The sequence below is a fragment of the Streptomyces sp. NPDC006193 genome (assembly GCF_040613915.1).
Lineage (GTDB): Bacteria > Actinomycetota > Actinomycetes > Streptomycetales > Streptomycetaceae > Streptomyces.
In genome coordinates this window covers 273,481-330,232 of record NZ_JBEXTB010000003.1, presented here as the reverse complement: position 1 = coordinate 330,232, position 56,752 = coordinate 273,481, and the positions used below count along the sequence as shown (strand labels likewise).

Annotated in this window: 53 protein-coding genes (1 of these 53 cut by a window edge); 31 read left to right on the top strand and 22 right to left on the bottom strand. The window is 72.5% G+C overall.

Going from position 1 to position 56,752, the window contains the following annotated elements:
* From ABZ261_RS05295 to ABZ261_RS05275, 5 genes are all read right to left on the bottom strand, one after another.
* Positions 1-339, bottom strand: partial view of a hypothetical protein gene (locus ABZ261_RS05295; protein ID WP_356855462.1) — the start only. The gene continues 1,362 nt to the left of window position 1, outside the view; the window shows 339 of its 1,701 coding nt (coding positions 1-339); it begins with the start codon at positions 337-339; its stop codon lies beyond the left edge, outside the window.
* Between the two features lie 136 nt (positions 340-475).
* Positions 476-1,246: a succinate dehydrogenase/fumarate reductase iron-sulfur subunit gene (locus ABZ261_RS05290; RefSeq protein ID WP_356855460.1), complete on the bottom strand. Its 771-nt coding sequence runs from the start codon at positions 1,244-1,246 to the stop codon at positions 476-478.
* A complete protein-coding gene (locus ABZ261_RS05285) occupies positions 1,243-3,174 on the bottom strand; it encodes a fumarate reductase/succinate dehydrogenase flavoprotein subunit (RefSeq protein ID WP_356855458.1) in 1,932 nt (643 codons plus the stop codon). Before ABZ261_RS05285 ends, ABZ261_RS05290 begins: the two co-directional genes overlap by 4 nt.
* Positions 3,175-3,197: 23 nt before the next feature.
* On the bottom strand, positions 3,198-4,019 hold the full coding sequence (locus ABZ261_RS05280) for a hypothetical protein (RefSeq protein ID WP_356855456.1): 822 nt from the start codon (positions 4,017-4,019) through the stop codon (positions 3,198-3,200).
* A 25-nt stretch (positions 4,020-4,044) separates the two neighbouring features.
* The gene (locus ABZ261_RS05275; RefSeq protein ID WP_356855454.1) at positions 4,045-4,335 is read right to left on the bottom strand and encodes a hypothetical protein; all 291 of its coding nucleotides are present in this window, start codon (positions 4,333-4,335) and stop codon (positions 4,045-4,047) included.
* Between the two features lie 313 nt (positions 4,336-4,648).
* Here ABZ261_RS05275 and ABZ261_RS05270 point away from each other — a divergent pair, with 313 nt between their 5' ends.
* The 6 genes from ABZ261_RS05270 (at position 4,649) to ABZ261_RS05245 (ending at position 14,820) form a co-directional block, all read left to right on the top strand.
* Positions 4,649-6,886, top strand: a complete 2,238-nt coding sequence (locus ABZ261_RS05270; RefSeq protein ID WP_356855452.1) for an ABC transporter family substrate-binding protein — start codon at positions 4,649-4,651, stop codon at positions 6,884-6,886.
* Positions 6,887-7,019: 133 nt separating this feature from the next.
* Positions 7,020-8,927, top strand: coding sequence for a translational GTPase TypA (gene typA, locus ABZ261_RS05265; protein ID WP_356855450.1), 1,908 nt, complete (start codon positions 7,020-7,022; stop codon positions 8,925-8,927).
* Positions 8,928-9,313: 386 nt separating this feature from the next.
* Positions 9,314-10,348, top strand: coding sequence for an ABC transporter permease (locus ABZ261_RS05260; RefSeq protein WP_356855448.1), 1,035 nt, complete (start codon positions 9,314-9,316; stop codon positions 10,346-10,348).
* 118 nt (positions 10,349-10,466) lie between these two features.
* The gene (locus ABZ261_RS05255) at positions 10,467-12,275 is read left to right on the top strand and encodes an ABC transporter substrate-binding protein (protein WP_356855446.1); all 1,809 of its coding nucleotides are present in this window, start codon (positions 10,467-10,469) and stop codon (positions 12,273-12,275) included.
* A gap of 87 nt (positions 12,276-12,362) precedes the next feature.
* Positions 12,363-13,343: an ABC transporter permease gene (locus ABZ261_RS05250; RefSeq protein WP_356855445.1), complete on the top strand. Its 981-nt coding sequence runs from the start codon at positions 12,363-12,365 to the stop codon at positions 13,341-13,343.
* A 451-nt stretch (positions 13,344-13,794) separates the two neighbouring features.
* Positions 13,795-14,820, top strand: coding sequence for a hypothetical protein (locus ABZ261_RS05245; RefSeq protein WP_356855443.1), 1,026 nt, complete (start codon positions 13,795-13,797; stop codon positions 14,818-14,820).
* A gap of 98 nt (positions 14,821-14,918) precedes the next feature.
* Here the strand turns inward: ABZ261_RS05245 and ABZ261_RS05240 are convergent, their stop codons facing one another.
* From ABZ261_RS05240 to ABZ261_RS05215, 6 genes are all read right to left on the bottom strand, one after another.
* Complete coding sequence (locus tag ABZ261_RS05240; protein WP_356855441.1) at positions 14,919-15,689, bottom strand: class I SAM-dependent methyltransferase; 771 nt, start codon at positions 15,687-15,689, stop codon at positions 14,919-14,921.
* A 213-nt stretch (positions 15,690-15,902) separates the two neighbouring features.
* The gene (locus ABZ261_RS05235) at positions 15,903-16,946 is read right to left on the bottom strand and encodes a dipeptide ABC transporter ATP-binding protein (RefSeq protein ID WP_356855439.1); all 1,044 of its coding nucleotides are present in this window, start codon (positions 16,944-16,946) and stop codon (positions 15,903-15,905) included.
* A gap of 23 nt (positions 16,947-16,969) precedes the next feature.
* Positions 16,970-18,004: an ABC transporter ATP-binding protein gene (locus ABZ261_RS05230; RefSeq protein ID WP_356855437.1), complete on the bottom strand. Its 1,035-nt coding sequence runs from the start codon at positions 18,002-18,004 to the stop codon at positions 16,970-16,972.
* A gap of 52 nt (positions 18,005-18,056) precedes the next feature.
* Positions 18,057-19,037: an ABC transporter permease gene (locus ABZ261_RS05225; RefSeq protein ID WP_356855435.1), complete on the bottom strand. Its 981-nt coding sequence runs from the start codon at positions 19,035-19,037 to the stop codon at positions 18,057-18,059.
* 119 nt (positions 19,038-19,156) lie between these two features.
* Entirely contained in the window at positions 19,157-20,923 is a 1,767-nt protein-coding gene (locus ABZ261_RS05220; RefSeq protein WP_356855433.1) for an ABC transporter substrate-binding protein, read from the bottom strand.
* Between the two features lie 80 nt (positions 20,924-21,003).
* Entirely contained in the window at positions 21,004-21,993 is a 990-nt protein-coding gene (locus tag ABZ261_RS05215; protein WP_356855431.1) for an ABC transporter permease, read from the bottom strand.
* Positions 21,994-22,502: 509 nt separating this feature from the next.
* Here ABZ261_RS05215 and ABZ261_RS05210 point away from each other — a divergent pair.
* From ABZ261_RS05210 to ABZ261_RS05190, 5 genes are read left to right on the top strand one after another with little or no spacing between them, the layout of a single operon-like run.
* Positions 22,503-24,146, top strand: coding sequence for an ABC transporter substrate-binding protein (locus ABZ261_RS05210; RefSeq protein WP_356855429.1), 1,644 nt, complete (start codon positions 22,503-22,505; stop codon positions 24,144-24,146).
* Between the two features lie 6 nt (positions 24,147-24,152).
* The gene (locus ABZ261_RS05205) at positions 24,153-25,076 is read left to right on the top strand and encodes an ABC transporter permease (RefSeq protein ID WP_356855427.1); all 924 of its coding nucleotides are present in this window, start codon (positions 24,153-24,155) and stop codon (positions 25,074-25,076) included.
* Positions 25,069-26,076, top strand: a complete 1,008-nt coding sequence (locus ABZ261_RS05200; protein WP_356855425.1) for an ABC transporter permease — start codon at positions 25,069-25,071, stop codon at positions 26,074-26,076. The genes ABZ261_RS05205 and ABZ261_RS05200 overlap by 8 nt, the downstream gene beginning before the upstream one ends.
* Before the next feature lie 7 nt (positions 26,077-26,083).
* On the top strand, positions 26,084-27,067 hold the full coding sequence (locus tag ABZ261_RS05195) for an ABC transporter ATP-binding protein (protein WP_356855423.1): 984 nt from the start codon (positions 26,084-26,086) through the stop codon (positions 27,065-27,067).
* Positions 27,051-28,142, top strand: coding sequence for a dipeptide ABC transporter ATP-binding protein (locus tag ABZ261_RS05190; protein ID WP_356855421.1), 1,092 nt, complete (start codon positions 27,051-27,053; stop codon positions 28,140-28,142). The genes ABZ261_RS05195 and ABZ261_RS05190 overlap by 17 nt, the downstream gene beginning before the upstream one ends.
* Before the next feature lie 99 nt (positions 28,143-28,241).
* Here ABZ261_RS05190 and ABZ261_RS05185 read toward each other — a convergent pair whose 3' ends face one another.
* Complete coding sequence (locus ABZ261_RS05185; protein ID WP_356855419.1) at positions 28,242-30,380, bottom strand: prolyl oligopeptidase family serine peptidase; 2,139 nt, start codon at positions 30,378-30,380, stop codon at positions 28,242-28,244.
* A gap of 166 nt (positions 30,381-30,546) precedes the next feature.
* On the opposite strand from ABZ261_RS05185, the gene ABZ261_RS05180 reads away from it, so the two are divergent.
* The gene (locus ABZ261_RS05180) at positions 30,547-30,741 is read left to right on the top strand and encodes a hypothetical protein (RefSeq protein ID WP_161287201.1); all 195 of its coding nucleotides are present in this window, start codon (positions 30,547-30,549) and stop codon (positions 30,739-30,741) included.
* 75 nt (positions 30,742-30,816) lie between these two features.
* Here ABZ261_RS05180 and ABZ261_RS05175 read toward each other — a convergent pair whose 3' ends face one another.
* From ABZ261_RS05175 to ABZ261_RS05165, 3 genes are read right to left on the bottom strand one after another with little or no spacing between them, the layout of a single operon-like run.
* Positions 30,817-31,026, bottom strand: coding sequence for a DUF397 domain-containing protein (locus ABZ261_RS05175; protein ID WP_356855417.1), 210 nt, complete (start codon positions 31,024-31,026; stop codon positions 30,817-30,819).
* A 42-nt stretch (positions 31,027-31,068) separates the two neighbouring features.
* Positions 31,069-31,278: a DUF397 domain-containing protein gene (locus tag ABZ261_RS05170; RefSeq protein ID WP_356855415.1), complete on the bottom strand. Its 210-nt coding sequence runs from the start codon at positions 31,276-31,278 to the stop codon at positions 31,069-31,071.
* Positions 31,275-32,159, bottom strand: coding sequence for a helix-turn-helix transcriptional regulator (locus ABZ261_RS05165; protein ID WP_356855413.1), 885 nt, complete (start codon positions 32,157-32,159; stop codon positions 31,275-31,277). Before ABZ261_RS05165 ends, ABZ261_RS05170 begins: the two co-directional genes overlap by 4 nt.
* Before the next feature lie 216 nt (positions 32,160-32,375).
* Here ABZ261_RS05165 and ABZ261_RS05160 point away from each other — a divergent pair, with 216 nt between their 5' ends.
* From ABZ261_RS05160 to ABZ261_RS05115, 10 genes are all read left to right on the top strand, one after another.
* Positions 32,376-32,798, top strand: coding sequence for an ATP-binding protein (locus ABZ261_RS05160; RefSeq protein ID WP_356855411.1), 423 nt, complete (start codon positions 32,376-32,378; stop codon positions 32,796-32,798).
* Between the two features lie 227 nt (positions 32,799-33,025).
* A complete protein-coding gene (locus ABZ261_RS05155) occupies positions 33,026-33,934 on the top strand; it encodes a helix-turn-helix domain-containing protein (RefSeq protein ID WP_356855409.1) in 909 nt (302 codons plus the stop codon).
* 73 nt (positions 33,935-34,007) lie between these two features.
* Entirely contained in the window at positions 34,008-34,388 is a 381-nt protein-coding gene (locus ABZ261_RS05150) for a hypothetical protein (RefSeq protein WP_356855407.1), read from the top strand.
* 46 nt (positions 34,389-34,434) lie between these two features.
* Positions 34,435-35,295, top strand: a complete 861-nt coding sequence (gene mshB, locus ABZ261_RS05145; RefSeq protein ID WP_356855405.1) for an N-acetyl-1-D-myo-inositol-2-amino-2-deoxy-alpha-D-glucopyranoside deacetylase — start codon at positions 34,435-34,437, stop codon at positions 35,293-35,295.
* The gene (locus ABZ261_RS05140) at positions 35,292-35,708 is read left to right on the top strand and encodes a DUF6113 family protein (protein WP_356855403.1); all 417 of its coding nucleotides are present in this window, start codon (positions 35,292-35,294) and stop codon (positions 35,706-35,708) included. Before mshB ends, ABZ261_RS05140 begins: the two co-directional genes overlap by 4 nt.
* A gap of 196 nt (positions 35,709-35,904) precedes the next feature.
* A complete protein-coding gene (locus tag ABZ261_RS05135) occupies positions 35,905-38,316 on the top strand; it encodes a hypothetical protein (RefSeq protein WP_356855401.1) in 2,412 nt (803 codons plus the stop codon).
* 140 nt (positions 38,317-38,456) lie between these two features.
* Entirely contained in the window at positions 38,457-39,386 is a 930-nt protein-coding gene (locus tag ABZ261_RS05130) for an ABC transporter ATP-binding protein (protein WP_356855399.1), read from the top strand.
* Complete coding sequence (locus ABZ261_RS05125) at positions 39,383-40,123, top strand: ABC transporter permease (protein ID WP_356855397.1); 741 nt, start codon at positions 39,383-39,385, stop codon at positions 40,121-40,123. Before ABZ261_RS05130 ends, ABZ261_RS05125 begins: the two co-directional genes overlap by 4 nt.
* Positions 40,120-41,310 (top strand): sensor histidine kinase, encoded by a 1,191-nt coding sequence (locus ABZ261_RS05120; RefSeq protein ID WP_356855395.1) that lies wholly within the window; start codon positions 40,120-40,122, stop codon positions 41,308-41,310. The genes ABZ261_RS05125 and ABZ261_RS05120 overlap by 4 nt, the downstream gene beginning before the upstream one ends.
* Complete coding sequence (locus ABZ261_RS05115; protein WP_356855393.1) at positions 41,307-41,921, top strand: response regulator transcription factor; 615 nt, start codon at positions 41,307-41,309, stop codon at positions 41,919-41,921. The genes ABZ261_RS05120 and ABZ261_RS05115 overlap by 4 nt, the downstream gene beginning before the upstream one ends.
* Before the next feature lie 39 nt (positions 41,922-41,960).
* Here the strand turns inward: ABZ261_RS05115 and ABZ261_RS05110 are convergent, their stop codons facing one another.
* Both ABZ261_RS05110 and ABZ261_RS05105 read right to left on the bottom strand, forming a co-directional pair.
* A complete protein-coding gene (locus tag ABZ261_RS05110; protein WP_356855391.1) occupies positions 41,961-42,827 on the bottom strand; it encodes a transglutaminase-like domain-containing protein in 867 nt (288 codons plus the stop codon).
* A 6-nt stretch (positions 42,828-42,833) separates the two neighbouring features.
* Entirely contained in the window at positions 42,834-44,000 is a 1,167-nt protein-coding gene (locus tag ABZ261_RS05105) for a GNAT family N-acetyltransferase (protein WP_356855389.1), read from the bottom strand.
* A 140-nt stretch (positions 44,001-44,140) separates the two neighbouring features.
* On the opposite strand from ABZ261_RS05105, the gene fdxA reads away from it, so the two are divergent.
* Positions 44,141-44,461, top strand: coding sequence for a ferredoxin (fdxA, locus tag ABZ261_RS05100; RefSeq protein WP_014674796.1), 321 nt, complete (start codon positions 44,141-44,143; stop codon positions 44,459-44,461).
* 129 nt (positions 44,462-44,590) lie between these two features.
* Positions 44,591-45,688, top strand: a complete 1,098-nt coding sequence (locus ABZ261_RS05095) for a bifunctional succinyldiaminopimelate transaminase/glutamate-prephenate aminotransferase (protein WP_356855387.1) — start codon at positions 44,591-44,593, stop codon at positions 45,686-45,688.
* A gap of 77 nt (positions 45,689-45,765) precedes the next feature.
* On the opposite strand, the gene ABZ261_RS05090 is transcribed toward ABZ261_RS05095, so the two are convergent.
* Positions 45,766-46,335 carry an ATP-binding protein gene (locus ABZ261_RS05090; RefSeq protein WP_356855385.1) on the bottom strand — a complete coding sequence of 190 codons (570 nt, stop codon included), beginning with the start codon at positions 46,333-46,335 and terminating at the stop codon, positions 45,766-45,768.
* Positions 46,336-46,620: 285 nt separating this feature from the next.
* Positions 46,621-47,613: a heavy metal transporter gene (locus ABZ261_RS05085; RefSeq protein ID WP_356855383.1), complete on the bottom strand. Its 993-nt coding sequence runs from the start codon at positions 47,611-47,613 to the stop codon at positions 46,621-46,623.
* 112 nt (positions 47,614-47,725) lie between these two features.
* Between ABZ261_RS05085 and dapE the strand changes: the two genes are divergently transcribed.
* Positions 47,726-48,805, top strand: a complete 1,080-nt coding sequence (gene dapE, locus ABZ261_RS05080; RefSeq protein WP_356855381.1) for a succinyl-diaminopimelate desuccinylase — start codon at positions 47,726-47,728, stop codon at positions 48,803-48,805.
* A 118-nt stretch (positions 48,806-48,923) separates the two neighbouring features.
* Positions 48,924-49,682: a TIGR00730 family Rossman fold protein gene (locus ABZ261_RS05075; RefSeq protein WP_356855379.1), complete on the top strand. Its 759-nt coding sequence runs from the start codon at positions 48,924-48,926 to the stop codon at positions 49,680-49,682.
* A 331-nt stretch (positions 49,683-50,013) separates the two neighbouring features.
* Here the strand turns inward: ABZ261_RS05075 and folP are convergent, their stop codons facing one another.
* Entirely contained in the window at positions 50,014-50,874 is an 861-nt protein-coding gene (gene folP / locus ABZ261_RS05070) for a dihydropteroate synthase (RefSeq protein WP_356855377.1), read from the bottom strand.
* A gap of 136 nt (positions 50,875-51,010) precedes the next feature.
* Here folP and ABZ261_RS05065 point away from each other — a divergent pair, with 136 nt between their 5' ends.
* Together ABZ261_RS05065 and ABZ261_RS05060 are read left to right on the top strand one after the other, a co-directional pair.
* Entirely contained in the window at positions 51,011-51,367 is a 357-nt protein-coding gene (locus tag ABZ261_RS05065) for a DivIVA domain-containing protein (RefSeq protein WP_356855375.1), read from the top strand.
* The gene (locus ABZ261_RS05060) at positions 51,364-51,960 is read left to right on the top strand and encodes a DNA-3-methyladenine glycosylase I (protein ID WP_356855373.1); all 597 of its coding nucleotides are present in this window, start codon (positions 51,364-51,366) and stop codon (positions 51,958-51,960) included. The genes ABZ261_RS05065 and ABZ261_RS05060 overlap by 4 nt, the downstream gene beginning before the upstream one ends.
* Positions 51,961-51,964: 4 nt before the next feature.
* Here the strand turns inward: ABZ261_RS05060 and ABZ261_RS05055 are convergent, their stop codons facing one another.
* Positions 51,965-52,768, bottom strand: coding sequence for an enoyl-CoA hydratase-related protein (locus tag ABZ261_RS05055; protein WP_356855371.1), 804 nt, complete (start codon positions 52,766-52,768; stop codon positions 51,965-51,967).
* A gap of 372 nt (positions 52,769-53,140) precedes the next feature.
* On the opposite strand from ABZ261_RS05055, the gene ABZ261_RS05050 reads away from it, so the two are divergent.
* Positions 53,141-53,308, top strand: a complete 168-nt coding sequence (locus ABZ261_RS05050) for a DUF3117 domain-containing protein (protein WP_018544333.1) — start codon at positions 53,141-53,143, stop codon at positions 53,306-53,308.
* Positions 53,309-53,392: 84 nt separating this feature from the next.
* Here ABZ261_RS05050 and ABZ261_RS05045 read toward each other — a convergent pair whose 3' ends face one another.
* Positions 53,393-54,091, bottom strand: coding sequence for an O-methyltransferase (locus ABZ261_RS05045; RefSeq protein WP_356855571.1), 699 nt, complete (start codon positions 54,089-54,091; stop codon positions 53,393-53,395).
* A 233-nt stretch (positions 54,092-54,324) separates the two neighbouring features.
* Here ABZ261_RS05045 and sigE point away from each other — a divergent pair, with 233 nt between their 5' ends.
* On the top strand, positions 54,325-55,038 hold the full coding sequence (sigE, locus tag ABZ261_RS05040; protein WP_356855369.1) for an RNA polymerase sigma factor SigE: 714 nt from the start codon (positions 54,325-54,327) through the stop codon (positions 55,036-55,038).
* A complete protein-coding gene (locus ABZ261_RS05035) occupies positions 55,035-56,042 on the top strand; it encodes an anti-sigma factor (RefSeq protein ID WP_356855367.1) in 1,008 nt (335 codons plus the stop codon). The genes sigE and ABZ261_RS05035 overlap by 4 nt, the downstream gene beginning before the upstream one ends.
* The last annotated feature ends 710 nt before the right edge of the window (positions 56,043-56,752 follow it).

Genomic DNA, 56,752 nt, shown 5'->3' with positions numbered 1-56,752 from the left:
CGTCGGCGCGGGCGGGCGGGCCGACACGATCCCCGGCGTCGTGCGGGTCCGGGCGCGCCGGACGCGGCGCACACAGCCGTACGCGGCCAGGGTCACCGCCCCGGCCCCGGCGACGAGCGGCAGCACGAGGTCGGCCGCCGACGTCTCGTCCTGCTCCGGGGCGGCGGCGCCCGCGCCCGCGTGCACGGCGGCCGGGACCGGTCCCTGCGCGCCCGCCGCCCACACCGGCGACGCCCACCACCCGGCCGCCGCCAGGGCGCCCAGCACGGCGCGCGCCACCCGCACCCTCGTGCGCGCCGTGGTGCGCCGGGGCCGGCCGCGGACCGGGGAGGACGTCACCTTCCGGAGCGTATGGGCAGTCGGACGCCTGCGCGAGCGGGACGGTTGCGCGTGGGGGACCGGGCGTCCGGCGGGGCGGGACGGACGGACACCGGCGCGGACCGGCACCGGCGGGGCGGGACGGACACCGGCGGGGCTAGCTCCGCCGCCTCCTGATCTTCGAGCCCAGCCACACCAGCGGGTCGTACGCGCGGTCGGCGGCCCGTTCCTTCAGCGGGATCAGGGCGTTGTCCGTGATCCGGATGCCCTCCGGGCAGACCTCCGTGCAGCACTTGGTGATGTTGCAGTAACCGAGGCCGTGCTCCTTCCGGGCCGCGCTGCTGCGGTCCAGGCCGGTCTCGGCGGCCGCGTCCAGGGGGTGCATGTCGAGTTCGGCGACGCGCATCAGGTAGCGGGGACCGGCGAAGGCCTGCTTGTTCTCCTCGTGGTCGCGCACCACGTGGCAGGTGTCCTGGCACAGGAAGCACTCGATGCACTTGCGGAACTCCTGCGGGCGGTCCACGTCCTCCTGGAACATGCGGTACTCGCCGGGGCCCACGCCGGCGGGCGGCACGAACGCCGGGATCTCCCTGGCCTTGCGGTAGTTGAAGCCGACGTCGGTCACCAGGTCGCGGATCACCGGGAACGCGCGGAGGGGGGTGACCGTGACGGTCTCCGACCGGTCGAACACCGACATGCGGGTCATGCACAGCAGCCGCGGGCGGCCGTTGATCTCCGCCGAACACGAACCGCACTTGCCCGCCTTGCAGTTCCAGCGCACCGCCAGGTCCGGGGCCTGGGTGGCCTGGAGGCGGTGGACGACGTCCAGGACCACTTCGCCGTCGTTCACCTCGACGGTGAAGTCCCGCAGGCCGCCGCCGTGCTGATCACCCCGCCACACGCGGAAGCGGGCCTCGTAGCTGCTCACTCGTACAGCTCCTCTTCGGCGAGGTACTTGACCAGCTCCTCCTTCTCGAAGAGGGCGAGCAGGTCCGGGCGGATGGGGGCCGTGGTCTCGCGGGTCAGCCGGATCTGGCCCCGGGCGGGGTCGGCCGCCTGGAGGCCGCCGGCCGGGTCGGCGAGGGTGCACAGCAGGTTGACGTTCCGCCAGGCCCGGTCCATCGCCGGGTGGTCCTCGCGGGTGTGCCCGCCGCGCGACTCCGTGCGCTCCAGCGCGGCCCGGGCCACGCACTCGCTGACCAGCAGCATGTTCCTCAGGTCCAGGGCGAGGTGCCAGCCGGGGTTGAACTGGCGGTGGCCCTCGACCCCGGCCCGCCGGGCCCGCGCCCGCAGCTCGGCCAGCTTGTGCAGGGCCTGTTCCATCTCGGCCTCGCGGCGGATGATGCCGACCAGGTCGTTCATGGTCTGCTGCAGTTCCTGGTGCAGGGTGTACGGGTTCTCCGGCGGCCCGGTCTCGCCCCGCTCGTGCGCGGAGAACGGCCGCAGGGCCTCCGCCGCGGCCGCGGCCACCTGGGCGTCGTCCACCGCGGGGCGCCGGTACGCCGTCCCCTGCGCGTGCTCGGCGGCGTGCCGGCCCGCCCGGCGGCCGAAGACCAGCAGGTCGGAGAGGGAGTTGCCGCCGAGCCGGTTGGAGCCGTGCATGCCGCCGGCCACCTCGCCGGCCGCGTACAGCCCCGGCACCCCGCGGGCCGCCGCGGTGTCGGAGTCGACGGCGACGCCGCCCATCACGTAGTGGCAGGTCGGCCCGACCTCCATCGCCTCGGCCGTGATGTCGACGTCCGCCAGCTCCTTGAACTGGTGGTACATCGACGGCAGCCGGCGCCGGATCACCTCGGCGGGCATACGGGTGGACACGTCGAGGAAGACCCCGCCGTGCGGGGAGCCCCGGCCCGCCTTCACCTCGGCGTTGATCGCCCGGGCCACCTCGTCGCGGGGCAGCAGTTCCGGAGGGCGCCGGTTGCGGTCCGGGTCCTCGTACCACCGGTCGGCCTCCTCCTCCGACTCGGCGTACTTGTCCTTGAAGACGTCCGGCACGTAGTCGAACATGAACCGCCTGCCGTCGGAGTTCCTGAGCACCCCGCCGTCGCCGCGCACCGACTCGGTGACGAGGATGCCCTTGACCGACGGCGGCCAGACCATGCCGGTCGGGTGGAACTGCACGAACTCCATGTTCAGCAGCGGGGCGCCCGCCAGCAGGGCCAGCGCGTGCCCGTCGCCGGTGTACTCCCAGGAGTTCGAGGTGACCTTGAAGGACTTGCCGATGCCGCCGGTCGCGAGGACGACGGCGGGCGCCCGGAGGACGAGGAAGCGGCCGGACTCCCGCTCGTAGGCGAAGACGCCGCTCACCACCGGGCCGTCCTTGAGGACCCTGGTGACCGTGCACTCCTGGAAGACCTTCAGCCGGGACTCGTAGTCCCCGGTCTCGCGGTGGTCCTCCTGCTGCAGCGCGACGATCTTCTGCTGGAGCGTGCGGATCAGCTCCAGGCCGGTGCGGTCGCCCACATGGGCGAGCCTCGGGTACTCGTGCCCGCCGAAGTTCCGCTGCGAGATCCGGCCGTCCTCCGTGCGGTCGAACAGCGCGCCCCAGGTCTCCAGCTCCCACACCCGGTCCGGGGCCTCCTGCGCGTGCAGTTCGGCCATCCGCCACTGGTTGAGGAACTTGCCGCCGCGCATGGTGTCGCGGAAGTGGATCTGCCAGGTGTCGTGCTCGTTGGCGTTGGCCATCGCCGCCGCGATGCCGCCCTCGGCCATCACGGTGTGCGCCTTGCCGAACAGCGACTTGCAGATCACCGCCGTACGGGCGCCCCGCTCGCGCGCCTCGATCGCGGCCCGCAGCCCGGCGCCGCCGGCACCGACCACGACGACGTCCCACTCCTGCCGTTCGACCACGGACATCAGTCGGTCCCTCACTGGAATCACTAGAAGAAGCGCGGATCGTCGAAGAGGCCGGACGCGACCAGGTACACGTAGAAGTCGGCGAGCGCCACGCTCAGCAGCGAGGCCCACGCCAGCTGCATGTGGCGGGCGTTGAGCCGCCCGACGAACTGCCACGCCCGGTAGCGCACGGGGTGCCTGGAGAAGTGCCTGAGCCTGCCGCCGACGATGTGCCGGCACGAGTGGCAGGACAGGGTGTACGCCCAGATCAGCACGATGTTGGCCAGGAACACCAGGGTGCCAAGGCCCATGTGCCCCCAGTGGTGGTGCCGGTCCCGGAAGGCCAGCACGGTGTCGTAGGTGAGCACGCCGGCGACGAGCAGGGCGGCGTAGAAGAAGTACCGGTGGAGGTTCTGCAGGACGAGCGGGAAACGGGTCTCGCCGGTGTACGTCCGGTGCGGCTCGGCCACCGCGCAGGCGGGCGGGGACGCCCAGAACGCGCGGTAGTACGCCTTGCGGTAGTAGTAGCAGGTCAGGCGGAAGCCGAGCGGGAAGACCAGGATGATGATCGCGGGGGACAGGCCCCACCAGCCGCCGAACAGGTCGGCGTTCGGCCCGGAGCGCATGGTGCGGCAGTTCTCCGCGAGGCAGGGCGAGTAGAACGGCGAGACGTAGGGCGCCGCGTAGTAGTCCGCGTTCGCGAAGGCCCGCCAGGTGGAGTAGACGACGAAGGCCAGCAGACCGGCCGCGGTGCCGGCGGGCGCCAGCCACCAGCGGTCGGTCCGCAGGTGCGCGGCGGCGATCGCGGCGCGCGTACCGGTGCGCACGCCACCGCGGCCGTGCCGGGGTTCCGTACCAGTGGCCAAGGGGGACTCCGGTCGGTAGGGGGTTTCAGGGGGCGCGGCGGTCGCGGGCGCCCAGGCCCTCGTCGTCCGAGTCGGTCCACAGACTGAAGTCGTAGGGCGCGTCGGAGATGGTGACGAGCTCGGGCCGGTGCGGCGCGGCGGGACCGGAGGCGGCCTCCCGCAGCAGCGCCATGCTCTCCCGCAGATGGTCGGCGTCCAGCCGGGCCCGGCGTATCTCCAGGCCGCCGCTGCCGATCTGGTGCTCCAGCCGGCTCAGCGACCGGTGGAGGTCGTCGAGGGAGCGCTGGATCGCGGCGATGTCGTCGTGCACGGACATGATGTGCCCTCGCTTCCGCGGGTCCGGCGGGCCATGGGCGGCAACGTTCATGCGCCTTGGAGTGTTGCGCCTCACACCTGCCGATGTGAAGGGATGTGCAGCGATTGGCCGGGGCGCGCGGATGCATCGTCCGGTGTGTTGCGCCGCACGGGTGGGCTTACGGACGGTGGTCGCCGTGTCGCCCCGAGTGGCCGGATCCTTTCCTCTTCAGTGGCCGCATAGATCTGATCAGCTCCAAATACCGCCAAAAGTGATCAGCTCATATACCCACACATGTGAGCATAAAGCCCGCGGCTTCCCGGAGGTAGCAGAGATGTCCCACCACGGCGTCGGCCTGCGCGCGGTCCTGCGCTCGGCCGCCTTCCTCACCGCGGGCGCGCTCGCGGCGCCGCTGCTGGCCGGCTGCGGCTCCGACGACAAGCCCGCCGGCCCCCTCGCCGGGCAGGACATCGCCCCGGCCGCCCGCGCCCAGGTCGCCGACGGCGGCATGCTCAAGTGGGCCGTGGACGCCGTCCCCGAGACCCTCAACACCTTCCAGGCCGACGCCGACGCGGGTACCACCCGGGTCGCGCAGGCCGTGCTCCCGTCGATGTTCCGGCTCGACGCCAACGGCCGGCCCGTGGCGAATCCCGCCTATCTGGAATCGGCCAAGATCATCGAGACCGAGCCGCGCCAGGTCGTGCTGTACAAGCTGAACCAGCAGGCCGTCTGGAGCGACGGCCGGGAGATCGGTGCGGCCGATTTCGCCGCCCAGTGGCGCGCCCTGTCCGGCAAGGACAGCGCCTACTGGACCGCCCGCAACGCCGGCTACGACCGCATCGCCAAGGTCGAGCGCGGCGCCAGCGACCTCCAGGTCCGGGTCACCTTCTCCCGCCCCTACGCCGACTGGAAGTCGCTGTTCTCCCCGCTGTACCCGAAGGACGTCATGGGGACCCCGGACGCCTTCAACGACGGCGCCCGCCGCAAGCTGAAGGTCACCGCCGGCCCCTTCCGGGTCGAGAAGGTCGACACCGCCGGCAAGGACGTCGTCCTGGCTCGCAACCCGCGCTGGTGGGGCAGGCCCGCCAAGCTCGAGCGGATCGTGCTGCACGCCGTGACCGTCGGCGGGCGCGCCGCCGCGCTCGCCGACGGCACTGTGGACCTCGCCGAGATCGACCCCGCCGAGGCCCGGCGGATCGGCCTCGCCGGCAGCGAGAAGGGCGCCGGCGCCCCGCCCCGGGGCGGCGGGAAGACCGCCGTGAAGAAGCTGCGCGCCTGGGCCCTCGCGCACGGCTTCGACTCCGACCAGGTGAAGGCCGGGAGGAAGAAGCTGCGCAAGGCCGTCACCCGGTACCTGGAGCAGCAGCAGGCGCTGCGCGACTTCGACGTCCGCAAGTCCCTGGAGCCCGCCTACACCCAGCTCGCCCTGAACGGCTCCGCGGGTCCCCTCGCCGACGAGCGGGTCCGCCGGGCCGTCGCCCGCGCCCTGGACCGCGAGGAGCTGGCCCGGCTGGTGCTCACCCCGCTGGGCCTGCCCGCGGTCCCGGTCGGCAGCCACCTCGCCCTGTCCGGGCAGGCCGCGTACGCCGACAACAGCGGCGCGATCGGCGACCAGGACACCAAGGAGGCGCAGGCGCTGCTCGCCGACGCCGGCTGGGTGCCCGGAGGGCCGGTGAGGGAGCCGAAGAAGGGCGAGAAGGCGGCCGGCTCTCAGAACCGCACCGAGGACGTCTCCGACGGCGGCAAGGACGGCCAGTACATCGTCGGCGAGGACGACAAGGGGCACGACGGCGGGCACGGCGACGGCGGGGCGCCCGACGGCGCCGACGGCGGCCGCGAGCCCCGCGACGGCAAGGGCGCGCACCGCGAGTCCGCCGGCGACCAGCGCGAGCACGGCGACCGGCAGCTCGCCCAGGAGGGCAGGCACGGCAGCGCGCCCGGCGCGTACGCCCCCAAGGGCACGGCCGCCCCGGCCGCCGCGCCGGCCGGACCGCTCGCCAAGGACGGCAAGCCCCTCGCGCTCCGCTTCGTCCTGCCCTCCGGGCCCGGCTCGGACACCCTGAACGCGGTCGCCGAGCGGATCACCGCCATGCTGGAGCAGGTCGGCATCCGCACCACGATCACCAGGGTCCCGGACGAGAGCTACTTCAAGGACCACATCGCCTCCGGCGACTACGACCTCGCGCTGTACTCCTGGCCGTCCTCCGCCTTCCCGGCGACCGACGCCCGGCCGGTGTACGCCAAGCCGGTCCCGGCGGCCGACGGCTCGGTGAACGTCGAGCAGAACTTCACCCGGGTCGGCACGGACCAGGTCGACCAGCTGTTCGACCAGGCCGCGGCCACGCTGGACGAGGGCGAGGCGCGGGAGCTGATCAGGAAGGCGGACGCCCGCATCTGGGCCGCCGCCGGCTCCATCCCGCTCTACCAGCGGCCCCAGCTCGTGGGCGCGCGCAGGAACCTGGTCAACGCGGGCGCCTTCGGATTCCAGACGCCGGTCTACGAGGACATGGGTTTCCTGAAGAAGGGGGCGAGGCTCCCGGCGAGCCCGGCCGCCGGCCCGGACAAGGGGTGAGGCGGCCCGGGGAGCTCCCGCTCCGGCGGCCCCGTACCATGGGGTGAGGCCGTGGCGTGTCCAGCCCGGCAGGGCCCGCGCGACACGGACGTACGCGCAGGGCAATCCTCACACTCCGGGAGTACGCCACAATATGGCCACGCGCCACGACATCCGCAACGTCGCCATCGTCGCCCACGTCGACCACGGCAAGACCACCATCGTCGACGCGATGCTGAAGCAGGCCGGCGCCTTCGCCGCCCACCAGCTCGAGCAGGTCGACGACCGCGTCATGGACTCGAACGACCTGGAGCGTGAGAAGGGCATCACGATCCTCGCCAAGAACACGGCGGTCAAGTACCACCCGAAGGACGGCGGGGACCCGATCACGATCAACATCATCGACACGCCCGGCCACGCCGACTTCGGCGGCGAGGTCGAGCGCGGTCTGTCGATGGTCGACGGTGTCGTCCTGCTGGTGGACGCCTCCGAGGGGCCGCTGCCGCAGACCCGCTTCGTGCTGCGCAAGGCGCTCCAGGCCCGGCTGCCCGTCATCCTGTGCATCAACAAGACGGACCGCCCCGACGCCCGGATCGACGAGGTCGTCAACGAGACGTACGACCTCTTCCTCGACCTGGACGCCGACGAGGACCAGATCGAGTTCCCGATCGTCTACGCCTGCGGCCGTGACGGCATCGCCTCGCTGACCAAGCCGCAGGACGGCACGGTCCCGTCGGACTCCACCAGCCTGGAGCCGTTCTTCTCCACCATCCTGGAGCACATCCCGGCCCCGACGTACGACGAGAGCGCGCCGCTGCAGGCCCACGTCACCAACCTGGACGCCGACAACTTCCTCGGCCGCATCGCGCTGCTGCGCGTGCAGCAGGGCGAGCTGAAGAAGGGCCAGACGGTCGCCTGGATGAAGCGCGACGGGTCCGTGCAGAACGTGCGGATCTCCGAGCTGATGATGACCGAGGCGCTCACCCGCAAGCCGGCCGAGAAGGCGGGCCCCGGTGACATCTGCGCGGTCGCCGGCATCCCGGACATCATGATCGGCGAGACGCTGGCCGACCCGGAGAACCCGATCGCGCTGCCGCTGATCACGGTGGACGAGCCGGCGATCTCGATGGTGATCGGCACCAACACCTCGCCGCTGGTCGGCCGGGGCGGCACCGGCAAGGGCGCGGACGCCAAGGCCGCCGTGAAGGACCGCAAGGTCACCGCCCGCCAGGTCAAGGACCGCCTGGACCGCGAGCTGATCGGCAACGTCTCGCTGCGGGTGCTCGACACCGAGCGGCCGGACGCCTGGGAGGTGCAGGGCCGCGGTGAGCTGGCGCTGGCCATCCTGGTCGAGACCATGCGCCGGGAGGGCTACGAGCTGACCGTCGGCAAGCCGCGGGTCGTCACCAAGGAGGTCGACGGCAAGGTCTACGAGCCGGTCGAGCGCATGACGATCGACGTGCCCGAGGAGCACATGGGCGCGGTCACGCAGCTCATGGGCGTCCGCAAGGGCCGCATGGACAACATGTCGAACCACGGCTCGGGCTGGGTCCGCATGGAGTTCGTCGTGCCGTCCCGCGGTCTGATCGGCTTCCGCACCGAGTTCCTGACGCAGACCCGGGGCACGGGCATCGCCCACTCCATCCACGAGGGCCACGAGCCGTGGTTCGGTCCGCTGCAGACCCGCAACAACGGCTCGCTGGTCGCCGACCGCGCCGGAGCCGTCACCGCCTTCGCGATGACGAACCTCCAGGAGCGCGGCGTGCTCTTCGTGGAGCCGGGCACCGAGGTGTACGAGGGCATGATCGTCGGCGAGAACAGCCGTTCCGACGACATGGACGTCAACATCACCAAGGAGAAGAAGCTCACCAACATGCGGTCCTCGACGGCCGATGTGACGGAGTCGATCGTGCCGCCGCGCAAGCTGTCGCTGGAGCAGTCGCTGGAGTTCTGCCGTGACGACGAGTGCGTCGAGGTGACCCCGGAGGCCGTTCGCATCCGCAAGGTCGTGCTCGACCAGCGCGAGCGGGCCCGCGCCGCGAGCCGCGCCAAGCACAGCTGATCAACCGGCGGTCGAGCCCGGGCGCCCCCAAGGACGGGGGCGCCCGGGCTTTTTGCTGTCCGCAAGTCGCGCACCTCGGCCGTGACGCAATCGAGATTGGTGAACGGGTGGCCGCCGCCTGCCGCATGACAGATAGTTGGCCGCGTGGCGCTCGGGCCGACAGGTCCCGCGCCGCGGGGACGGCGCCGCGGGGACGGCGCCGCGGCCCACGAGCACCAGGGGGTGTCCGGCCCTCCGTCAGAGGTGTCGGAGCGAGGCCGGGGACCCCTTCCTGTTCCTGCCGGTGAACACGTGACGTCATGAGGAGGAAGAACCGTCCGCGCGCGGTGCTCCCGCGCGTCCTCGGTATCCGGGCACCTCTCGCACTCCCCTGGAACGGACGAACCGTGACGAGTCCTCTCGATGTCGGGGGCGGCGGGTCTCCGGTCGTCGGCGACGGCTTTTCGGGGCCGCAGACGGCGGGCGGAACCACCGCACTCGAGGGCCGGTCCCCCGGCCGGCTGATGTGGATGCGCTTCCGGCGCGACCGCACGGGCGTGATCTCGGCCTGCGTCGTGGGCTTCTTCTTCGTGATCGGGCTGCTCGCCCCGCTGATATCGGCGCTGTACGGCAAGGATCCGTACACCGTGTACGCGGACGAGCGCCCCGAGCTCTTCGACAGCGCCGGCGTCCCGGTGCGGCCCAACGGCGGCATCGGCGGGGAGTTCTGGTTCGGCCTCGAACCCGGCAACGGCTACGACGTCCTGACCAAGCTGATCTACGGCATCCGCACCTCGCTGACCATCTCGGTCGCCGTCACCCTCGCGGTCGTCGTGACCGCCGTGCTGCTCGGCGTCACCGCCGGCTATCTCGGCGGAAAGGCCGACTACTTCATCGGCCGGGTCATCGACTTCCTGCTCGCCTTCCCGGCACAGCTGTTCTTCATCGCGAGCATGCCGGTCGTGGTCTCCCTGTTCGTCAGCCCCCGCGACGAGACCCCCACCTACGTCCGGGTGGTGGCGCTGATCCTCGTGCAGTGGGTCCTGGGCTGGATGGGACTCGGCCGGATCCTGCGCGGCACCGCACTCGCCCTGCGCGAGCGGGAGTTCATCGAGGCGGCCAGGGTCAGCGGGGCCTCGCCGTGGCGGATCATCCGCAAGGAGATCCTGCCGAACCTCGTCACCCCGCTGCTGGTGCAGTCGACGTATCTGCTGCCCAACTTCGTGACCGCCGAGGCCGGTCTGTCCTTCCTCGGCGTGGGCATCGTGGAACCGACGCCGGACTGGGGGCAGATGTTCTCCAAGGCGGCCACCGAACTGGTGATGCAGAACGACATCACCTACATGTTCTTCCCCGGCGTCTCGATGATCATTTTCGTCGTCGCGTTCAACCTGCTCGGGGACTCGGTCAGGGACGCCTTCGATCCCAGGACCGCGCGCTGACCCAGGCACGTTCTCCTTCGCACGATCACCGCGGTGACACCGCGGTGACGCACACGGTGACACGCACGATGGCACACGGTTCGCACTGGTCGCATACAGATGGGTGGGAAATGTCGTGATGAGTAGGGGCGGACGCCACGCGTACGGCGCGCTCTGCGTGCTCGCGGCCGGAGCGCTGGTGCTCACCGGTTGCAGCAAGGGCGGCAGCGACGACGGCGGCGACGACGACCAGCAGCGGCGGAACGCCGCACGGCAGCAGGCGTCCATCGAGTTCGGCGACGCCGCCGACTCGAAGGGTCCCGCGCGCGACGTGCCCGGCGCCAAGTCCGGCGGCACCCTGGAGGTGCTGCAGCGCGACAGCTACGCCCACCTCGACCCGGCGCAGATCTACATATCCGACGAGCGCTCGCTCGCCGGCCTGCTCCACCGGGGGCTCACGGGCTACAAGGCCACGAGCGACGACGGCAGCGAGCACGAGGTGGTCGGCGACCTCGCCACCGACTCCGGCACCACCACCGACGGCGGCCGGACCTGGAAGTACACCCTCAAGGAGGGCATCGCCTTCGAGGACGGCTCCCCGATCACGTCCAAGGACGTGCGGCACACCGTCGAGCGGCTGTTCGCGCCGTTCATCAACCAGGGCCCCACCTACCTGCAGCAGTGGCTGGCCGACAAGCCGGGCACCGGCTACCGCGACCTCCTCAAGGGCGGCCCGTACCAGGGCAGGCACCTGCCCGCCTCCGTCCTGGAGACCCCGGACGACAGGACGGTCGTCTTCCACTTCCGGACCCCGCACCCCGACCTGCCCTACGCGCTGGCCATGGCGGGCTACGCCCTGGTCTCCGAGAAGGGCGACACCAAGGAGAAGTACGACAGGAAGCCGTTGGTCACCGGGCCGTACCGGATCGCGTCGTTCAAGTCCGGCAAGTCGATGGTGCTCGTGAGGAACACCCACTGGGACCCGAAGACGGACCCCATCCGCCATCAGTACCTGGACCGGCTCGACTTCACGTTCAACCAGCAGTACGAGACCTCCACCAAGGCCCTGCTGGCAGACAGCGGAGCGGACCGGGCCGGCGTCAGCTTCAACAACCAGGTCGACGCCGGCAACCTGTCGAAGGTCCTGCGCGACCCGAAGCTCAAGTCCCGCACGGTCTCGGGCTACCAGTCGTACGTGGGCCAGATGAACATCAATATGAGCCACCCGGCCATGAAGGACAGGACGGTCCGCGAGGCCATCGCCTACGCCCTGCCCATCACGCCGTTCGTCCGCGCCTACGGCGGCACCGACGCGATGGAGGTCGCCGGCGGCGTGATCTCCCCGACCGTTCCCGGCTACGACCCGGCGTTCGACCCGTTCGGCAAGAAGAAGAGGCCCGCCGGCGACCCGGCCAGGGCCAGGGACCTGCTGAAGAAGGCCGGCAAGCTCGGCACGAAGCTGACCTTGGGCTACATCAACACGCCCGAGGGCCAGCAGTTCTCCACCGCCATGGCGGCGGGCCTGAAGAAGGCCGGCTTCGACGTCCAGCGCCAGGAGATCCCGGCCGAGACCTACTACGACCAGGTCTCCAAGCTGGACAACCACTACGACATCTTCCACACCGCGTGGGGCGCCGACTGGCCGTCCGCCTCGACCGTGATCCCGCCGCTGTACGACGGCCGCGTGATCGCCGAGGGCGCGCAGAACTACTCGCAGATCGACGACCCGAAGGTGAACGGCGAGATCGACCGGATCAACAAGATCACCGACCCGGCCGAGTCCGCGGCGCAGTGGGAGAAGCTGGACCAGTACCTCGTCAAGGAGATCGTCAACGTCGTCCCGACCGCCTACTACAAGCAGACCCAGATCGCCGGCTCCCGGGTCGGCGGCCTCGTCTACGACGACGTGCTCAGCGGCGTCGACCCGCGTCGCCTGTACCTCAAGTAACCGTCCCCCCACGGTGCCCGGCGCGCTCCCGCACACGGGACGGGCCGGGCGCCGCCCGGACCGCCGACGTCTGAGAGCTGCCCTGCCATGCTGCGCTTCCTCGTCCGCCGGATCATCGGTGCCGCCGTCATCCTGTTCCTGCTCAGCATCGTCACGTTCGTGCTGTTCTTCGGGGTGCCCCGGGACCCGGCGCTGCTGATGTGCGGCAAGACCTGCAACCCCGACAGCATCGCCGACATCCACCACGTGCTCGGCCTGGACAGATCCATCCCCGAGCAGTACGGGATCTTCCTGCACAACCTCGTCGTGGGCAGCGACCGGTTCGCCCAGGGTCCGTGCCCGGCCCCGTGCTTCGGGTACTCGTACCACACCAACGAGCAGGTCTGGGGCACGCTCCTGGACCGCCTGCCCACCACCGTCTCGCTCACCCTGGGCGCCGCCGTGTGCTTCCTGACCGTCGGCCTCGGCACCGGACTCCTCGCCGCCTGGCGGCGCGGAACGCTGATCGACAAGGCGGCCACCGCCGGCGCCATGGTCGTCAGTTCGCTCCAGATCTACTTCCTCGGCCCGCTGGCCCTGGCGGTCCTCGTCTACCAGACGCACTGGTTCGGCAAGCCCGCCTACCACGAACTGAGCCAGGACCCGGTCGCCTGGTTCTCGGGCCTGGCGATCCCCTGGGTGATCCTCTCCACGATCTTCGCGGCGCAGTACACCCGCATGTCACGGTCCTCGATGATCGAACAACTGCAGGAGGAACACGTCCGCACCGCCCGCGCCAAGGGGATGTCCCGCCGCTACGTCTTCTTCCGCTACGCCTGGCGCGGCTCGCTGATCCCGGTCGTCACCATCTTCGGCATCGACCTCGGCTCGCTGCTCGGCGGCGCCATCATCACCGAGTACACCTTCGGCCTGCCGGGCATCGGACAACTCGCCGTGCAGTCCGTCTTCTTCAGCGACCTGCCGCTGCTGCTCGGCGTGATGCTCTTCTCCGCCAGCATGATCCTGCTGTTCAACATCGTCGTCGACGCCGCCTACGCCTTCATCGACCCACGCGTCCGCCTGTCCTAGGACCGCTGTCGTGACCACTGCGACCGAACAGACCGGTGCTTTGTCCCCGGCCGGCACGGGCCCAGGACGGCGTCGTACGGGCCGTGACGGGCTCTCCTCCGACCTCGAACGCGGCAGGGCACCTGTGACTCGCTCAAGCCTCCTTGCGCGCCTCCTCCTGCGAAGCCGGTACAACCCTGAGCCGGCCACACGAGTCCTCGTAGGTGCAGCGATGCACCTGGGGCTCGCCGCGTGTCTCTGGTGCCTGCCGTGCCGGGGCGAGGTCTGAGGGGGAGACGTGATCAGGCGGGTCCGGTTGGCTACGGTGTGTGCGGCGACGGCTGCCGTGTCGGGTGCGGGGCTGCTCCTGGGTGCCCCGGCGACTCACGGGCCCGGGCCGGCGGATGTGGGGCTGCTGCCCGCAGCACGTGCCCGCCTGCCTGAGGCCGGGAGCGCGGGGCACGAGGACGGGTTGACGCTCGACCGTCTGGACGGGAACGGTGGCGAACTCGTGCACGCGGGGTCGACGTTCCAGGTGCGTGCCGGGTTCACCTACCGCGGCCGGCAGGCACTTGGACAGGCGCGGATCTCCGTCACTCTGTCCGAGGGACTCTCGTTCACGACGGAGTACAGCAACTGCGAGTACGGCACCGCTGCACACCGCCCGGAGATCAGGACGGTCCACACCGCGCTGTGCCTGATCGACATGCGGGTCGGGCCCGGAGAGTCCGTCGACCTGGCGCCCATCGCGCTGAGAGCGGGCGAGTCCGCGCTGCGGGAGCACGTCGAGGTGGCGGATGCGACCAGCACGGCCTGGTCGGGCGCCAAGTGGCAGGACCGCCATCGCGGCCGGGGCAAGGAGCTGACCCTTGTGAAGCGGACCGGAGGCGAGCCTCCCGACGCCCGGACGACCGAAGGCGCGGCGAGCGGCCGGGTGGACGTGCACGTCCACAACGCGTGGGATCTCAGGGTGAGGGGAGCCGCGGTCAAGGGCAGGAAGGGGGAGACGGTCACGGCCGACCTGGCCCTGGACTTCCACGGTGCCGATGTCGAGGCCCAAAGGAGCGCCGAGAACGACGACCCCTTCGCCAGAGTCGAGGTGTGGCTCCCCGAAGGGGTGACGGTGGTGAGCGCCCCGAAGGACTGCTGGCGCTCCACCAAGAAGCCGACGCCCTACCTGTGCGACTACGGCCTGCGCACCAACGGCTTCGACGTACCGGTCCTCCGGGACGGGTTCCACAAGGCCTTCCCCTTCAAGCTGCGGATCGACGACCCGGGGAAGCTCACCCGCGGCAGGATCCGTGTGGACGCCCCGGCGGCGCGGCTGCGGGACGACGCCGACCCCAGGAACAGCACCGCTTCCATCAGCGTCGAGGCCGTCGGCGGATCCGGCGGCTCGGACCGGACGGCATGGGGCGCTGCCGCAGGCGCCGGAGCCCTGGCGCTGACCGGGCTCCTCACCGTCGCCCTCGTCCGCGCGCGCCGGCGAACACGCTGACGCCGCTGCGGGCGATCCGCAACCGTCCGGCCACCGGCCTGCTCACACCCAGGTCGAGACAGTGGGCGCTCGGCGGACCCCCGTGGCCGCCGGCCTCCTCAGTGGGGCGGGAGCGTCGGGAGAGGCGCCCGGACCGGCCGGGCCACGGTGACGATCTCCGGGGCGGTGGCGGTCAGGGGCCCGCGCTGCCAGTCCCCGTACCGCTCGGCCACGGCCAGGCCCGCCTCGGCGAGGAAGCGGTCCAGCGCGTCGGCGTCCAGGAAGCGCAGGACGCCGTGGCTGACGCGGGGCGCGGGCCAGAGCCCGCTGTCGTAGGTCTCGGTGAAGTGCACCCGCCCCCGGCGCGGCCCGTCGCCCTGCACCTCGTGCCACACCCGCACGGGCGTTCCGTCGTCGGCGGTGATCCGGCGCACCCGTTGCGGCGTCCACCGCTCCCAGGCGCGGGCGGCCGGATTGCGGGTCTCGAACACGAACCGCCCGCCGTCGGCGAGGGCCGCCCGGACCGCTGCGAGACAGCGGCGGATCTCCTCGTCGCCGACGAGTTCCTGGAAGGCGTGTCCCGTCATGAGGACGAGGTCGAACTCCCCGTTCCACAGCCGCACCCGGGTGTCCCCGAGCACCCACTCGACGTCCCGGCGCTTCCGCCGCGCCTGCACGAGCATGGCGGCGGCCGGATCGAGTCCCGTCAGCCGGCCCCGGTGCCCCTCGGCCCGGGCCCGCCGCAGCAACCGCCCGGTGCCGCACCCGATGTCCAGCACGGAACGGGCCTCCCGCACCAGACCGAGGTAGAAGTCGTCACCCGGCCCCCAGGGGTTGAGCCTGTCGTACAGCGCGGCGAGCGAGGGATCGGCGAACGAGTGACCTGCCACCGCGGCAGTCTGACACACCGTGCTCAACGGTGTGTCAGGAACGGCCGAGCCCCGTTCGTGCGGGAAGGCCCCTTGCGCGAGGGCCCGCGCCGGCGGGACGCGACGCGGGCCCTTCGTGCTCTGGACCGGACCCTGGACCGGACGTGCACGGGCCGGGCCCATGGGCCGGTGGCGGTCCGTTCCGCGCGGGGGCGGCTGACGGGAAGGGGTGTGTCAGGCCGCCGCTTCGGGGTCCTCGGAGCGGCGCGGAGCCGGGACGGCGTCCGCCGTCTCCGGGTAGTGGCACGCCGTGAGGTGGCCGGGCCTGCTGCCCTCCGCCCGCGCCAGCGGCGGCGCCTCCGTCGCGCACTTCTCGGTCGCCTTCCAGCAGCGGGTGCGGAACCGGCAGCCGGAGGGCGGGTTGATCGGGGAGGGCACGTCTCCGGTCAGGCGGATGCGCTCGCGCGGCTCCCCGTCCGCCGTGGCCTCGGGCACGGCGGAGAGCAGGGCCCGGGTGTAGGGGTGGCGCGGGTTGCCGTAGAGGTCCTCGCGGTCGGCGATCTCGACGATCTTGCCGAGGTACATCACCGCGACGCGCTGGGAGAAGTGCCGCACGATGGCGAGGTCGTGGGCGATGAAGACGAACGCGATGCCCAGTTCCCTCTGCACCTTCTGCAGCAGGTTGACGACCTGGGCCTGGATGGAGACGTCCAGCGCGGAGACCGGTTCGTCGGCGACGATCAGCTTCGGCTCCAGCGCCAGGGCGCGGGCCACGCCGATGCGCTGGCGCTGGCCGCCGGAGAACTCGTGCGGGAACCGGTTGTAGTGCTCGGGGTTGAGGCCGACGATCTCCAGCAGCTCGCGGACCCGCTTCTCCCGGCCGCCCTCCGGTTCGATGCCGTTGATCTCCATCGGACCGGCGATGATCTTGCCGACCGTGTGCCGCGGGTTCAGCGAGGCGTACGGGTCCTGGAAGATCATCTGGATCTCGGAGCGGATCGGCGCCAGCTCCTTGCGGGTCGCGTGCGTGATGTCCTGCCCGCGGTAGCTGATCCGGCCGGCCGTCGGCTCCAGCAGCCGGGTGATCAGCCGGCCCGTGGTCGACTTGCCGCAGCCGGACTCGCCGACCAGGCCGAGGCTCTCGCCCTCGGCCACCTGGAAGTCCAGCCCGTCGACGGCCTGCACCGCGCCGACCGTGCGGCGGATGGGGAAGCCGCCCTTGATCGGGAAGTGCTTGGTCAGCCCGGAGACGTCCAGGAGGGGAGTGGTGCTGCTCATGGTGGTGGGATCCCGTCTCTACGTCAGTGGGCCTTGGGGGCCGTGTCGGCGAGGTACTCGCGGCGCTGGGCGTCCGTCAGGTGGCAGGCGCTGCCGCGGCCGTCCACGATCTCCAGCGGGGGGCGCTCCGTGGCGCACCTGCCGCCCGGGACCTTGTCGGCGAAGGCGCAGCGCGGGTGGAAACGGCAGCCGGCCGGCGGGTTCAGCAGCGAGGGCGGCGAGCCCGGGATGGGGTTCAGCGGCACGTCCACCGGGCCGTCCAGGCTCGGCATGGAGCCCAGAAGGCCCCAGGTGTAGGGGTGTTGCGGGGTGCGCAGCACCTCCGCCTTGGGGCCGCGCTCCACGCACCGGCCGCCGTACATCACCAGCACGTCGTCGGCGATGTCCGCGATCACGCCCAGGTCGTGGGTGATGAAGATGATCGAGGTGCCGAACTCCTGCTGGAGGTCCTTGAGCAGGTCCATGATCTGGGCCTGGACCGTCACGTCGAGCGCCGTCGTCGGCTCGTCCGCGATCAGCAGCTTGGGGTCGCAGACCAGGGCCATGGCGATCATGGCGCGCTGGCGCATGCCGCCGGAGAACTCGTGCGGGTAGTTGTCCACCCGCTGGTCCGGCTGCGGGATGCCGACGCGCCGGAGCATCTCGACCGCCCGCTCCCGGGCCGCCTTCTTGGAGGCGCCGGTGTGCTTGCGGTACACCTCGCCGATCTGCGTCCCGATGGTGTGGTACGGCGACAGCGAGGCCAGGGCGTCCTGGAAGATCATCGCCATCTTGTTGCCGCGGAGCTTCTCCAGCGTCCTCTCCGGGGCGCCGTTCAGCTCCTCGCCGTCCAGCTCGATGGAGCCCTCGATCCGGGTGCTGTCGGGGTTGTGCAGGCCCAGGATGGTCAGGTTGGTGACCGACTTGCCGGACCCCGACTCGCCCACGATGCCCAGCGTCCTGCCGCGATCGAGGTCGAAGGAGAGACCGTCGACGGCCTTGACGATGCCGTCCTCGGTCGAGAAGTGCACCTTCAGGTCCTTGACGGACAGGAAGGGCTGCTGATCGGTGCTCGTCACGGGGACGCTCCAGAGAAGGGTGATGCGGGGTAGCTGGTGGGGGCGGGCGGGGTCAGGCGAGCCGGATCCGCGGGTCGATCAGGGCGTAGACGGCGTCCACGACGATGTTGGCCAGCACGACGAACGCGGCCGTGATCATCATGACGCCGAGGAGCATCGGGAGGTCGTTGTTGGTCACCGACTTCACGGCGAGCATGCCGAGGCCCTGGAGGCTGAAGGTCTTCTCGGTGATCATCGCGCCGCCGAGCAGGACGCCCATGTCGATGCCGAAGATGGTGACGATCGGGCCCATCGCGCCGCGCCAGGCGAAGCGGAAGAAGACGTTGCGGCGGGACATGCCCTTGGCGCGGGCGGTGCGGACGTAGTCCTCGCTCAGCGCCTCGACCAGTTGCGAGCGGGTCATCCGGGTGTAGTTGGCGGTCCAGATCAGCGCCAGCACCAGCCAGGGCACGAGCAGCCCGCTGAACCACGAGCCCGGGTTCTCGCTGAACGGGGTGTACGAGGGCTGCTTCAGCAGGTTCATCTGGTACACGAGGAGGTACAGGGCGAGCGGGCCGACGAAGTAGATCTGCATCGACGAGGCGACCAGCGACGAGGAGCTGGCGATCTTGTCGAGGGCCTTGCCCTGCTTCACCGCGGCGAGCATGCCGGTGCCGACACCGAAGATCAGGAAGACGACCGACGAGCCGATGGCCAGGGAGGCCGTGGTCGGGAAGCGGTCGAGGACCGTGGCGAGGACGGGCTCGCGGTTGATGAACGAGTAGCCGAGGCACGGGGCGTCGCAGTGACCGAAGCTCGGGTAGTCCCGGCCGACGAAGATGGCCTCCAGCCAGTGCCAGTACTGGACCGGCATCGGGTCCGAGATCCCCATGTTGTGCCGGATCACGTCGAGCGTCTCCGGTGTGCAGATCTTGCCGCAGGCCACTCGGGCCGGGTCACGCGGCACCGCGTAGAAGAGCATGAACGAGATCGCGCTGATGATCAGCAGCGTGATCACGGCGCCGAGGAACCGGCGGACGAGGAAGCGAAGCATGGGGGTTGGCTTTCCTGGGAGGGCCGTCGTGCGGAACGGGCCGGGCCGGGGTGACCGGAGGCCCGGTGGACGAGCCGAGGGCGGGGCGGCCGGCGGCCGCCCCGCCTCTCAGGGACGGATCAGGCCTTGACGTACATCTTGTAGAGCATGCAGCCGTCGAAGTTCGGGTCCATCTTCACGTTGCCGAGCTTCGAACCGTGGATGTACAGGCGCTTCATGTACACGTCGGGGATGAAGGCGCCCAGCTCCGTGACCTGCTTGTCCAGGGCGGCCCACATCTTGTTGGCCTTGTCCTGGTCGGTCTCGGCGGTGGCGGCCTTGATCGCCGCGTCCACGTCCTTGTTCTTCAGCTGGCAGTAGTTGGTGCCCTGCTCCACCACGTTGTGGCTGTCGAACAGCGGCTGGAAGACCGAGTAACCGGTCGGCCAGTCGGCGGACCAGCCGCCCCAGTAGATGTCGTAGCCGTTGTCGAGCTTGCCGATCTGGTCGTACCAGGTGGTCGAGTCGATGCCCTTGGACACGACGTCGAAGCCGGCCGCCTTCAGGGCGTTCTCGACGACGACCTTGATCTTGGCCTGCACGTCGTCCTGCTGGTAGGCGTAGACGATCTTCGTGCCGAGCTTGCCGGCCTTCTTCAGGATCGCCCTGGCGGCCTTCGGGTCGCCCGCGGGGTTCTTCAGCTTGCCCCAGACGTCCTGGGACTCGTAGCCGGCGACGAGCGGGCTCATGACGCCGGTCGCGTAGTCACCGCGGTGCACGCCGCCCTGCAGCTGGCGGATGCCGGCGGTCGGCCAGGCGCGGATGAGGGCCTCGCGGACCTTGATGTCGGTGACGCGGCTCTGGTTGATCCAGTAGACGCTGGTGCCGCTGCTCAGGTCCTCGAAGAGGCGGTCCTTGGCCTTGACGGTGGCCTGCTGGACCTTCGACTGCGGGACGGTCCGCCAGGACACGGCGTACTGGTCGTTGCCGGAGTCCGCGATGAGGCGGTCGGCGGCGGTCTCCGCCTCGATGCCGAAGGTGAAGTCGAACTCGTCCGGGTACGCGTTGCGGATCGGGTCCGTCTTCGGGTCCCAGTGCTCGTTGCGGACCAGCACCATCGACTTGTCGGTGCTGTGCGACTTGATCTTGTAAGGGCCGCTGGAGAACGGCTTCTTGTCGTAGTCCTGCTTGGTGTCGTGCTTCACCGGGGTCGGTGCGTACGAGTGCATCGCCAGGACGTAGTTGAAGTCCGGTCGCGCCACGGAGAGGTGGAAGGTGATGGTCTTCCCGCTCGTCTCGATCGACTTCAGGTGCTTGTTGCCCTTGAAGGGACCCGAGTACGACTTGCGGTACTCCTGCGAACCGGTCAGCCAGGTCTGGACGTAGACGGCGCCCTCGGTGATGAAGCTGGCGAAAGCCCGCTCGATGCCGTGGCGGACGTCGTCGACGGTGATGTCGGAACCGTCCTCCCACTTGATGCCGTCCTTCAGGGTGAAGGACCAGGTCTTGCCGTCGTCCTTCATGGTGCCCGTGTCGGTGGCGAGGTCGCCGACCAGCGTCATCGAGCCGTCGTCGCCGACCTTGTAACCGGTCAGGGTGCGCGAGATGACCATCGCGGCGAGCGAGTTCCACGCGTAGTAGATCCGCTGCGGGTCGAGGTGCGAGAAGTCGTCGTCGTTCAGCAGGTAGACCTTGCCGCCCTTCTTGGCGCCGGCGACCTCCGGAGCCGGGCCCTTGGAGTCCTCCGCCGTGCCGATCTTGACCGTGGTCGCGTGGGCCTTGGCCGCTTCCTGCTTGCCGGGCTTGCCGGCGCTGCTGGAGTTGCCGCTGCTGCACGCGGTCAGCACGGAGCCGGAGGCGGCGGCGACACCAGTGGCTATCAGGAAGTTTCTGCGCGAGAAGGACATCGCATCCTGCCTTGGAGTGAGTTGTTGAGGAAGATCCGGCAACCCCGGCGTCGTCGCCGTGGTCCTGAAGTGAGCCGGAGTCAGCGCTTGGTCTTCGGGTCGAGCGCGTCGCGCAACGAGTCACCGAGGAGGTTGAACGCCAGGACGAAGACGACCATCGCGATGCCGGGGAAGAGGAGGTAGGTGATGTCGTCCTGATACACCTGGGCCGCTCGGCCGAGCATCACCCCCCAGTCCGGGGTCGGGTCCTGGATGCCCACGTTGAGGAACGCGAGGCCCGCTTCGGTGGTGACCATCGTCGGGAGCAGAAGCGTCCCCTGGATCAGGATCGGCGTCCACAGGTTGGGCAGCAGTTCCTTGAAGATGATGCGGGCCGGAGACGCGCCCGTGACCTTCGCGGCCTCGACGAACTCCCTTTCGCGCAGGGCCAGTACCTGCCCCCGGAGCAGCCGGGCGATGGAGGACCAGCCGAAGACGGTGAGCAGGGAGATGAGGGAGACCACGACGATCCAGGTGGGCGTGTCCTCGTTCGGAGCCACGAACAGGTTCAGGACCACCGGGGTGAAGGCCACGAAGAACAGCTGCTGCGGGAAGGCGAGCAGGATGTCGATGACCCGGCCGAGGAACCAGTCCGTCTTGCCGCCGATGTAGCCGGCGGTGACACCGATCACCACCCCGACCAGCATGACGAGCACCGTGATGGCGGTGGAGACCAGCAGTGAATTGCGGATCGCGTACAGCAGGAAGGTGAAGACGTCGCGTCCCAGGCCCGGTTCGACGCCGAACCAGAAGTCGCCGTCGATGCCGCCGTTCGGCTTCACCGGGTAGCTGTTGTCGCCGAGGAGGGCGGGGTCGCTGAGCCCGTACGTCGTGTACGGGTCCTTGCCGTACAGCTTGGCTATGAGCGGCGCGGCGAGACCGATCACGAAGAAGAGGATCACGATGATCGCCGAAATGACGCCCGTGCGGTCCCTTTTGAAACGGCGCCAGGCCAGCTGGCCGGGGGACCGGCTCTCGTTGCCCTTCGAGCCGTCCGAAGTGGTCGACTTCGCAACGGTCTCGTCGGTCACCTCAAGAGGGGCAGCCGCAGATGGAGTTGGGGAGGTCATGGTGCTCCTGGCCCACGGGAGGGTCTGATGACTCCGCAGGGCGCTCCCCTACGGGCTACGCCGGACTTTTTCAACGCAATTCATTCAAGGTCAATAAATTCTCGACCGGCTTGGCTTCCTCTTTACCTTCTTTACCTGTACGTGGTCATTCCGTAGCTACGCGGGTAGCGCGATGTAATCAATCCGTGCTTCACATCGGACCAATCGGATCAAACGGGTAAGGCGTCCGATATGCGGACGGTCGAGTGCCGAAATGCGTACATCGGGACGCGCAATCCAACGTTTCCGCATCGTTGCGCGAAGATCTGTTGCGTCCGAAACCCAAGATCGTCAGCTCGGCGGACGGCCGAGCGCGCATACGGACGACGTGTCCCCCTAAAGGCCCCTCTATCGGACGTGAGCCGTGCGGTATATGCAATATGACCCGATAGGAACCGGTACGGGATCGGCGCTCACGGAGGAGGCACGCCATGCGTGGAACCACGCGCGACCGAGGGCAGGCCCGAGGGGCCGCCTGCGCGGTCGTGGCCGCCGTGGCACTCGCCGCCACCGGCTGCGGGGGCGGCGGTCCGGGCGGCGCGGGCGCCGGCGCGCTGCTCAGCTCCTCCTGGGGCGATCCGCAGAACCCGCTGGAACCCGCCAACACCAACGAGGTGCAGGGCGGCAAGGTCCTCGACATGATCTTCCGGGGCCTGAAGAAGTACGACCCGAGGACCGGCAAGGCCACCGACATGCTCGCCGAGTCCATCGAGACCGCGGACTCGCGCACCTTCACGATCCGGCTGAAGGACGGCTGGACCTTCTCCGACGGCGAGAAGGTGACCGCCCGTTCCTTCGTGGACGCCTGGAACTACGGGGCGAGCCTGCGCAACAGGCAGCGGAACGCCTACTTCTTCGGCTACATCGAGGGCTACGACCAGGTCCACCCCGACACCGGAGCGCAGCGCGCCGGCACGCTGTCCGGGCTGAAGGTCGTCGACGACCGCACCTTCACCGTCCGGCTCCGCCAGAAGTTCTCCGGCTTCCCGGACACCCTCGGCTACGCCGCCTTCGCCCCGCTGCCCCGCGCGTTCTTCACCGACCACGCGGCCTGGCTGAAGAAGCCGGTCGGCAACGGCCCGTACGCCGTCGAGTCCTACACGAAGGGCGCCCAGATGACCCTGAGGAGGTGGGACGGCTACCCCGGCCAGGACAAGGCGCGCAACGGCGGTGTGGTCCTCAAGGTGTACACCGACAACAACACCGCCTACACCGACCTGATGGCCGGCAACCTCGACCTCGTGGACGACGTCCCCGCCTCGCAGCTGAAGAACGTCCGCGCCGACCTGGGCGACCGGTACATCAACACCCCCGCCGGCATCATCCAGACCCTGGCCTTCCCCTACTACGACAAGGCCTGGAACAAGCCCGGCACGGAGAAGGTCCGCACCGGCCTGTCCATGGCGATCGACCGCAGGCAGATCACCGACACGATCTTCCGGGGCACCCGCACCCCCGCCACCGACTGGACCTCGCCCGTCCTCGGCGAGGACGGCGGCTTCAAGGACGGCCTGTGCGGCGACGCCTGCCGCTACGACCCGGCCCGGGCCCGGAAGCTGGTCCGGGAGGGCGGCGGCATCCCCGGCGGCCAGGTCAGGATCTCCTACAACGCGGACACGGGCTCGCACAGGGAGTGGGTGGACGCCGTGTGCAACAGCATCAACAGGGCGCTCGGCGACGACCGGGCGTGCGTCGGCAGACCGGTCGGCACCTTCGCGGACTTCCGCAACCAGATCGGGCGGCACAAGCTGAGCGGACCGTTCCGGGCGGGCTGGCAGATGGACTACCCGCTCATCCAGAACTTCCTCCAGCCGCTGTACTACACCGGCGCCTCCTCCAACGACGGCAAGTGGTCGGACAAGGACTTCGACGCACTGGTCGACCGGGCGAACGCCGAGACGGACCCGGCCAAGGCGGTCACGGCGTTCCAGAAGGCCGAGGAGGTCGTCCGGGACCGGATGGCCGCCATCCCGCTCTGGTACCAGAACGGCAGCGCCGGCTACTCCGAGCGGCTGTCCGGCGTGGCGCTCAACCCGTTCAGCGTGCCCGTCTACAACGAGATCAAGGTCAGCTGAGCCGCCATGGGACGCTACGTCCTCCGGCGCCTGCTGCAGATGGTCCCGGTGTTCGCCGGGGCCACCCTGCTGATCTTCCTCATGGTCAACGTGATGGGCGATCCGGTGGCGGGCCTGTGCGGCGAACGGCGGTGCGACCCGGCGACCGCGGCGCAGCTGAAGCGGGAGTTCGGCCTGGACGCGCCGCTGTGGCGGCAGTACGCGACGTACATGGGGAACGTCTTCACCGGGGACTTCGGCACGGCGTTCAACGGCCAGCCGGTGACCGAGCTGATGTCCACGGCCTTCCCCGTGACGGTGCGGCTCACCGTCGTCGCCGTCCTCCTCGAGGTCGTCGTCGGCGTCACGCTCGGCGTGCTGACCGGGCTGCGGCGCGGCCGGCCCGTCGACACCGCCGTGCTGCTGCTGACCCTGGTGGTGATCGCGGTGCCCACCTTCGTCACCGGCCTGCTGCTCCAGTTGCTCCTCGGCGTCCGGTGGGCGTGGATCAGGCCGTCCGTCCCCCCGGACGCCGCCTTCGGCGAGCTGATCGTGCCGGGCCTGGTCCTCGCCTCCGTCTCCCTCGCCTACGTCACCCGGCTGACCCGCACCTCCATCGCCGAGAACAAGCGCTCCGACTACGTCCGCACGGCCGTCGCCAAGGGACTGCCCCGGCGCCGGGTGATCACCCGTCACCTGCTGCGCAACTCCCTGATCCCGGTGGTCACCTTCATCGGCACCGACATCGGCGCGCTGATGGGCGGGGCGATCGTCACCGAGCGGATCTTCAACATCCACGGCGTGGGCTACCAGCTCTACCAGGGCATCCTGCGGCAGAACACCCAGACGGTCGTCGGCTTCGTGACCGTGCTCGTCCTCGTCTTCCTGGTCGCCAACCTCCTCGTCGACCTGCTGTACGCCGTACTCGACCCGAGGATCCGCTATGCCTGAACAGTCGTACGAGCCCGAAGGCGCGATCGCCGGCACCGGCATGGGCGGCGCGATGGACCTCGGCGCGAGCGAGGCCGTCGCCCTCGGACAGCGCCCGCCGGCCGGCCCGGGCGGCGGGGTCCCGGCCGGACCGGAAGGCGCCGGTCCGGCGGGCAGGCCGCGCTCCCTGTGGTCGGACGCCTGGCGGGACCTGCGCCGCAACCCGGTCTTCCTCGTCTCCGCCCTGGTCATCCTCTTCCTGTTCGTCGTCTCCCTGTGGCCGTCGGCGATCGCCCCCGGCAGCCCCCTGCGGTGCGACCTGTCCAAGGCCCAGGAAGGCGCCCGGCCGGGCCATCCGTTCGGCTTCGACGGACAGGGCTGCGACGTCTACACGCGCACCGTGCACGGCGCCCGCACGTCCGTCACCGTCGGCGTGTGCGCCACGCTCGGCGTCTCCCTGTTCGGCTCGGCGCTCGGCGGACTCGCGGGGTACTTCGGCGGCGTCTGGGACGCGGTGCTGTCCCGGCTCACCGACGTCTTCTTCGCCATCCCGGTCGTCCTCGGGGGGCTCGTCCTCCTCTCCGTGGTGACGAGCAATACGGTCTGGCCGGTCATCGGGTTCATGGTGCTGCTCGGCTGGCCGCAGATCTCCCGCATCGCCCGCGGCTCGGTCATCGCCGTCAAGCAGAACGACTACGTCCAGGCCGCCCGCGCCCTCGGCGCCTCCGACTCCCGCATCCTGCTGAGGCACATCACGCCCAACGCCGTGGCCCCGGTCATCGTCGTCGCGACCATCGCGCTCGGCACCTACATCGCCCTGGAGGCGACCCTGTCCTACCTCGGCGTCGGCCTCAGACCGCCCAGCGTCTCCTGGGGCATCGACATCTCCGCCGCGTCCCCGTACGTCCGCAACGCCCCGCACGCCCTGCTGTGGCCCTCGGGGGCCCTCGCCGTCACGGTCCTGGCCTTCATCATGCTCGGCGACGCGGTACGCGACGCCCTCGACCCGAAGCTGAGGTGACGCCGTCGTGCTGCTCGAAGTGCGGGATTTGCACGTGGAGTTCCGGACCCGGGACGGGGTCGCCCGCGCCGTGAACGGGGTCGACTGCGCGGTGGACGCGGGGGAGACGCTGGCGGTGCTCGGGGAGTCCGGGTCGGGCAAGTCCGTCACAGCGCAGGCCGTGATGGGGATCCTTGACACGCCGCCGGCCCGGATCACCGGCGGGCGGATCCTGTTCCGGGGGCAGGACCTGCTGACGGTCCGGGCGGAGGAGCGGCGCAGGATCCGCGGCGCCGGCATGGCCATGATCTTCCAGGACGCGCTGTCCGCCCTGAACCCGGTCATGACGGTGGGCGACCAGCTCGCGGAGATGTTCGTCGTGCACCGCGGGATGCGGAAGAAGGACGCACGGGCCAGGGCGGTCGAGCTGATGGACCGGGTGCGCATCCCGGCCGCGGCCCAGCGGGCGCGGGACCACCCCCACCAGTTCTCCGGCGGGATGCGCCAGCGCATCATGATCGCCATGGCGCTGGCCCTGGAACCGGCGCTCGTCATCGCCGACGAGCCGACCACCGCCCTGGACGTCACGGTCCAGGCCCAGGTCATGGACCTGCTCGCGGAGCTGCGGCGCGAGTACCGGATGGGGCTCATCCTGATCACCCACGACCTCGGTGTGGTCGCCGACGTCGCCGACCGGATCGCGGTGATGTACGCCGGGAGGATCGTCGAGTCGGCGCCCGTGCGCGACCTGTACAAGCTCCCCGCCCACCCCTACACCCGCGGCCTGCTGGACTCCGTCCCCCGCCTGGACCGCAAGGGACGGCGGCTGGACGCCGTCCGGGGCCTGCCGCCCAACCTGACGCGCATCCCGCCGGGCTGCGCCTTCCACCCCCGCTGCCCGATGGCGCGGGACGTGTGCCGCACCGAGGAACCGCCGCTGTACGAGGTGGCCGCCGGCCGGGGCAGCGCCTGCCACTTCTTCAGGGAGTGCCTGGATGACCGCGACCACTGAACCGATCCTGGAGGTCAGCGGCCTCGTCAAGCACTATCCGCTCACCCGGGGCGTGCTGTTGCGCAAGCAGGTCGGCGCGGTGCGGGCGGTGGACGGCGTCGACTTCGCCCTCGGCCGGGGCGAGACCCTGGGCATCGTGGGGGAGTCGGGCTGCGGCAAGTCCACGCTCGCCCGGCTGCTGTGCAACCTGGAGCGTCCCACGGCCGGCTCCGTCCGGTTCAAGGGGGAGGACATCACCCGGCTGTCCGGCCGGGCCCTCAAGGCGGTCCGCCGCAACATCCAGATGGTGTTCCAGGACCCGTACACCTCCCTGAACCCCCGGATGACGGTGGGCGACATCATCGGCGAGCCCTTCGACATCCACCCCGAGGCGGCCCCCAGGGGCGACCGGCGCCGCAGGGTGCGCGAGCTGCTGGACGTGGTCGGTCTCGACCCCGAGTACGCCGACCGCTACCCGCACCAGTTCTCCGGCGGTCAGCGCCAGCGCATCGGGATCGCGCGGGGGCTGGCGCTGCGCCCGGAGGTGATCGTCGCCGACGAGCCGGTGTCCGCGCTGGACGTGTCGGTCCAGGCCCAGGTGATCAACCTCCTGGACCGGCTCCAGTCGGAGTTCGGCCTGTCGTACGTCTTCATCGCGCACGACCTGTCGGTGGTCCGGCACATCTCGGACCGGGTGGCGGTCATGTACCTGGGCCGCATCGTGGAGACCGGGCGGGAGGCCGAGATCTACGACCATCCCACCCACCCCTACACCCAGGCCCTGCTGTCCGCCGTCCCCGTGCCCGACCCGGAGGCCCCCGCGCACCGCGAGCGGATCATCCTCACCGGTGACGTGCCCTCCCCGACGGACATCCCCTCCGGCTGCCGTTTCCGCACCCGCTGCTGGAAGGCCCGGGACCGCTGCGCCCGCGAGGTGCCCGCGCTCGCGGTGCCCGCCGTCTTCCGCGGCGTGTCCGGCCCCGCGGCCCATGCGTCGGCCTGCCACTTCGCCGAGGAGGCTCCCTCCGCCGGGCGTCCGGCGCCCGCGGCGGCCCCGCCGCCGGCGATGCAGCACAACGGCGACGGGCCGGGATGAGTCGCCCCGTCCCGGCCCGCTTACGGCACCCGCACGGCCGTACGCGTCCAGCCTCGCGCGTCCGTATATCAGCGCCGCTTCGGCCGAGTTGCCTGTTTGTTAACGCAGTTGCGGGGTGTTCGGCTGCGGGAGCGAGCGCCGCAGGAAGTCGAGCTGCAGGAGCAGCAGGTTCTCGGCGACCGTCTCCTGGGGGGTCATGTGGGTCACGCCGGACAGCGGGAGGACCTCGTGGGGGCGGCCGGCGCCCAGGAGGGCGGAGGACAGGCGCAGGGAGTGGGCGACGACCACGTTGTCGTCCGCGAGACCGTGAATGATCATCATCGGGCGGTGCGGTTCGGCCGGGTCGACCAGGCCCGCGTCGTCCACCAGGGAGTTGCGGCGGTAGACCTCCGGCTGCTCGTCGGGGTGACCGAGGTAGCGCTCCTGGTAGTGGGTGTCGTAGAGGCGCAGGTCGGTGACGGGCGCGCCGACCACGGCCGCGTGGAACACGTCCGGGCGGCGCAGCACCGCGAGGGCCGCCAGGTAGCCGCCGAAGGACCAGCCCCGGATCGCCACCCGGCCCAGGTCCAGCGGATACCGCTCGGCGAGGGCGTGGAGGGCGTCCGCCTGGTCCTGGAGGACGACGTCCGCCAGGTCGTCCCGGACCGCCTTCTCCCAGGCCGGCGAGCGCCCCGGCGTGCCCCGGCCGTCGGCGACGACCACCGCGAAACCCTGGTCGGCGAACCACTGGGAGGTCAGGTGGGCGTTGTGCGCGGCGACCACGCGCTGCCCGTGCGGCCCGCCGTAGGGGTCCAGCAGGACCGGCAGGGGAGTGTCACCGTGGTAGTCCCGTGGCATAAGCACGGCGCACGGAATGCGGCGTGCGCCCCCCTCGGTGAGGGTGACCCGCGGGGAGAAACCGGGATCTTCGGCGTACGACCGGACAGTCGCCACCGGCTTGCCCTCGCACAGCACCTGCACCCGGGTGCCCGGCCGGTCCAGCGCGGCCGAGGTCAGCACGGTCACGCCCCCGGCGCGCACCGCCGAGTGCACACCCGGTTCCCGGGAGACGCGCTCCACCCCCAGCTCGTTCACCCGGTACACATGGATTTCGCCGATTTCCGGGGCCTCCGCCTCCGCACCCGACGAGGCGGAAACCAGTACGTCGTCCGTGCCCACGTCAAGTACCGCACGAATGTGCAACTGACCCCTGGTCAATGGCCGTTCCCCGACCGCCAGCACCCGTGCGCCGCCCTCGTCGGCGATCCGGACGAGCTGCCCCGACGGGCTCCAGCACGGAACCCCGGCGAAAAGTTCCAGCCAACTTGGATCTTCGTCGGCGTGCACCATCCGCGTGGCTCCGGTGGCCGGATCCACCGCCAGGAACAACTGGCTGCGCTGATCCCGCGCCTGAACCAGCAACAGCGGGGCACCCGCCCCTGACCAGTGCACTCGTGCCAGATACGGATAGCGGGACCGGTCCCAGACGACCTCCGTGCGCGTCCCGTCCAGCGCGCACACGAACAGCCGTACGTCCGCGTTCGCCGTGCCCGCCGCCGGGTAGCGGACGGCCTGCGGCTCGCGGTCCGGGTGGGCCGGATCCGCGATCCACCACCGCCGCACCGGCGTGTCGTCCACGCGCGCCACGAGCAGCCGGTCCGACTCCGGCGCCCACCAGAAGCCCCGCGAGCGGCCCATCTCCTCGGCCGCGACGAACTCCGCGAGCCCGTAGGAGACCTCCTCCGACTCCGGCTCGGCCAGCGCCCGGTCGCCGTCCCCCTCGGCGCCCACCACCCGCAGCGCACCCCGGGCGACATAGGCGACGTGCCGCCCGTCGGGGGACGGACGCGGGTCGACCACCGGCCCCGCGACGCGCAGCTCACGCGTCGTGCCGGCCCGCAGCTCGGCCGTGAAAAGCCGCCCTGACAAGGCGAAAGACGCCAACTCCACGGCGCCGTCGGTGGCATACCCGACGATGCCGGCACCACCCTCCCGGCTGCGTTCCCGGCGTGCCCGCTCCTCCGCCGGGAGCTCTTCGCGGGCGCCCCTCAGGAGTGCGCTCGGGTCGGCCGCCAGGCGCTCCGCGCCGCCCGGCAGATCCATGACCCACAGGGAGTTGGCCCGGTCGGAACCGGAGCCGGAGCGCAGGAACGCGACACGCGAACCGTCGGGCGCCACGGTGAACGCACGCGGCGCGCCGAGCGTGAACCGCTGGGTCCGGGCGTACCGGCGGGGAAAGGAGTCAGCCTCGGTCGTCATACCCCGACCATATTGGCCATGCGCCCCCTTGTGCGGCTGTGCGCCGAGCGATGCGCGAGCACGGATAGTTATGATCACTACCGCTGTGTGGGTAGGAACCTGCTGGCGTCCGCATGGAGTTGCTGTACACCCCCCGCGTCCCTGGGATCTTTGGAGGTGAACCGCCGTGGCACTCTCGATTTCGGCGGTGGTGCTGCTGGCGATCATCGTCTTCTTGCTGATCAAGAAGTCAGGGCTGAAGGGCGGCCACGCGGTCGTCTGCGTCCTGCTCGGCTTCTATCTCGCCTCCTCGACCGTCGCTCCCACGATCAGCGAGCTGACCACCAATGTCGCCAGCATGATCGGCAGCATCAAATTCTGACCGCCGTCGAGGCGACGGCGTGCGAACGGCCGGCGACCCTCAGGGTCGCCGGCCGTGCCGAGCAGGAGTAGCCGGTCAGTTCTCGGTCGCGTAGGGCAGGAAGTCGGCCCATGCGGTGGGGGCGAAGGCCAGCCGCGGGCCCTCGGTGTGCTTCGAGTCGCGGACGTGGACGGTGCCGGGTTCGGTGGCGACCTCGACGCAGGAGTCGCCCTCGCTGCCGCTGCTGTAGCTGCTCTTGAACCACGCCAGGCCGGAGGTGCGCCTGGCGGATGCTTCGCGGTTCATGTCTCTCCCGGAGGCTGGGTGGCCGTTGTGGGGAGTAGCCGGTCAGTTCTCGGTCGCGTAGGGCAGGAAGTCGGCCCATGCGGTGGGGGCGAAGGCCAGCCGCGGGCCCTCGGTGTGCTTCGAGTCGCGGACGTGGACAGTGCCGGGTTCGGTGGCGACCTCGACGCATGAGTCGCCCTCGCTGCCGCTGCTGTAGCTGCTCTTGAACCACACTAGGCCGGACGCGTCCCCGGACGAGCTCTTGCGGATCATGTCTCCCCCAGCAGTTGTTCGATGAAGGCAGCCGACTCACGTGGTGTGAGCGCCTGAGCCCGGATGATGCCATACCGGAGTTCCAGGATACGGAGCTGCCGGAGGTCGGAAACCGGTCGTCCGTTGGCCACTGCTGGTGAACGGCCAATCGCTGAACCGTCTTCGAATTTGAGCACCTCGATGCCGCCGTCCACGCCGGCATGTTCATCGCGTTCCATCGGCATCACCTGCAGCTCGACGTTGCGCAACTGGGCTGCCTCAAGCAGGTGTTCAAGCTGACGACGCAGGACCGTCCTTCCACCCAGTGGTCGCCGAAGCGTCCACTCTTCCAGGACGAAACTGAGGTCGGGTGCCGGGTCCCGCTCGAAGATCGCTTTGCGTGCTACTCGCGCTGCGATGAACCGCTCCACCTCCTCTGCCGAATAGGCAGGGCGCCGCATGGACAGGAGGGCACGCGCGCACTCCGGTGTCTGCAACAAGCCGTGGACGTGCAGCGGATCGTAGAGCTGGAGCTCTACCGCCCGCGCTTCCATCTGGGCCAGGTCCCGCACCTTCTTCGGGTAGCGGACCTTCTTCACGTCCTCCTTCATCGCCGCGACGAGCCCACCCGCGCTCAGCACCTCGTCCGCCGTGTCCAGGTACTCGGGGCGGGGGATGCGCTTGCCGCTCTCGATCTTGTAGACGAGGTCCTCCCCGTACCCGACCGCCGCCGCGAACTCGCCGACCCGCAGCCCGGCCGCTTCCCGGCGGAGCCTCAACTGCCGTCCCACCGTGGCCACCACGGCGAGTGCCCAGTCGTCGTCCGGGTCCACCTCCCAGCCCGGCTCGTCCGTCTGCTCCGCCTCGGCCCCGACCCGCACCGCCTCACCGTTCACCGACATGCGCGCCCCTCCGTAGTGCCGCGTCCTACCGTTCCGCCCCGCCTGTGGGGGAGCCGCGCCGACAGTCCGGACAGCGCCGGACCAGCCCTGGACGGTGGCTCTACGTAGCGGGGCGATCACGCATCACGGTACGACCGGTCGGCCACGCTGAGTGATGTGAATCAGGAAATCCAGGAAATCTCCGGGACCGGACCCCGACCCGAATCCGGCGGCGGGGTGCGCAACGTGACCCTGCTGCTGTCGTCCACCCCGCGCGGGGCCCGCCTGGCCCGCCTGCTCGCGGCGGACGCGCTGCGGAGCTGGGGACTTCCGTACGAGACGGCGAGCCAGGTCGTGGCGGAACTGGCGGCGAACGCGGCCACCCACGGCCGCGTGCCGGGCCGCAGTTTCCGCCTCACGCTGTACGTGGTCGGCGGCACGCTCCGCGTCGAGGTCACCGACACGCGCGGTGACCGGCTGCCCGCGCTCCGGGCGCCGGACGCCGTGGCCGAGTCCGGCCGGGGCCTGGTGCTGGTCGAGGCGCTGGCCGACCGCTGGGGGGTGACGGAGGAGCGGTTCCCGCGCAAGACCGTGTGGGCCGAACTGAGCCTGGTGCCACCGGAACCCGCACCCTCGCGCTCCGGCGGCGTCGGCGACTGAAAGACAGAGAACTCGGGGGGAAAGCACCCCCACCGAACCCCACCCCTCCCGCCCGCGGTCGCGCTCACCCGGGCGGGTGAACATCCCGGAACCGGCTGGATTTCCCGGCCGCGGAGGCTCGACGCTCAGCGCAACGCACCACCACAACCGCAGACATGAGACGGCCCCCGCCGGGACGGGCAATCCCAGTGCGAGGGCCTGACCACCGAGGAAGAGGAAGCTTCCCGATGGGTACCCAGCACCCTAGCGCGCCCTCGCGCGTCCAGGCCCGCGTTGCGGGCGACAAGCACCCGAACCGGGGCCGCCGCAGCGGCGGGCTCCAGCACGACAACTCCCGCCACACCGCCCGTTTCACGGTGGTCGGCAACCACCTGGCCCAGCACCGGCAGCTCTCGCTCCTCGCCATCGGGCTCGCCGTGCACCTCCAGTCGCTGCCCCAGGGCGCCGCCGCCGACATCAAGACCCTCGCCGCCCGGTTCCCCGAGGGGGCCACCCGGATCGCCGCCGCCCTGCGCGAGCTGGAGGCCCACGGCTACCTGCGCCGCGAACGCCACCGCACGCCCACCGGCCGCATCGTCACCCGCACGGTCTCCTGCAACCAGCCGGCGGCGGCCCGCCACCGCCCCGAGGCACAGGTCGCGGCACCGCAGCGGCGGGAGGTGTGCGCGGACGGCGGGGCGCACCGCACGCGGGCGGCACGGGAGGAGCGAGCGCCCCGCAAGCCGCTCCCCGCCGTGCCGAGCCCCGCCTGCCCCGCCCCGGCGCTCCTGGCGGCCGCCACGGACCTCCTCGCGGACCTCCGCCGCCACGACGCCCGGCTGCTGCTCTCCGCGTGCGACACCGCCCACCTGGCCCCCGGTGTCGCCGCCTGGCTGGAGCGGGACGTCGCCCCCGCCGCCGTACGCCGCGCCCTGACCGCCGACCTGCCGCCCGAGGGCGTACGCCGCCCCGCCGCCCTCCTGGCGCACCGCCTGGCCGCCCAGCTCCCGCCCCCGCCCCCGTTCCGGGCCCCGGCCGCCCCGCCGCCGCCCCGGTACCCGATGCGGAACTGCGACGGCTGCGACCGCGCCTTCCGCTCACCCGATCCCGGGACCCGCTGCCGCGACTGCCGAACCGACCTCCAGGAGGCCGCCTAGCATGCCCCTGGGCACAGACGACGAGGAGCGAGCGCCATGACCCTCACAGGGCGCCTCCCACCTGTACCGGGCCATGCGCGACTTCCTGCAGTCCATGGACGACACGCTGCCCGGCACGTTCGAGATCACCAAGGAAGGGATCGTCCACGACCTGGAAGGGGACGGAGCCTTCGAGCCCCGTACGCTCCTCGCGGCCGTCGAGGTCGTCTCCCGCTCCAACCCGGACAACGACTGGGTGGGCAAGATGCGCGACTACCCGCTGCTCGGCATTCCCGTCTACGCGGTCTTCGACCCGCGTACCGGCACCGGTGCGGTGCTCACGGACATCCACTCCACCCCGGACGGCCCCCGGTACGCCACCCGCAAGGACTTCGTGTACGGCGAGGACGTCACCATCGGGAAGTGGACCATTGCGACGAGCGGTCTGCCGCGCTACCAGGACGAGGACGGGTGACCGCCCGGCGTTCGGCGCCCCGCCCGGCCCCTCATAGGCTGGCCCCATGACGGAACTGCCAGCCCGGCGTCTGCTGCTGGTGCACGCGCACCCGGACGACGAGTCGATCAACAACGGCGCGACCATGGCCCGGTACGCGGCCGAGGGCGTCCACGTGACCCTGGTCACCTGCACCCTCGGCGAGCGCGGCGAGGTCATCCCGCCCGAACTGGCCCACCTGAGCGGCGCCGCCCTCGGGCAGCACCGGCTCGGTGAGCTGAGGGACGCGACGCGCGCGCTCGGGGTCGAGGACGTCCGGCTGCTCGGCGGGGCGGGTCGGTACAGCGACTCCGGGATGATGGGACTGCCCGACAACGACGACCCCGGCTGCTTCTGGCAGGCCGACGTGGACGAGGCCGCCGGCCGCCTGGCCGAGGTGATCCTGGAGGTCCGCCCCCAGGTCCTCGTCACCTACGACGACCACGGCGGCTACGGCCACCCGGACCACGTCCAGGCCCACCGCGTCGCCATGCGCGCCGTCGATCTCGCGGCCGACCGGGGCCACCGGGTCGGCAAGGTGTACTGGAACCGCGTGCCCCGCTCCGTCGCCGAGGCCGCCTTCGCCCGCCTCCGGGACGAGTTGCCCGCGCTGCCGTTCGGCGAGAGCGCGACCGTGGACGACGTGCCCGGTGTGGTGGACGACGAGCGGGTCACCACCGCGATCGACGGCGCCGCGCACGCCGCCGCGAAGGCCGCCGCGATGCGCGCCCACGCCACCCAGATCGAGGTGGCCGAGCCGTACTTCGCGCTCTCCAACGCCCTCGCCCAGCCGCTGTTCACCACCGAGTACTACGAGTTGGTGCGCGGTCCGGGCGGCCCCGGTGAGACCGACCTGTTCGCCGGCCTGGGCCCCGGGGAGGCGTCGTGAGCGACACCCGGCCCGGCTCCCTGCTCGCCCAGCCGCTGCGGCCGCCCTCCGCCGGACGGACCGCCGCCCACCTCGGCCTCCTCCTGCTCGGCGCGGTGGTCGGACTCGCCGGGAGCCTGGTGCAGGCCGCCTGGTTCCCCGGCGGGCTGCTGCTGGCCCTCGCGGGCGCCGCCGGACTGTTCCTCGGCGGGGCGTACGCCACCGGCGGCCGCGGCGGGGCGGTCGCGCCGGCGGCGGGGTGGATCGTCGCCGTCATCCTGCTCACCACCGCCCGCCCCGAGGGCGACTTCCTGTTCGGCGCCTCAGGGGCCACCTATCTGTTCCTGCTCGGCGGCATGGCCCTCGCTGTGATCTGTGCCACCGTCGGCGCCGGACGGCAACCCGCCGGCGGCTCCGCCCGACTTGGCAAGTGACGTACCACTTCGCCGTTCGGCGCACGTGCGCGTCGGGCGGGGGTTTACTCAGCGGTCGTGGGAAACGCGCCAGAGGTGGCCAGTATGGTGGTGCGCGCCGCCGAGCCTCCCCCGAACGCTCGACTTCGCTCGTGCAGGGGGACCCCCACTCGCAGTGAGGTCGAACAGGCGGCGGAGCCAACTGGGAGAACCTGCCTTGAGTCGTGAAACTGACACTCCGTCCTCCGGGCCCAACGGGCGCGGCGGAGCCGCATACCCCTCCGGCACGCCGCCGTACGGGACCCCCATGGCTTCCGACGACGGCGCCGGAGCGGGCCGTTCGGGCACGCGTCCGGAGGAGAAGAAGACCGAGACCACGCTGACGACCCGGATCCGGATCAACATCCCCGGGTCCCGGCCGATCCCACCGGTCGTCGTGCGCAAGCCCGTAGGGGACGGGGAGAGCGCCGGGGAGGACAAGCAGCCCGCCGCCGAGCCGCGGCCCGTGGCCGACCGGAAGCCCGCCGCCCTCGCCGCCCCCGCCGAGCCCGCCGCCCCGGCCGAGCCCGCCGCCCCGGCGGAGGAGAAGACCAGCGACTGGTTCGCGCCCCGCAAGTCCCCGGCCGCCAAGGGCGGTCCGGGCGGCGGCGGCACGAACGGCGCCGGTGTGCCCGGCGGTTCCGCCGCCCCCGCCCTCACCTCCGGCGTGCCGAGCGCCCGTACGGGTGGTTCGGGAGCGTCCGGCGCGTCCGGTGCCACCGGCGCACGCCCCGGCGGCGGCCGTCCCGGCGGTGTCACCGGCGCCTTGAGCGTGCCCGGCTCCCGGCAGGGCGGCACCAACGGCAAGGGCCTGCCCGGCGCCACCGGCGGCCCCGTCGCCCCCGGACACGGCGGCGGCACCGGCTCCTTCGACGTGACCGAGGCGCTGGCCGCGGGCCCGCGGGGCGGCGGCTCCCGCCCCGGCCCGTCCGGCGCCGGCGAGCCCCGCCGGGACGACCTGCCGTACTACGCGGAGAACGGCGGGCAGGACGGCGCCGGCGCCCCCCGCCAGGACGGCTTCGGCGCCGGTCCGGCGGGCGCGGGCGGTCCCGGCGGCTTCGGCGGCCCGGGCGGCGGCGCGGGCGCGGGCGGTGCGAACCGGCAGTCCGGCCCGGCCGGTCCCGGCGGCCCCGGTGGCCCCGGCGGCTTCGGCGGCCCGGGCGGTCCCGGCGGCGTCCCGGGCACGGCCGGTGCGAACCGGAACTCCGGCCCGGCCGGCCCCGGCGGCCCCAGCGGCTTCAACGGCCCGAGCGGGCAGGGCGGCACCGGCGGTCCCCGCAACCCGGCCGGACCCACCGGCGGTCCGGTCACCGGCGACGCCACCCTCGCCCCGCAGGCCCGCCACGCCGGCCCGGAGGGCGGCGAGCCCTTCGACGGCCCCGCCGGTCCCGCCGGCCCCTCCGGCGCGGGCGGCTACGGCCCCGGCGGCCACCGCGGCGGACTGAGCGACGACACCGCGGTCCTCACCCCGCAGCAGCAGGCCCCGGAGCCGGGCACGCCCGGCTACCGCTCCCCGGCCGCCGGCAACGTCTCCGGACACACCGTCACCAGCGGCATCCCGGTCGTCCCCGGCGCGGGCAACTCCACGGCGGCCCCCGCGGCGGCCAAGCCGGCCCCCGCGCCCAAGGCGTCGGCCAAGCCGAAGAAGAAGGGCCGCAGCAAGCTGATGCTGCTCGCCGTCGGCGTGGTCGTCGTCGCGGGCGGCGCATACGGCGCCGGACTGCTGATGAACCGCACCGACGTGCCCAAGGGCACCACCGTGCTCGGCGTCGACATCGGCGGCGGCACCCGGGACGACGCCGTCAAGAAGCTGGACGACGCCTTCGGCAGCCGGGTGGACAAGCCGCTGAAGCTCGCCGTGGGCGGCAGGACGGTCACCCTCACCCCGGAGAACGCCGGACTGCAGTTCGACTACCAGGCCACGGTCGGCGAGGCCGCGAAGAGCGACTACAACCCGGTCCATGTGATCGGCTCCCTCTTCGGGCAGAAGCGCGTGGTCGAGCCGGTCATGCCGGTGGACGAGGAGAAGCTCCAGGCCGCCCTCCAGCAGGCGGGCGGCGGCTCCGGCTCGGTCACCGACGGCACCATCGACTTCCGGCCGGGCAAGGCCGTCGCCGTGTACGGCAGGCCCGGCCGGGGCATCGACGCCGGCCGGTCCACCCGGGCGGTCGAGCAGGCGTACCGCACGCTGGTGGGGACGGGCGCCGCGACCCCGGTCACCGTGCCCACGACCACCAGGCGGCCCACGGTGTCCGACGCCGAGGTCGACCGGATGATGCGGGAGTTCGCCCAGCCCGCGATGTCGGCCAACGTGACCGTGCAGACCGACGCGGCCCACCAGGTCCCGATGAGCCCGCAGAAGTCGCTGTGGAAGTTCCTCAGGGTCACGGCCGTCGACGGCAAGCTGGTCGACAAGCCCGACCTCGCCGCCCTCGAGCGGCTGTACGGGCAGGCCTTCGACGGCGTGCTGATCACCCGCGCCAACGGCAAGAAGACGCCCGTCACCCCCCAGGACGTCTACGTCGCCCTGCGCCAGGCGCTGATCAGCAGGACCGACCGGGTCGCGGTCATCGACACGAACCCGTCCTAGCGGTCGCCGCACGAGGGGCGCCCTCCGCCCGGAGGGCGCCCCTCGCCCGCCCGTCACCCGATCCGTATGACATCTGTCATCCGGCTCACGGGACCGCCGGCACTGCCGCGCGCCCCGCCCTCCCGGCCAGCATGGACGGCATGACGACAACAGCTGCGCCGGCCACCGCCACCCCGGTGGTCGGGTTCGACCGGGTGACCAAGAGATACGGGGACGTGCGGGCCGTGGACTCCCTCTCGCTCCGGCTGCACCCGGGCGAGACCGTCGCCCTCCTCGGCCCGAACGGAGCCGGCAAGTCCACCACCCTGGACCTGCTCCTCGGGCTCAAGCACCCTGACAGCGGCACGGTGCGCCTGTTCGGCGCGAGCCCGCGCGCGGCGATCGTCGCCGGACGGGTCGGGGCCATGCTGCAGAGCGGCGGGCTGATGGACGGGGTCACCGTCGCCGAACTGGTCGGGCTGGCCTGCTCCCTGCACCCGCGGCCCTACCCGGTGCCCGACGTGCTGGCCCGCGCGGGCATCGCGCAGATCGCCGGCCGCAAGGTCGACAGACTCTCCGGCGGCCAGGCCCAGCGGGTCCGCTTCGCCCTCGCCACCGCAGGCGACAGCGACCTGATCGTGCTGGACGAGCCGACCACCGGAATGGACGTCTCCTCCCGCCGGTCCTTCTGGGCCACCATGCGCGAACAGGCCGACCGGGGCCGCACCGTCCTCTTCGCCACCCACTACCTCGAAGAGGCCGACGCCGTCGCCGACCGGGTGCTGGTGCTGCACCGCGGGCGGCTCCTCGCCGACGGCACCGCCGCCGAGATCAAGGCCAGGGCAGGGGCCCGGCGCGTCTCCTTCGACCTGGAGGGCGCCGTCGACGAGGCCGCCCTGCGCGCGCTGCCCTGCCTCACCTCGATCGACGTGTCCGGCCGGACCGTCCGCATCCAGTCCTCCGACGCCGACGCGACCGTCCACGCCCTCTACGGCCTCGGCCTCCACCCCCGCAACCTCGAAGTCACCGGGCTCGGTCTCGAGCAGGCCTTCGTCGCCATCACCGCCGCCGAGGAGGCCAAGCAGCCGTGAACAGCCTGATCAAGCTGGAACTCGTCCGCGCCCTGCGCAACCGCAAGTTCCTGTTCTTCTCGGTGATCTACCCCTCGCTGCTGTTCCTGCTGATCGCCGGCAACGCCGACGGCCACACCGAGATCGACGGCACGGGCCTGACCCTGCCGACGTACATGATGGTCTCCATGGCCTCCTTCGGCGCCCTCACGGCGGTCCTGATGGGCAACAGCGAGCGCATCGCCAAGGAACGCGAGAGCGGCTGGGTGCGGCAGCTGCGGCTGACCCCGCTGCCCGGACGCGGGTACGTCCTCGCCAAGACCGCCGGCACGGCCGTGGTCAGCCTGCCGTCCATCGTCATCGTGTTCGCCGTCGCCGCGGCCATGAAGGACGTCCGCCTGGACGCCTGGCAGTGGCTCGCCCTCACCGGCGCCATCTGGGCCGGCAGCCTCGTCTTCGCCGCGCTCGGCGTCGCCATCGGCTACCTCGCCGGCGGCGACGCGGTCCGCCCCATCACCATGATCACTTACTTCGTCCTGTCCCTGCTGGGCGGCCTGTGGATGCCGACCACCACGTTCCCGCGGTGGCTGCAGGACATCGCCGAGTGGCTGCCCACCCACGCGTACGCCGCCCTGGGACGGGCCGTCGAACAGAAACAGGCCCCGCACACCGCGGACCTCGCCGTCCTCGCCGTCTCCTTCCTCCTCTTCGCGGGCGGCGCGGCCTGGCTGTACCGGAAGGACACGCTGAAGGCGTGAACGCGACGACGCGAGACGGGCACGGAGCACCGGCGCACACCCCCGTGGGCCGGGCGCCCCGCAACCGGCGGGAACTGCTGGCCAAGATCCTCTGGATCGGGGTGTGGCTGGTCTTCCTCAGCTCACCGGTCCGGGACCTGGCCGGCGGCGGACACACGCCCGCCGCCACCGTGGCCGGCTCCCTCGGCCTCACCGCCTTCGTGGGGGCCTACCTGACCCTGGTCTTCCGCAACATCGGACGGCCGTTCTCCCCGCGCGTCGTGCTCGCCCTCGGCGCGGTCCTGGGCGTCCTCGCCCCCGTGCTCGCCTTCACCCTCGGCAGCGCCTGGCTCGGCCTCTTCGTGTACCTGTCGGTCGCCTGGGGGGCCACCCTGCCGCTGCGGGCGGCCTACTGGGCCGTCCCGGCCTCCGCCGCGGCGATGTACCTGACCGGCCTGCACTCCGACGAGAAGGAGGCGCGGGGCCTGCTCCTGCTGGTCCTGCTCATCGGGTTCGCGATGACCGGCGTCAGCCAACTCGTCCGCACCACCGTCGAGTTGCGCAAGGCCCGGGCCACCGTCGCCCAGCTCGCCGCCAACGAGGAACGCCTGCGCCTCGCCCGCGACCTGCACGACCTGCTCGGCCACTCGCTGTCGCTGATCACCCTCAAGAGCGAGCTGGCCGGCCGGATGCTGCCCGACCACCCCGACCGGGCGGCCCGGCAGATCGCCGACATCGAACAGGTCAGCCGGCAGGCCCTGGCCGACGTCCGGGAGGCCGTCACCGGCTACCGGCGGCCCCGGCTCGCCGCGGAACTCGCCGGCGCCCAGGTCGCCCTGACCGCCGCCGGGGTCGTCGCCGAGGTGCCCGCCGAGCCCGGCATCGCCGGCCTGCCCGAGGAAGCCGAGTCCGTGCTCGCCTGGGCGCTGCGCGAGGCGGTCACCAACGTGGTCCGGCACAGCGGCGCCGACCGCTGCGCCGTACGGCTGCTGCGCCGCCAGACCCTGGACGGGCCGCAGCTCGAACTCACCGTCGAGGACAACGGATCCGGCGGCTCCGGCACGGTCCCCGGAAACGGCCTGACCGGTCTGACCGAGCGGCTGCACCAGGCGGGCGGCACCCTGGAGGCGGGCCGGGTCAGACACGGGTTCCGGCTGGTCGCCCGCGTCCCGGCGGCCGGGCCGGCGGACATAGGATCCGGGGCATGACGCGCACGATCAGGGTCCTGCTGGCCGAGGACCAGTCGATGGTCCGCGAGGCGCTGGCCGCGCTGCTCGGCCTGGAGGACGACATCGAGGTCGTCGCCCAGGCCGCCCGCGGCGACGAGGTGCTCGCGGCCGTCGCCGCACACCGCGTGGACGTGGCCCTGCTCGACATCGAGATGCCCGGCTGCACCGGCATCGAGGCGGCCGCCCGGGTGCGCCGCGAGCACCCGGACGTCAAGCTGGTCGTCCTCACCACCTTCGGCCGGCCCGGCTACCTGCGCAGCGCCATGGAGGCGGGCGCCGACGCCTTCCTCGTCAAGGACGCCCCGGCCGCCCAGCTCGCCGCGGCGATCCGCCGGGTGCTGGCCGGGGAGCGGGTCATCGACCCCGCCCTGGCCGCCGCCGCGCTCGCCGACGGCGCCAACCCGCTCACCGAGCGGGAACGCCAGGTGCTCCGCGCGGCGGCCGACGGCTCCACCAACGCCGAACTGGCCCGGGCCCTCCACCTGTCCCAAGGCACCGTCCGCAACTACCTGTCCACCGCCATCCAGAAACTCGCCGTGCGCAACCGCGCGGAGGCGGTGCGGACCGCCCGGGAGAAGGGCTGGCTGTGACCGCGCCTCCCCTGCCGTGCACGGCCGCGGCGCGCGCCCTCAGTTGAGCTTCGCCCGCGCGATCCGCGCCTCCTGCCGCACCTTCCGTGCGGCCGGCTCGTCGACCACCTCGATCAGGTCGGCGTAGACGTCCAGTTCGTCGGCGCCCGCGGTGAACGCGCCGCGCTGCACCAGCAGCTGCCCCCGCTCGTAGCGCAGCCGCGCCGGATGCGACGGGACGAGCAGCGCCAGCTCCACGGCCCGCAGGGCGACGTCCGACCGCTCCGGCCGGGCCGCGGCCCACGCCCGGATGTTGTTCAGGACGCGCTGCACGACCTCCAGGGGCGCCGCCGGCTGGAGCAGGGCCGGATCCGGCGGCGCGCCCGTCGCCTCCACCACCAGCAGCTCCGCGTCCGCCCCGGTCAGCACCCGGCCCCCGTCGAACGGATCGGCCAGCACCCGCTCCCGCGCCGGCCCGAACCCCACGACGAAGTGCCCCGGCAGCGCGACCCCGTACACCGGGGCCCCCGCCCGGCGGGCGACCTCCATCCACACCACCGACAGCAGGATGGGCAGCCCGCGCCGCCGCCGCAGCACCTCGTGCAGCAGCGAGGACTCCAGCCGCTGGTAGTCGCCCGGCGTGCCGTGGAACTCCAGGCGGTCGCCGAGCAGCCGCCGTACGGCCTCCGCCCAGGCGCGCGGCCCGTCCGGCCGGTACGGCAGCTCGCCCGCCAGCCGGTCCAGCTCCTGCTGCGCGGCGTCGATGCCGGCCTCGTCCAGCGAGCCGTCCGTCTCCGCCCCGATCAGCAGGCACAGCGCGGACAGGTCCGGCCGCTCGGACCGGGCCTCCTCGGCGAACCGCCGCCGCAGCTCGGCGGAGCGCTCCGGCCCGGGCGGGTACGGGGGCGGCAGATACGGACGGGGCACGGCAGCTCACGCCCTTCCACGGGGTGCGGGGCCGGGCGTACCGGCCGGGCCGCGCGGGGCGTCCTGCGGCCGGGGTCCGCGGTGCCCCGGCGCGTCCCGGACCTCCGGTCCGTCCGGCGCCCGGTAGTGGTGGTAGGCGTGGTGCGGCCCGAAGCCCAGCCCGGCGTAGAAGGCCCGCGCGGCCTCGTTGTCCGCCTCCACCTGGAGCCAGGCCGCCGACGCCCCCTCGTCCAGCGCACGCCGGGCCAGCGCGGCCATCACCCCGGTCGCCAGCCCCTGCCGCCGCCGGCCGGGATCCACCTCGACGGCGGCGAACCCGGCCCACCGCCCGTCCACGGCGCACCGCCCGATCGCCGCCGGAGGCTCCCCGGCCGCACCGGGCGACGACGCGAACCACACCGAGGGGGCTTCGCCGCTCCCGGCTCCTTCCGCACCCGACCCGAGCACCCGCAGGGCCACCTCGCTCACCCCGGCGCGCCGGTACCGCGCGAGCCACGCCTCGTCCACCGTCCGGGACAGCACCACCTCCGCGCCGCCGGCCCGGTCCGCGACCGGCGCCAGGGCACCGATCCACACCTCGGCGGTCACCTCCCGCACCCAGCCGCGCCGCTCCAGCTCCGCGCAGAGCAGTTCCTGCGTGCCCTCCGCGCCGGTCGCCGTCTGCACGTAGGCGGGCAGGCCGCGCTCGCCGTACCAGCGCCGTACCGCCTGAAGGGCCGCGTCGAGCGGGAGGCCGGGGTCGCCGAGCGGCAGCACGCTGTTGGCCCGGCGCGTGAAGCCCGTCCGGCGCCCTGCGGCGCCCCCGGCGGCCGGCTCCTCCTGGACGGCCGCCCGCAGCTCCCACTCGCCGAGCCGCTCGCTCTCCACCGGCCGCCAGGCGCGCGAGGCCACGTGCGCGAGCTCCCGGTAGGAGGCGGCGGGACCCCTCCGCCGCGCCGGTGCGGCGGGCACGGTCTTCCCCGCGACCAGCGACGTCTCCGGGATGCGGACGCTCCGTCCGTCCCGTTGTGTGATCATGAGCACGCCCTCGTCCCATGATGTGAGAACGCCCACCGTGTCGGTGAACTTCTCACGCGTCGCCCCAGGTTCGCCCAGGCGCCGCACGGACACCCGTTTTCCCACGTCAGCAGGGGTGATACGGACTTCCAGACGCCCTGTCGCCGAGATTTCCACCGGTCAGTTCACCCCTCCTGTTCGGATCATGCCCCGGAACGGAGATACTAGGGGCGGGCATCGACGACGCCGCGCTCCCGCGCGCCAGGCGGCGGAGCCTGAGGAGGCCCGCCAGCGCCCTATCGAGGAGGAACGACAGCGTGACCTACGTCATCGCGCAGCCTTGTGTCGACGTCAAGGACAAGGCGTGCATCGAGGAGTGCCCGGTCGACTGCATCTACGAGGGCCAGCGGTCCTTGTACATCCACCCGGACGAATGCGTCGACTGTGGTGCCTGTGAGCCGGTCTGCCCGGTCGAGGCGATCTTCTACGAGGACGACGTCCCGGAGGAGTGGAAGGACTACTACAAGGCGAACGTCGAGTTCTTCGACGAGCTGGGCTCTCCCGGCGGCGCCAGCAAGCTGGGGCTGATCGAGCGCGACCACCCCTTCGTCGCCGCGCTGCCGCCGCAGGGCGAGTGACCGTTTAGGCGCAGCGGCCCGTATCCCGCGCCGCCTCGGTCCCGTACGGCCTGATCGCCCCGATCGCCGCCGTACGGGACCGAGGCGTTTGCCGCACCGAGCCGCACAGACGAAAGTGAGCCACTGATCGTGTCCGCAGTCTCCGACCGGCTGCCCACCTTCCCCTGGGACAAGCTGGACCCGTACAAGAAGACGGCCGCGGCCCACCCGGACGGCATCGTCGACCTGTCCGTCGGCACGCCCGTCGACCCGGTCCCCGAGCTGATCCAGAAGGCGCTGATCGACGCGGCCGACTCCCCGGGCTACCCGACGGTCTGGGGCACCCCCGCCCTGCGCGACGCGATCACCGGCTGGCTGGAGCGCCGCCTCGGCGCCCGCGGTGTCACCCACCGCCACGTCCTGCCGGTCGTCGGCTCCAAGGAGCTCGTCGCCTGGCTGCCGACCCAGCTCGGCCTCGGCCCCGGCGACCGGGTGGCGTACCCGCGCCTGGCCTACCCGACGTACGAGGTCGGCGCCCGCCTGGCCCGCGCCTCCCACGAGGTCTACGACGACCCCACCGAGCTGGACCCGTCGGGGCTGAAGCTGCTGTGGCTGAACTCCCCGTCGAACCCGACCGGCCGGGTGATCCCGAAGCCGGAGCTGACCCGGATCGTCGCCTGGGCCCGCGAGCACGGCGTCCTGCTGGTCTCCGACGAGTGCTACCTGGAGCTGGGCTGGGAGACCGACCCGGTCTCGGTCCTGCACCCGGACGTCAACGGCGGCTCCTTCGACGGCATCGTCGCCGTCCACTCCCTGTCCAAGCGGTCCAACCTGGCGGGCTACCGCGCCGCCTTCGCCGCGGGCGACCCTGCCGTCCTCGGCCCGCTGCTGGAGATCCGCAAGCACGGCGGCATGATGACCCCCGCCCCGACGCAGGCGGCGGTGGTGGCGGCCCTGGGCGACGACGAGCACGTCCGCGTCCAGCGCGAGCGTTACGCGGCCCGCCGCGAGGCGCTGCGCGCCGCCCTGCTGTCCCACGGCTTCCGGATCGAGCACAGCGAGGCGAGCCTCTACCTGTGGGCCACCCGCGACGAGTCCTGCTGGGACACGGTCGCCCACCTGGCCGGCCTGGGCATCCTGGTGGCCCCCGGGGACTTCTACGGCGAGGCGGGCGAGCGGTTCGTACGGGTCGCCCTGACGGCGACGGACGAGCGGGTGCGGGCGGCGGTGGCCCGCCTGACCGCGTAGCCCCCGCCGGAGGCGCGCACGACAAGCCGACGGGGCCCGGGAAGACCTGGGCCCCGTCGGCGTTCCCGGCCGTGCGCTCAGCCGAGCGGCAGACCCTTGGCCGGCAGGACGGTGCCGGGCAGGGACGACGTCGGCAGGTCCCCCTTGGCCAGAGAGTCCGTGGGCAGGCCCTTGGCGACGGAGTCCGTGGGCAGGCCCTTGGCGACGGAGCCCGTCGGCAGGCCGCCCTTGGCCAGGGAGGCCGTCTGCAGTCCGCCCTTCGTCGCCGCGCCGGCCGCGGCTTCCCCGAGGACGCCCCCCGCGGTCCCGGCCGCGGCGCCCGCGGCCTGCTGCGCCGCGGGCGCCGTCTCCTGCACGGCGCCGCCGAGGGCCTTGCCCGCGGCCGGCACCGTCTGCCGGACCGCCTTGCCGCCGCTCTCGCCCGCGAGAGCGGCGACGTTCTGCGCGGCGCCGTCGACGGCCGTGGCGACGTGCGCGCCGTCCAGGACGGTCACGCCGTCCAGGGCGGTCAGACCGCCCAGGTTCGGGGTGGCCGCCGGCAGGTTCGTGGCCGCACCGGCGGAGCCGGCCGCACCGACCCCGGCGGCCGCTCCCGCTGCGACGAGCAGCGCGGCACGGGCGATCCGGCGGGTCAGAGGGAGGGACATGATGCTCCATTCGACGGGAGGTAACGGTGTGTCCGGCCTGGTCGGGTCCGGGCTCGGACGCCGTGACTACCGCTCGACGCCCGCAAAGGTTGCGGACGCCCCAGGTAAAGAATGGATAACGCATCGCATTATCAGGTGTGGATAAAAACGGGCAAACGGCGTCGGTCGGACCGTCGGAAGAATCCTTCCTCTCCCTGTGTCCCAAGGAATCCGCGGTCCGCGCGCCTCCCGCCCGGGCCCCCCGGCGGACCGGCGCCGCACCACTCGCCCGGGCGATCCGCCGTACTACTGTCCGGTCACGATCCGGACGGCCCCTGCGGACTTCTCCGCCCCGGCGGCCCCGGCCGAGCGGACCGTCCTCCACTCGTCGCTGCTGCTGCCCGCGGTCCACTCCCGCCCCGCGAACGTCACACGCTGGATGTGCAGCGCCGAGGAATGGGCCACCGCCCACTGCGCGAGCTGCCAGCCCCGCTGCCGCTCACCGCTCCCGCTCGCGTTAGCCGGCGTCCCCGCGGGCACCGGAACCGTCACCGTCCGCCCGCGCGCGGTCGCCGTCACACTCGGCGACGGAGACGGCGACGGCACCGGCGTGCCGCCCACCACCGCACCGGTCTCCTGCAGCGCGTCCCGCCCGAAGTCCCGTACCAGCGCCTCCCGCACCGCGTCCGGACCCGTCGCCGCGGCCGTGCGCGCCGGGCGCCCGTCGCACGTCAGGGTGGCCCCCGCCCGGCCGGTCAGGGCCGCCGACAGCAGCGAGGCGTCCCGCTCGTGCTTGGCGTACGCCTCCGGGTAGCCGCTGCGCTGCACCCGCTGCGCGGCCACCGTCAGCGGCAGGCCGGTGTAACCGGGCACCTTCGCCAGGTGCGCGTAGAAGATGCCCGCCGCGTAGGTGGGATCCATGATCTGCCGCTCGGTGCCCCAGCCCTGCGAGGGCCGCTGCTGGAACAGGCCCAGCGAGTCCCGGTCGCCGTGCCGGATGTTGCGCAGCCCCGACTCCTGCAGGGCGGTCGCCAGGGCGATCGTCACGGCCCGCTCCGGCATCTGCCGGCCGGTGCCGACGGCGGCGATCGTCGCCGCGTTCACCGCCTGCTCCGGCGTGAACTCGTACGACGCCCCGTCACCGGTGGCCGAGACCACCTTGCAGCCGCGCGCTCCACCGCCTCCGGTGACGTACTGCACGACGAGGTAGGCGACGACGCCGCACAGGACCAACAGGGCCGCGGTGAAACGGAAAAGACGGCCGCGGCGCTCGGGACGGGTGGGGGACGGCTCTGACACGCGTACAAGGTACTGGAGCCGCGCCGGCCCCTCGCGGGGGGTACGGCGCGCACCGCCCCGCACCGCCTCGCGCGCCCGGACCGTCCGCGGCCGGCGCGCTAGGGTCGTGGCCATGGCCGACACCTCGCTTGACCTCACGCTGGACGCCGCCGCGCTCACCGCGCGGCTCGTGGACCTCCCGTCGGAGAGCGGCGCCGAGAAGCCGCTCGCGGACGCGATCGAGGCCGCCCTGTGCGACCTGCCGCACCTGACGGTGGACCGCTACGGCAACAACGTGATCGCCCGCACCGATCTCGGCCGCGCCGAGCGCGTCGTCCTGGCCGGCCACATCGACACCGTGCCCATCGCGGACAACGTGCCCTCCCGGCTCGACGACGACGGCGTGCTGTGGGGCTGCGGCACCTGCGACATGAAGTCGGGCGTGGCGGTCCAGCTGCGCATCGCGGCCACGGTTGCCGCCCCCAACCGCGACCTGACCTTCGTCTTCTACGACAACGAGGAGGTCGCCGCCGACCTCAACGGCCTCAAGCACGTCGCCGAGGCGCGTCCCGAGTGGCTGCGGGGCGACTTCGCGGTCCTGCTGGAGCCCACGGACGGCGAGGTCGAGGGCGGCTGCCAGGGCACGCTGCGGATGCTGCTGCGGACGAAGGGCGAGCGGGCCCACTCGGCACGCGGCTGGATGGGCGCCAACGCCATCCACGCGGCGGCCCCCGTCCTCGCCCGCCTGGCGTCCTACGAACCCCGCCGGCCCGTCATCGACGGCCTGGAGTACCGCGAGGGCCTCAACGCGGTGGGCGTCTCCGGGGGAGTCGCCGGCAACGTCATCCCCGACGAGTGCGTGATCAAGGTCAACTTCCGCTACGCCCCCGACCGCACCGAGGAGGAGGCCGTCGCGCACGTCCGCGAGGTGTTCGCCGACTGCGGCGTCGAGGAGTTCACGGTGGACGACCACAGCGGCGGCGCGCTGCCGGGCCTGTCCCACCCGGCCGCGGCGGCCTTCATCGAGGCGGTGGGCGGCGCCCCGCGGCCCAAGTACGGCTGGACGGACGTCTCCCGCTTCTCCGCGCTCGGCATCCCCGCGGTCAACTACGGCCCCGGCAACCCGCTCCTGGCCCACAAGCGCGACGAACGCGTCGACACCGCGAAGATCCTGGCGGGCGAGGAGCGGCTGCGGAACTGGCTCACCGCGTAGCCCACCGCGGCGCGCCGGCGCGCGCGGCGCACGCGCGCCGGACACGCGCAGGTCCCCCCTCCGTAACCCGCGCGGATCTAGTCTGAGATCGAACTACCGGCAAGCGGAGGGAGCGCACATGGCTACCGGCAACCCCGAGGGGAAGAAGCAGCCGCCGGACGAGCAGCGGCTCGGACCGGTCCTCCGACGGCGGGACCAGGTGACGGCGAGTACGACCGACCAGCGGCTGCTGGACGAGCGCGCCCCCTCGGACTGGGTCCACACCGACCCCTGGCGGGTCCTGCGCATCCAGTCGGAATTCATCGAGGGGTTCGGCACCCTGGCCGAACTGCCGCCCGCGATCAGCGTGTTCGGCTCGGCGCGGACACCGGTCGACTCGCCGGAGTACGAGGCGGGCGTGCGGCTCGGCCGCGGGCTGGTGGAGGCCGGCTGGGCGGTCATCACGGGCGGCGGACCGGGCGCGATGGAGGCGGCCAACAAGGGCGCGTGCGAGGCGGGCGGCATCTCGGTCGGCCTCGGCATCGAGCTCCCCTTCGAGCAGGGGCTCAACGAGTACGTCGACATCGGGCTGAACTTCCGCTACTTCTTCGTCCGCAAGATGATGTTCGTGAAGTACGCCCAGGGCTTCGTCGTCCTGCCCGGCGGCCTCGGCACCCTCGACGAACTCTTCGAGGCCCTCACCCTGGTCCAGACCCAGAAGGTCACCCGCTTCCCGATCGTCCTCTTCGGCACCGAGTACTGGGGCGGCCTGATCGACTGGCTGAAGAACACGCTGGTCGCCCAGGGCAAGGCGGCGGAGAAGGACCTGCTGCTGTTCCACGTGACGGACGACGTGGCGGAGGCGGTGGCCCTGGTGTCCAAGGAAGCGGGCCGCTGACGCCCGCCCCCGCGGCGGTGGGGCGCTCCGGTGCGGCTTCATCGGCGGGGTGGGCGTGAGCCCGGCGGGCCCGCGCCGCCGGGCCGGTGGCCGGGCGGCGCGGGTGGGGCGCGTGTCGGACGGCGTTCGGGGCGCTACGAGGCCGACGGCCCCGGGCCGTTGCGCGCGGATCGCCATCGTCAGTGCCGTCGCCGCCCAGAAGGCGGTCGCGTGGCGCAGCCTGCGGGCCGGGCCGGTGGCCGGCCGGTCGCCCCGGCCGCCGTCGGGGCGCTCGGCGCGCCCCCGCCGGCGGCGGGAGGCGACCCACCGGGCCGGGGCGGAGCCCCTCGGGTCAGGCCAGTCCCCGGCGGGCCACCGCGGGGGCCCGGTGGCCCGCGATGGACGCGACCATGTCCAGCACCTGACGGGTCTCCGCCACCTCGTGCACCCGGTACACCTGCGCCCCCAGCCACGCGGACACCGCGGTCGTGGCGAGCGTGCCGATCAGCCGCTCCTTCACCGGCCGGTCCAGCGTCTCGCCGACGAAGTCCTTGTTGGACAGGGACACCAGCACCGGCCACCCGGTGGCCACCATCTCGTCCAGCCGCCGCGTCGCCTCCAGGCTGTGCCGCGTGTTCTTCCCGAAGTCGTGCCCGGGGTCGATCAGCACGGACTCCCGCGGCACGCCCAGCGCCACGGCCCGCTCCGCCAGCCCGACGGTCACGTCCAGGATGTCGGCCATCACGTCGTCGTAGGTCACCCGGTGCGGACGCGTACGCGGCTGCGCGCCGCCCGCGTGCGTGCACACCAGCCCCACCCCGTAGCGCGCCGCGACTTCCGCCAGCCCCGGGTCCACCCCGCCCCACGCGTCGTTCAGCAGGTCCGCGCCCGCCTCGCACACCGCCTCGCCGACCTCGGCCCGCCAGGTGTCCACGCTGATGACGACGTCGGGGAAGCGGCGCCGCACCTCGGCGACGAAGCCGACGGTGCGCCGCGCCTCCTCCTCGGCGGTGACCTCCTCGCCGGGACCCGCCTTGACCCCGCCGACATCGATGATCGCGGCGCCCTCGGCCACCGCCTGCTCGACCCGTGCGAGGGCCGGCTCGTCGCGGAAGGTGGCCCCCCGGTCGTAGAAGGAGTCGGGCGTCCGGTTGACGATCGCCATGATCACCGGTTCGTGCGGCCCGAATTCCCGCCTGCCCAGCCTGAGCATCCGCTGTGACCTCTCCTAGTACGTCCCGCAGTACGGCCGCCTGCGACCCTAACGGCCGCACCGGCATGGCACGATCGGAGCCTGACAGATTCAGCTTCCGGCAGCGTCCGGTGACGAGCGTGGGGACCCTACGGCAATGGTGATGTTCTTGTTCCTGGTCGTCGCGCTGGCCGTCGTGGTCGCCGCGGTGGCCCTGGCCGTGGTGGGGGGCGGGGAGAGCGGCCCGCTGCCCGAGGCGGCGCCGGAGCGGCTGCAGGACCCGCTGCCCGCGGACCGCCCGGTGGACCGCGCCGACGTGGAGAGCCTGCGCTTCCCCCTCGCCCCGCGCGGCTACCGCATGGCCGACGTCGACGACGCGCTCGGCCGGCTCGCCGCCGAACTCGACGAGCGGGACGCCCGCATCGCCGAGCTGGAGGCCGCGCTGGCCGGGGCGAGAGCCGCCGCCGCGCACGCCCGCCCGCACAAGGACGACGAAGCGGAGGACCGCGGATGACCGCCGGGACCGCCCTCGCCGGGCCGGACGGCGCGCTGCGCTGCCCGTGGGCCCTGTCCGCGCAGGACTACCTGGCGTACCACGACGAGGAGTGGGGCCGCCCGGTCCACGGCGACGACGCCCTCTTCGAGCGGATCAGCCTGGAGGCCTTCCAGTCGGGCCTGTCCTGGATCACGATCCTGCGCCGCCGTCCGGGCTTCCGCGCCGCCTTCGCCGGCTTCCGCATCGAGAAGGTCGCCGCCTTCACCGACGCGGACCGCGAGCGCCTGCTGGCCGACCCGGGCATCATCCGCAACCGCGCCAAGATCGACGCGACCCTGTCCAACGCGCGCGTGCTCGCCGACTGGCCGGAGGGCGAGCTGGACGCGCTGGTCTGGTCGCACGCCCCGGATCCGGCGGGCCGTCCGGCGCCGCGGACGCTCGCCGACGTCCCGCCGGTCACCGAGGAGTCCACGGCGCTGTCCAAGGCCCTGAAGAAGCGCGGCCTGCGCTTCGTCGGCCCGACGACGGCGTACGCCCTGATGCAGGCGTGCGGACTGGTCGACGACCACCTGGAAGCCTGTGTGAGCCGCACCGGCCCGCGCCCCCGCTAGCCGCTCACCGGCCCAGGTACCTCGGCTTCTCCTTCTCCACGAACGCCCGCACCGCGATGGCGTGGTCCTCGGACCGGCCGGCGCGCGTCTGCAGCTCGTCCTCCTTCTCCAGCGTCTCGGCGAGGGAGTGCGTCAGCCCGTACGCCACCGCCTCCTTGATCGCCGCGTACGCCACCGTCGGCCCCTGCGCCAGCGCCCGCGCCGTCCGCTCGGCCTCGGCGCGCAGCTCCGCGGAGGGGACCAGCCGGTTGGCGATGCCCAGCTCCAGCGCTTCCCGGGCGTCGATGCTGCGCGGGAAGAGCAGCAGGTCGGTGGCGCGGCTCGGGCCGACGACCCGGGGCAGCGTCCAGGAGATCCCGGAGTCCGCGGTCAGCGCCACACCCGCGAACGACGTGTTGAAGGCGGCCGTCTCGGCCACCAGCCGGTAGTCCGCCGCCAGCGCGAAGCCGAACCCGGCGCCGGCGGCGACGCCGTTCACCGCGGCGACCACGGGCTTGGGCGCCCCGGCGAGGGCCCGCACGATCGGGTTGTAGTGCTCCCGGACCGTGCTCATCGTCTGCCCGGACCCGGTCTCCCGGTCCTTCGCCAGCAGCCCGATGTGCTCCTTGAGGTCCTGGCCCACGCAGAACGCCCGGTCCCCGGCGGCGGTCAGCAGGATCGCCCGTACGGCCGTGTCCGAGGCCGCGGCTTCCGCAGCCTCCCGGAGGGCGACCTTCGTCGCGACGTCCAGCGCGTTCATCGCCTCGGGGCGGTTCAGCGTGATCGTCGCGAGTCCGTCGCCCACCTCGTAGAGCACGGTGTCGGCCATGGCGCATCCCCTCCGGTGTCGCGGCTGGTGCGTACCGCTCGGTACGCCCTTGTCTGAGGACAGCATGACGGAGATCACCGGCCGGGGGTCCGGCCGCGGGTGTGAGCTGCGTCAAAGAAAAACCCCGGGGAGCCGGCCGGCGAAGGCCCGTGCGGTGGAGCAGTATCGCAGCCACATCGCCGAATTGAGTGGTTTTGCTCGCGCGCGTTGCCCAAGCGATGCCGGCCGATGTTGGTCATCGGGTCCTGCGATGCGGGATAATGACCTGGAAGCAATGTGTTCGATGCCGGTGTCGTGTGTCCGTTCCGGACGGCGGTTGCCCTCCCGGGGCCGTCGGCAGACGATGAGCTGGTTTCAGGAAGGGGAACGAGCATGGCGGCCATGAAGCCGCGGACGGGTGATGGCCCGCTCGAGGTGACCAAGGAGGGGCGGGGCATCGTCATGCGCGTTCCGCTCGAAGGCGGCGGTCGACTCGTCGTCGAGCTGACCCCTGACGAGGCCGAGGCGCTCGGCGACGCCCTCAAGAAGGTCGTCGTCTGACGCCCCAGCGATCTGTCCTCCCGGCTGCCCCGGCATCGTACGCGGTGCCGGGGCAGCCGCGTATCACCACCCCGGCCTGCGGCTTCACCGCTTGACGGCGCACAGCAGCCCGTCGCCGACCGGCAGCAGCGAGGGGAGCAGCTCCTGACTCTCGCGGACCGTGCGGAGCAGCTCCCGCAGCCGCACCACCTCGGTCGGCTGCGGCCCCGAGTCGACGGTGCGGCCGTTGGCGAAGACGCCCTCGAAGGCGACGAGACCGCCGGGCCGCAGAAGCCGCAACGATTCAGCGAGGTAGTCCGGGTACTCCAGCCGGTCCCCGTCGCAGAAGACGAGGTCGTAGCCGGCGTCCGCGAGACGCGGCAGGACGTCCAGGGCGGGTCCGGGGATGAACCGGGCCCGGTTGCTGGCGAAGCCGCCGATGCGGAACGCCTGCCGGGCGAACTGCTGGTGCTCCGGCTCCTGGTCCACCGTGGTGAGCACCCCGTCCGGCCGCATGCCGTGCAGCAGATGGATCCCGGACACCCCGCAGCCCGTGCCGATCTCCGCGACCGCCTTCGCGTCCACGGAGGCGGCCAGCAGTCGCAGCGCGGCGCCCGTGCCGGGCGACACCGAGCGCAGCCCCGCCTCGCGGGCGCGGTCGCGGGCCCAGAGCAGCGCTTCGTCCTCGGCGACAAAGGCGTCGGCGAACGCCCAGCTCGTCTGCCGGTTGCCGGTAATGACCCTCTCCTGTCCCCATGGTTGCCTCGGCGTGACTGTATCCGCTGGCGCCGGGAACCCGCAGATGAGCCCGTACGTTTACAGGGATGTGACGATGGCCGCGGCGCGACGGGGGGCGAGGTATGGACCAGGACGCCGAGCGAGGGCCGACGCAGCCGCACCAGCCGGGCCGGCACGCATCAATCTCTCGTAAAACCGCTTATCCGGAGCTAACGGACGAGGTGGCTATGGTAGGGGCTCCACTGGACACCACCAGAGCCGACAGGGGAGGTGCGGCTGCGCCCGGAGACCGGGGCGGAGTGCTGCGGCGCTTCCTCGGGTCGGCGGGCAGGCCGAGATCCGTGACCGACACCGCTGCCGACAGCCACGCCGCCGGTCCCGCCGCGGGCGAGACCCAGACCGCGACCTTCGCCACCGACGCGGACGGGCAGGCGTGGACTCCGCCCACCTGGGAGGAGATCGTCAGCATGCACAGCGGCCGGGTCTACCGCCTCGCGTACCGGCTGACGGGCAACCAGCACGACGCCGAGGACCTCACCCAGGAGGTCTTCGTCCGTGTCTTCCGCTCCCTGTCCACGTACTCGCCGGGCACCTTCGAGGGCTGGCTGCACCGCATCACCACGAACCTCTTCCTGGACATGGTCCGGCGCAAGCAGCGCATCCGCTTCGACGCCCTCGGCGAGGACGCGGCCGAGCGCCTGGCCAGCCGCGAGCCCACCCCGCAGCAGCTCTTCAACGACGCCCACTTCGACGCCGACGTCCAGCAGGCACTCGACACCCTCGCGCCCGAGTTCCGCGCGGCCGTCGTCCTGTGCGACATCGAGGGCCTGTCCTACGAGGAGATCGCCGCGACCCTGGGCGTGAAGCTCGGCACGGTCCGCTCCCGCATCCACCGCGGCCGGTCCCAGCTCCGCAAGGCCCTCGCGCACCGCTCCCCGGAGGCCCGCGCGGCCGAGCGGCGCTCCTTCCTGGCCCGTGTCCCCGCTCTGGGGGGAGGGGGCGCGCCGGCGTGAGTGGATCCCGACCGGAACCCGTCGAGGAGACGCGCCTCGCGGAGCAGCACCTGGGCGACCGGCTCTCCGCCCTGGTGGACGGCGAGCTCGGCCACGAGGCGCGCGAGCGGGTCCTCGCCCACCTGGCCACCTGCGCCCGGTGCAAGGCGGAGGCCGACGCCCAGCGCGCCCTGAAGAACGTCTTCGCGGAGGCCGCCCCGCCCCCGCCCTCCGAAAGCTTCCTGGCCCGCCTCCAGGGCCTCCCCGGCGGCGTCGACCCGGACGGCGGCGGCACACCCTCCCTCGGGGGCGGACACCTCGGACGCGGCCCCGACAGCCCCGGAGCCTTCGGCGCGCGGCGCGGCGAGCGCCTGCCGTTCGGGTACGTCCCCGCCCGCCCGCACGGCTGGGCGCCGGCCGGCGTGCACGGCTCCGCACCCGCGGACCGCGGCTTCCGCATCCACGCCGTCGGCCGCCCCGACGACGGCCGCTCCGCCTCGCGCGGACTGCGGTTCGCGTTCGCCGCCGCCGGCGCGGTGTCGCTGGCCGCGGTCGCGCTCGGCGGGGTGACCACCGCCATCCCCGGCGACCCGACCGCGGAGACCCGCGGCGGTTCCGGCGCCGGCAGCAACGTCACCCCGGCCCGGTCCGCAGGCACCGGTGCGGGCGCGGCCCTGCCCGACAGCCAGCGCCGCCGTCCGGCGGGGCCGCTGCTCGCCCAGAGCGGCGCGCTGCTCGGGCAGACCCCGGCGGCGCCGACCTCCCTGTCCGCGCCGGTGCTTCCCGGCGTGACGCCCCCCGGCAGGGCCCCGGCCGACCGGGTGCGGGGCCTGACCGCGCCGGTGGTGGCCGGTGCGGCGGCCGTCTCCCCGCTGATACGCCCGCTGGACGGGACCACGGCCCTGCCGCTCGCCGACTGGCCCGGCGTCCCCGCGGTCACCGACTCCGGTCTGCTGTCCGCCCCCGTCCCCGACACCGCGGGCGCTCCCTCCGCCTCCCCCGGCGCGTCCCACCGGGCGCCCTGACCGGTCTGCGCGCCCCGGCACGCGGACCTGGTTGAATCCGGTGAGGGCCGTGCCCGGGGCGATGACCGCCGGGGGCGGAGACGATGTTCCGTGGCCGCGGCACCGAGCGGTCGCGGCCGGCTGTGGGGGAGAGCATGAACGAGGGGAACCGCGTCCCGCCGGTGGACGGACCGGAGGGAGCGGCGGGGACGGAGCCGGCCGCCCCCGTGGACGACGCCGCACCGGCCGGCGGGGCGTCGGCCGGCCGCGCGCCGGAGCCGGTGGACGGGGCCGGCGGAGACTTCGCACCGGCCGGAGACGGCACGGCCGCGCGAACCCTCCGGGCAACCTCCACCGGGCGCCCAGAGCCACTGCACGACCCCGACCCCTACAGCACCCCGCCCTACGGCGGACCCGGCCCCTGGGCCCCCGCACCGCCCGTCCAGCACCCCGCGGCCACACCGGCACAGGGCACGGCCCTGCCCCCCGCGCCCTCTGCCCCCGTGGCGCAGGCGTTCGCGCCTTCCGTCCCGGTGGCGCAGGCGCCGCTGTCCGCACCGACCGTGCCGGGGGCCCAGGCGTCGGTACCCGCACCGGCAGCCCAGGCGCCCGCGCCCTCCGGCTCCGTGGCGCAGGCGTTCGCACCTTCCGTCCCGGTGGCGCAGGGGCCGCTGCCCGCACCGACCGTGCCGGGGGCCCAGGCGTCGGTACCCGCACCGGCAGCCCAGGCG

Bases quoted from the DNA above. Each gene is read 5' to 3' on its own strand.
- ABZ261_RS05285 (WP_356855458.1), bottom strand. From the start codon at position 3,174: ATGTCCGTGGTCGAACGGCAGGAGTGGGACGTCGTCGTGGTCGGTGCC.
- ABZ261_RS05275 (WP_356855454.1), bottom strand. From the start codon at position 4,335: ATGTCCGTGCACGACGACATCGCCGCGATCCAGCGCTCCCTCGACGAC.
- ABZ261_RS05270 (WP_356855452.1), top strand. From the start codon at position 4,649: ATGTCCCACCACGGCGTCGGCCTGCGCGCGGTCCTGCGCTCGGCCGCC.
- typA (WP_356855450.1), top strand. From the start codon at position 7,020: ATGGCCACGCGCCACGACATCCGCAACGTCGCCATCGTCGCCCACGTC.
- ABZ261_RS05255 (WP_356855446.1), top strand. From the start codon at position 10,467: ATGAGTAGGGGCGGACGCCACGCGTACGGCGCGCTCTGCGTGCTCGCG.
- ABZ261_RS05250 (WP_356855445.1), top strand. From the start codon at position 12,363: ATGCTGCGCTTCCTCGTCCGCCGGATCATCGGTGCCGCCGTCATCCTG.
- ABZ261_RS05235 (WP_356855439.1), bottom strand. From the start codon at position 16,946: ATGAGCAGCACCACTCCCCTCCTGGACGTCTCCGGGCTGACCAAGCAC.
- ABZ261_RS05225 (WP_356855435.1), bottom strand. From the start codon at position 19,037: ATGCTTCGCTTCCTCGTCCGCCGGTTCCTCGGCGCCGTGATCACGCTG.
- ABZ261_RS05220 (WP_356855433.1), bottom strand. From the start codon at position 20,923: ATGTCCTTCTCGCGCAGAAACTTCCTGATAGCCACTGGTGTCGCCGCC.
- ABZ261_RS05210 (WP_356855429.1), top strand. From the start codon at position 22,503: ATGCGTGGAACCACGCGCGACCGAGGGCAGGCCCGAGGGGCCGCCTGC.
- ABZ261_RS05205 (WP_356855427.1), top strand. From the start codon at position 24,153: ATGGGACGCTACGTCCTCCGGCGCCTGCTGCAGATGGTCCCGGTGTTC.
- ABZ261_RS05200 (WP_356855425.1), top strand. From the start codon at position 25,069: ATGCCTGAACAGTCGTACGAGCCCGAAGGCGCGATCGCCGGCACCGGC.
- ABZ261_RS05190 (WP_356855421.1), top strand. From the start codon at position 27,051: ATGACCGCGACCACTGAACCGATCCTGGAGGTCAGCGGCCTCGTCAAG.
- ABZ261_RS05185 (WP_356855419.1), bottom strand. From the start codon at position 30,380: ATGACGACCGAGGCTGACTCCTTTCCCCGCCGGTACGCCCGGACCCAG.
- ABZ261_RS05175 (WP_356855417.1), bottom strand. From the start codon at position 31,026: ATGAACCGCGAAGCATCCGCCAGGCGCACCTCCGGCCTGGCGTGGTTC.
- ABZ261_RS05170 (WP_356855415.1), bottom strand. From the start codon at position 31,278: ATGATCCGCAAGAGCTCGTCCGGGGACGCGTCCGGCCTAGTGTGGTTC.
- ABZ261_RS05165 (WP_356855413.1), bottom strand. From the start codon at position 32,159: ATGTCGGTGAACGGTGAGGCGGTGCGGGTCGGGGCCGAGGCGGAGCAG.
- ABZ261_RS05155 (WP_356855409.1), top strand. From the start codon at position 33,026: ATGGGTACCCAGCACCCTAGCGCGCCCTCGCGCGTCCAGGCCCGCGTT.
- ABZ261_RS05150 (WP_356855407.1), top strand. From the start codon at position 34,008: ATGCGCGACTTCCTGCAGTCCATGGACGACACGCTGCCCGGCACGTTC.
- mshB (WP_356855405.1), top strand. From the start codon at position 34,435: ATGACGGAACTGCCAGCCCGGCGTCTGCTGCTGGTGCACGCGCACCCG.
- ABZ261_RS05130 (WP_356855399.1), top strand. From the start codon at position 38,457: ATGACGACAACAGCTGCGCCGGCCACCGCCACCCCGGTGGTCGGGTTC.
- ABZ261_RS05115 (WP_356855393.1), top strand. From the start codon at position 41,307: ATGACGCGCACGATCAGGGTCCTGCTGGCCGAGGACCAGTCGATGGTC.
- ABZ261_RS05090 (WP_356855385.1), bottom strand. From the start codon at position 46,335: ATGTCCCTCCCTCTGACCCGCCGGATCGCCCGTGCCGCGCTGCTCGTC.
- dapE (WP_356855381.1), top strand. From the start codon at position 47,726: ATGGCCGACACCTCGCTTGACCTCACGCTGGACGCCGCCGCGCTCACC.
- ABZ261_RS05075 (WP_356855379.1), top strand. From the start codon at position 48,924: ATGGCTACCGGCAACCCCGAGGGGAAGAAGCAGCCGCCGGACGAGCAG.
- folP (WP_356855377.1), bottom strand. From the start codon at position 50,874: ATGCTCAGGCTGGGCAGGCGGGAATTCGGGCCGCACGAACCGGTGATC.
- ABZ261_RS05065 (WP_356855375.1), top strand. From the start codon at position 51,011: ATGGTGATGTTCTTGTTCCTGGTCGTCGCGCTGGCCGTCGTGGTCGCC.
- ABZ261_RS05060 (WP_356855373.1), top strand. From the start codon at position 51,364: ATGACCGCCGGGACCGCCCTCGCCGGGCCGGACGGCGCGCTGCGCTGC.
- ABZ261_RS05055 (WP_356855371.1), bottom strand. From the start codon at position 52,768: ATGGCCGACACCGTGCTCTACGAGGTGGGCGACGGACTCGCGACGATC.
- ABZ261_RS05050 (WP_018544333.1), top strand. From the start codon at position 53,141: ATGGCGGCCATGAAGCCGCGGACGGGTGATGGCCCGCTCGAGGTGACC.